General features: G+C 71.2%; 60 protein-coding genes and 1 pseudogene (1 of these 61 cut by a window edge). 21 read left to right on the forward strand and 40 right to left on the reverse strand.

The features are described from left to right. The 5 genes and pseudogenes from WA788_RS31035 to WA788_RS31055 form a co-directional block, all read right to left on the reverse strand. Window positions 1–546: pseudogene (locus WA788_RS31035) on the reverse strand (hypothetical protein); the annotation flags it as partial. Between the two features lie 122 nt (window positions 547–668). After that, complete coding sequence (locus WA788_RS31040; RefSeq protein WP_335983054.1) at window positions 669–1130, reverse strand: hypothetical protein; 462 nt, start codon at window positions 1128–1130, stop codon at window positions 669–671. Window positions 1131–1260: 130 nt separating this feature from the next. Continuing rightward, window positions 1261–1632, reverse strand: coding sequence for a hypothetical protein (locus WA788_RS31045; RefSeq protein ID WP_335983056.1), 372 nt, complete (start codon window positions 1630–1632; stop codon window positions 1261–1263). A gap of 38 nt (window positions 1633–1670) precedes the next feature. Further along, window positions 1671–4088: a DUF6884 domain-containing protein gene (locus tag WA788_RS31050; protein ID WP_335983058.1), complete on the reverse strand. Its 2418-nt coding sequence runs from the start codon at window positions 4086–4088 to the stop codon at window positions 1671–1673. 167 nt (window positions 4089–4255) lie between these two features. Next, on the reverse strand, window positions 4256–4447 hold the full coding sequence (locus WA788_RS31055; protein ID WP_335983060.1) for a hypothetical protein: 192 nt from the start codon (window positions 4445–4447) through the stop codon (window positions 4256–4258). 309 nt (window positions 4448–4756) lie between these two features. Here WA788_RS31055 and WA788_RS31060 point away from each other — a divergent pair, with 309 nt between their 5' ends. From WA788_RS31060 to WA788_RS31070, 3 genes are read left to right on the forward strand one after another with little or no spacing between them, the layout of a single operon-like run. Next, entirely contained in the window at window positions 4757–5065 is a 309-nt protein-coding gene (locus tag WA788_RS31060) for a hypothetical protein (RefSeq protein WP_335983063.1), read from the forward strand. 55 nt (window positions 5066–5120) lie between these two features. Next, a complete protein-coding gene (locus tag WA788_RS31065) occupies window positions 5121–5510 on the forward strand; it encodes a hypothetical protein (RefSeq protein ID WP_335983065.1) in 390 nt (129 codons plus the stop codon). Then, complete coding sequence (locus WA788_RS31070; RefSeq protein ID WP_335983067.1) at window positions 5507–6802, forward strand: hypothetical protein; 1296 nt, start codon at window positions 5507–5509, stop codon at window positions 6800–6802. Before WA788_RS31065 ends, WA788_RS31070 begins: the two co-directional genes overlap by 4 nt. 156 nt (window positions 6803–6958) lie before the next feature. Here WA788_RS31070 and WA788_RS31075 read toward each other — a convergent pair whose 3' ends face one another. The 7 genes from WA788_RS31075 to WA788_RS31105 form a co-directional block, all read right to left on the reverse strand. Beyond that, window positions 6959–7699: a hypothetical protein gene (locus WA788_RS31075; protein WP_335983069.1), complete on the reverse strand. Its 741-nt coding sequence runs from the start codon at window positions 7697–7699 to the stop codon at window positions 6959–6961. Window positions 7700–7901: 202 nt separating this feature from the next. After that, a complete protein-coding gene (locus WA788_RS31080) occupies window positions 7902–8507 on the reverse strand; it encodes a hypothetical protein (RefSeq protein WP_335983072.1) in 606 nt (201 codons plus the stop codon). Window positions 8508–8789: 282 nt separating this feature from the next. Continuing rightward, window positions 8790–9035, reverse strand: coding sequence for a hypothetical protein (locus WA788_RS31085; protein WP_335983074.1), 246 nt, complete (start codon window positions 9033–9035; stop codon window positions 8790–8792). Between the two features lie 146 nt (window positions 9036–9181). Further along, entirely contained in the window at window positions 9182–10708 is a 1527-nt protein-coding gene (locus WA788_RS31090; RefSeq protein WP_335983076.1) for a hypothetical protein, read from the reverse strand. Between the two features lie 761 nt (window positions 10709–11469). Further along, window positions 11470–11790: a hypothetical protein gene (locus WA788_RS31095; RefSeq protein ID WP_335983078.1), complete on the reverse strand. Its 321-nt coding sequence runs from the start codon at window positions 11788–11790 to the stop codon at window positions 11470–11472. A gap of 103 nt (window positions 11791–11893) precedes the next feature. Next, window positions 11894–13615, reverse strand: coding sequence for a dihydroxyacetone kinase subunit DhaK (locus WA788_RS31100; protein ID WP_335983080.1), 1722 nt, complete (start codon window positions 13613–13615; stop codon window positions 11894–11896). Window positions 13616–13775: 160 nt separating this feature from the next. Further along, a complete protein-coding gene (locus WA788_RS31105; RefSeq protein WP_335983082.1) occupies window positions 13776–14174 on the reverse strand; it encodes an ATP-binding protein in 399 nt (132 codons plus the stop codon). Between the two features lie 382 nt (window positions 14175–14556). Between WA788_RS31105 and WA788_RS31110 the strand changes: the two genes are divergently transcribed. The 3 genes from WA788_RS31110 (at window position 14557) to WA788_RS31120 (ending at window position 16685) form a co-directional block, all read left to right on the forward strand. After that, window positions 14557–15219, forward strand: a complete 663-nt coding sequence (locus WA788_RS31110) for an MmyB family transcriptional regulator (RefSeq protein WP_335983084.1) — start codon at window positions 14557–14559, stop codon at window positions 15217–15219. Between the two features lie 275 nt (window positions 15220–15494). Then, entirely contained in the window at window positions 15495–16160 is a 666-nt protein-coding gene (locus tag WA788_RS31115; RefSeq protein WP_335983086.1) for a type I-E CRISPR-associated protein Cas6/Cse3/CasE, read from the forward strand. Window positions 16161–16373: 213 nt separating this feature from the next. Further along, window positions 16374–16685 carry a hypothetical protein gene (locus WA788_RS31120; protein ID WP_335983088.1) on the forward strand — a complete coding sequence of 104 codons (312 nt, stop codon included), beginning with the start codon at window positions 16374–16376 and terminating at the stop codon, window positions 16683–16685. 49 nt (window positions 16686–16734) lie between these two features. On the opposite strand, the gene WA788_RS31125 is transcribed toward WA788_RS31120, so the two are convergent. The 12 genes from WA788_RS31125 to WA788_RS31180 all read right to left on the reverse strand — a co-directional run bounded on the left by WA788_RS31125 (window position 16735) and on the right by WA788_RS31180 (window position 25990). Further along, the gene (locus WA788_RS31125; protein WP_335983090.1) at window positions 16735–17772 is read right to left on the reverse strand and encodes a PhlD; all 1038 of its coding nucleotides are present in this window, start codon (window positions 17770–17772) and stop codon (window positions 16735–16737) included. Window positions 17773–18087: 315 nt separating this feature from the next. Further along, window positions 18088–18489 carry a hypothetical protein gene (locus tag WA788_RS31130; RefSeq protein WP_335983092.1) on the reverse strand — a complete coding sequence of 134 codons (402 nt, stop codon included), beginning with the start codon at window positions 18487–18489 and terminating at the stop codon, window positions 18088–18090. Between the two features lie 101 nt (window positions 18490–18590). Continuing rightward, a complete protein-coding gene (locus WA788_RS31135) occupies window positions 18591–18863 on the reverse strand; it encodes a DUF6211 family protein (protein ID WP_335983094.1) in 273 nt (90 codons plus the stop codon). Between the two features lie 158 nt (window positions 18864–19021). Next, window positions 19022–19681 (reverse strand): hypothetical protein, encoded by a 660-nt coding sequence (locus tag WA788_RS31140; protein WP_335983095.1) that lies wholly within the window; start codon window positions 19679–19681, stop codon window positions 19022–19024. Between the two features lie 438 nt (window positions 19682–20119). Beyond that, window positions 20120–20503, reverse strand: coding sequence for a DUF6409 family protein (locus tag WA788_RS31145; protein ID WP_335983097.1), 384 nt, complete (start codon window positions 20501–20503; stop codon window positions 20120–20122). 168 nt (window positions 20504–20671) lie between these two features. Continuing rightward, window positions 20672–21367, reverse strand: a complete 696-nt coding sequence (locus WA788_RS31150) for a hypothetical protein (protein WP_335983098.1) — start codon at window positions 21365–21367, stop codon at window positions 20672–20674. Between the two features lie 88 nt (window positions 21368–21455). Then, window positions 21456–22166 (reverse strand): hypothetical protein, encoded by a 711-nt coding sequence (locus tag WA788_RS31155; protein ID WP_335983100.1) that lies wholly within the window; start codon window positions 22164–22166, stop codon window positions 21456–21458. Between the two features lie 81 nt (window positions 22167–22247). Continuing rightward, window positions 22248–22904 carry a hypothetical protein gene (locus WA788_RS31160; RefSeq protein WP_335983102.1) on the reverse strand — a complete coding sequence of 219 codons (657 nt, stop codon included), beginning with the start codon at window positions 22902–22904 and terminating at the stop codon, window positions 22248–22250. A 206-nt stretch (window positions 22905–23110) separates the two neighbouring features. After that, window positions 23111–23296, reverse strand: a complete 186-nt coding sequence (locus WA788_RS31165; RefSeq protein ID WP_335983104.1) for a hypothetical protein — start codon at window positions 23294–23296, stop codon at window positions 23111–23113. Window positions 23297–23388: 92 nt separating this feature from the next. Further along, the gene (locus tag WA788_RS31170; protein WP_335983106.1) at window positions 23389–23547 is read right to left on the reverse strand and encodes a hypothetical protein; all 159 of its coding nucleotides are present in this window, start codon (window positions 23545–23547) and stop codon (window positions 23389–23391) included. Between the two features lie 166 nt (window positions 23548–23713). Continuing rightward, on the reverse strand, window positions 23714–24292 hold the full coding sequence (locus WA788_RS31175) for a hypothetical protein (RefSeq protein WP_335983107.1): 579 nt from the start codon (window positions 24290–24292) through the stop codon (window positions 23714–23716). Between the two features lie 120 nt (window positions 24293–24412). Then, on the reverse strand, window positions 24413–25990 hold the full coding sequence (locus tag WA788_RS31180) for a ParB/RepB/Spo0J family partition protein (protein WP_335983110.1): 1578 nt from the start codon (window positions 25988–25990) through the stop codon (window positions 24413–24415). Window positions 25991–26576: 586 nt separating this feature from the next. Here WA788_RS31180 and WA788_RS31185 point away from each other — a divergent pair. Together WA788_RS31185 and WA788_RS31190 are read left to right on the forward strand one after the other, a co-directional pair. After that, window positions 26577–26858, forward strand: coding sequence for a hypothetical protein (locus tag WA788_RS31185; protein WP_335983112.1), 282 nt, complete (start codon window positions 26577–26579; stop codon window positions 26856–26858). Then, window positions 26855–27193 carry a hypothetical protein gene (locus WA788_RS31190; RefSeq protein ID WP_335983114.1) on the forward strand — a complete coding sequence of 113 codons (339 nt, stop codon included), beginning with the start codon at window positions 26855–26857 and terminating at the stop codon, window positions 27191–27193. Before WA788_RS31185 ends, WA788_RS31190 begins: the two co-directional genes overlap by 4 nt. Before the next feature lie 21 nt (window positions 27194–27214). Here WA788_RS31190 and WA788_RS31195 read toward each other — a convergent pair whose 3' ends face one another. Then, window positions 27215–27805 (reverse strand): hypothetical protein, encoded by a 591-nt coding sequence (locus WA788_RS31195; protein ID WP_335983116.1) that lies wholly within the window; start codon window positions 27803–27805, stop codon window positions 27215–27217. A gap of 1248 nt (window positions 27806–29053) precedes the next feature. Beyond that, window positions 29054–29635, reverse strand: a complete 582-nt coding sequence (locus WA788_RS31200) for a hypothetical protein (RefSeq protein WP_335983118.1) — start codon at window positions 29633–29635, stop codon at window positions 29054–29056. A 151-nt stretch (window positions 29636–29786) separates the two neighbouring features. Here WA788_RS31200 and WA788_RS31205 point away from each other — a divergent pair, with 151 nt between their 5' ends. Together WA788_RS31205 and WA788_RS31210 are read left to right on the forward strand one after the other, a co-directional pair. After that, window positions 29787–30338: a hypothetical protein gene (locus WA788_RS31205; protein ID WP_335983120.1), complete on the forward strand. Its 552-nt coding sequence runs from the start codon at window positions 29787–29789 to the stop codon at window positions 30336–30338. Window positions 30339–30584: 246 nt separating this feature from the next. Beyond that, the gene (locus tag WA788_RS31210) at window positions 30585–31817 is read left to right on the forward strand and encodes a 3'-5' exonuclease (RefSeq protein WP_335983122.1); all 1233 of its coding nucleotides are present in this window, start codon (window positions 30585–30587) and stop codon (window positions 31815–31817) included. Between the two features lie 536 nt (window positions 31818–32353). On the opposite strand, the gene WA788_RS31215 is transcribed toward WA788_RS31210, so the two are convergent. Then, window positions 32354–33370 carry a transcriptional regulator gene (locus tag WA788_RS31215; RefSeq protein WP_335983124.1) on the reverse strand — a complete coding sequence of 339 codons (1017 nt, stop codon included), beginning with the start codon at window positions 33368–33370 and terminating at the stop codon, window positions 32354–32356. Window positions 33371–33992: 622 nt separating this feature from the next. Here WA788_RS31215 and dapF point away from each other — a divergent pair. From dapF to WA788_RS31240, 5 genes are all read left to right on the forward strand, one after another. Beyond that, entirely contained in the window at window positions 33993–34793 is an 801-nt protein-coding gene (gene dapF, locus WA788_RS31220; RefSeq protein WP_335983126.1) for a diaminopimelate epimerase, read from the forward strand. Further along, window positions 34790–35869, forward strand: a complete 1080-nt coding sequence (locus tag WA788_RS31225; protein ID WP_335983128.1) for a D-alanine--D-alanine ligase family protein — start codon at window positions 34790–34792, stop codon at window positions 35867–35869. The genes dapF and WA788_RS31225 overlap by 4 nt, the downstream gene beginning before the upstream one ends. Before the next feature lie 35 nt (window positions 35870–35904). Then, window positions 35905–36429, forward strand: a complete 525-nt coding sequence (locus tag WA788_RS31230) for a papain-like cysteine protease family protein (protein WP_335983131.1) — start codon at window positions 35905–35907, stop codon at window positions 36427–36429. A gap of 101 nt (window positions 36430–36530) precedes the next feature. Beyond that, a complete protein-coding gene (locus WA788_RS31235) occupies window positions 36531–37913 on the forward strand; it encodes a UDP-N-acetylmuramoyl-tripeptide--D-alanyl-D-alanine ligase (RefSeq protein WP_335983134.1) in 1383 nt (460 codons plus the stop codon). Window positions 37914–37917: 4 nt separating this feature from the next. Then, window positions 37918–38781 carry a phosphotransferase family protein gene (locus WA788_RS31240; RefSeq protein WP_335983136.1) on the forward strand — a complete coding sequence of 288 codons (864 nt, stop codon included), beginning with the start codon at window positions 37918–37920 and terminating at the stop codon, window positions 38779–38781. Between the two features lie 117 nt (window positions 38782–38898). Here WA788_RS31240 and WA788_RS31245 read toward each other — a convergent pair whose 3' ends face one another. The 8 genes from WA788_RS31245 to WA788_RS31280 all read right to left on the reverse strand — a co-directional run bounded on the left by WA788_RS31245 (window position 38899) and on the right by WA788_RS31280 (window position 45246). Then, a complete protein-coding gene (locus WA788_RS31245; protein ID WP_335983138.1) occupies window positions 38899–40032 on the reverse strand; it encodes a methyltransferase domain-containing protein in 1134 nt (377 codons plus the stop codon). Between the two features lie 12 nt (window positions 40033–40044). Beyond that, window positions 40045–41142 (reverse strand): radical SAM/SPASM domain-containing protein, encoded by a 1098-nt coding sequence (locus WA788_RS31250; RefSeq protein WP_335983141.1) that lies wholly within the window; start codon window positions 41140–41142, stop codon window positions 40045–40047. Window positions 41143–41205: 63 nt separating this feature from the next. Beyond that, window positions 41206–41649: a hypothetical protein gene (locus WA788_RS31255; protein ID WP_335983143.1), complete on the reverse strand. Its 444-nt coding sequence runs from the start codon at window positions 41647–41649 to the stop codon at window positions 41206–41208. Then, on the reverse strand, window positions 41646–42107 hold the full coding sequence (locus WA788_RS31260; RefSeq protein ID WP_335983145.1) for an NUDIX domain-containing protein: 462 nt from the start codon (window positions 42105–42107) through the stop codon (window positions 41646–41648). Before WA788_RS31260 ends, WA788_RS31255 begins: the two co-directional genes overlap by 4 nt. Before the next feature lie 200 nt (window positions 42108–42307). Continuing rightward, window positions 42308–43186 (reverse strand): endonuclease/exonuclease/phosphatase family protein, encoded by an 879-nt coding sequence (locus WA788_RS31265; protein WP_335983147.1) that lies wholly within the window; start codon window positions 43184–43186, stop codon window positions 42308–42310. Between the two features lie 139 nt (window positions 43187–43325). Then, on the reverse strand, window positions 43326–43871 hold the full coding sequence (locus WA788_RS31270) for a hypothetical protein (protein ID WP_335983149.1): 546 nt from the start codon (window positions 43869–43871) through the stop codon (window positions 43326–43328). 95 nt (window positions 43872–43966) lie between these two features. Beyond that, on the reverse strand, window positions 43967–44389 hold the full coding sequence (locus tag WA788_RS31275; protein WP_335983151.1) for a hypothetical protein: 423 nt from the start codon (window positions 44387–44389) through the stop codon (window positions 43967–43969). Window positions 44390–44754: 365 nt separating this feature from the next. Next, on the reverse strand, window positions 44755–45246 hold the full coding sequence (locus WA788_RS31280; protein ID WP_335983153.1) for an ATP-binding protein: 492 nt from the start codon (window positions 45244–45246) through the stop codon (window positions 44755–44757). Window positions 45247–45656: 410 nt separating this feature from the next. On the opposite strand from WA788_RS31280, the gene WA788_RS31285 reads away from it, so the two are divergent. Together WA788_RS31285 and WA788_RS31290 are read left to right on the forward strand one after the other, a co-directional pair. Beyond that, the gene (locus tag WA788_RS31285; RefSeq protein ID WP_335983155.1) at window positions 45657–46487 is read left to right on the forward strand and encodes a helix-turn-helix domain-containing protein; all 831 of its coding nucleotides are present in this window, start codon (window positions 45657–45659) and stop codon (window positions 46485–46487) included. After that, window positions 46487–46708, forward strand: coding sequence for a DUF397 domain-containing protein (locus WA788_RS31290; RefSeq protein ID WP_335983157.1), 222 nt, complete (start codon window positions 46487–46489; stop codon window positions 46706–46708). The genes WA788_RS31285 and WA788_RS31290 overlap by 1 nt, the downstream gene beginning before the upstream one ends. A 184-nt stretch (window positions 46709–46892) precedes the next feature. Here the strand turns inward: WA788_RS31290 and WA788_RS31295 are convergent, their stop codons facing one another. Both WA788_RS31295 and WA788_RS31300 read right to left on the reverse strand, forming a co-directional pair. Then, entirely contained in the window at window positions 46893–49088 is a 2196-nt protein-coding gene (locus WA788_RS31295) for a hypothetical protein (RefSeq protein ID WP_335983159.1), read from the reverse strand. A gap of 551 nt (window positions 49089–49639) precedes the next feature. Further along, window positions 49640–50452: a ParA family protein gene (locus WA788_RS31300; protein WP_335983161.1), complete on the reverse strand. Its 813-nt coding sequence runs from the start codon at window positions 50450–50452 to the stop codon at window positions 49640–49642. A 224-nt stretch (window positions 50453–50676) separates the two neighbouring features. Here WA788_RS31300 and WA788_RS31305 point away from each other — a divergent pair, with 224 nt between their 5' ends. From WA788_RS31305 to WA788_RS31315, 3 genes are read left to right on the forward strand one after another with little or no spacing between them, the layout of a single operon-like run. Then, window positions 50677–50874 carry a hypothetical protein gene (locus WA788_RS31305; RefSeq protein ID WP_335983163.1) on the forward strand — a complete coding sequence of 66 codons (198 nt, stop codon included), beginning with the start codon at window positions 50677–50679 and terminating at the stop codon, window positions 50872–50874. Then, on the forward strand, window positions 50874–51152 hold the full coding sequence (locus tag WA788_RS31310) for a hypothetical protein (RefSeq protein ID WP_335983165.1): 279 nt from the start codon (window positions 50874–50876) through the stop codon (window positions 51150–51152). Before WA788_RS31305 ends, WA788_RS31310 begins: the two co-directional genes overlap by 1 nt. A gap of 2 nt (window positions 51153–51154) precedes the next feature. Further along, on the forward strand, window positions 51155–51382 hold the full coding sequence (locus tag WA788_RS31315) for a hypothetical protein (protein WP_335983168.1): 228 nt from the start codon (window positions 51155–51157) through the stop codon (window positions 51380–51382). A gap of 83 nt (window positions 51383–51465) precedes the next feature. On the opposite strand, the gene WA788_RS31320 is transcribed toward WA788_RS31315, so the two are convergent. Genes WA788_RS31320 through WA788_RS36140 form a run of 3 tightly spaced genes read right to left on the reverse strand, consistent with a single transcriptional unit; the run spans window position 51466 to window position 53593 of the window. Continuing rightward, window positions 51466–52098 (reverse strand): hypothetical protein, encoded by a 633-nt coding sequence (locus WA788_RS31320; protein WP_335983171.1) that lies wholly within the window; start codon window positions 52096–52098, stop codon window positions 51466–51468. Beyond that, window positions 52095–53102, reverse strand: a complete 1008-nt coding sequence (locus WA788_RS31325; RefSeq protein ID WP_335983173.1) for a C40 family peptidase — start codon at window positions 53100–53102, stop codon at window positions 52095–52097. The genes WA788_RS31320 and WA788_RS31325 overlap by 4 nt, the downstream gene beginning before the upstream one ends. Then, entirely contained in the window at window positions 53099–53593 is a 495-nt protein-coding gene (locus WA788_RS36140; RefSeq protein ID WP_443034125.1) for a helix-turn-helix domain-containing protein, read from the reverse strand. Before WA788_RS36140 ends, WA788_RS31325 begins: the two co-directional genes overlap by 4 nt. 198 nt (window positions 53594–53791) lie before the next feature. Between WA788_RS36140 and WA788_RS31330 the strand changes: the two genes are divergently transcribed. Beyond that, window positions 53792–55027, forward strand: partial view of a hypothetical protein gene (locus tag WA788_RS31330; protein ID WP_335983176.1) — the 5' portion only. It continues 183 nt past the right edge of the window; the window shows 1236 of its 1419 coding nt (coding positions 1–1236); its start codon is at window positions 53792–53794; the stop codon falls past the right edge of the window.

Genomic DNA, 55027 nt, shown 5'->3' on the forward strand with positions numbered 1-55027 from the left:
CTCGATGCGCTGCGTCGTCTCGACCTTCACCCGCTCCGCCTCGGCCTGGGCCTCCTCCGCGAGTTCGTCGGCTTCCTCGCGCTGCGCGATGGCCTCGTTGCGCTCCCTCATCGCGGTGCGTTGTGCTGCCTCTGCCTTGGCCACGGCCTCGTCAGCCGTGGCCTGTGCGGTCTCCATCTCGACGGCGGCCGCGCCGGGGTCCGTCATCGTGTCCAACTGCGCGACCAGCTCGGCGAAGCTGCCGCGTAGCTCGACGGCGAGGCGTTTGACGATCGGCAGCAACTCGCGGGTGCGGGTCGCCGAGTAGTCGACTGGCCGGTTTGGGTCGTCGGTGGTGACCTGGCCGGCGGCGGCTGCGGTCTCCTTGGCTCGTCGGCGGCGCTCGTGGAACGCGGTGGTCTTGTTGTGTCCGGGGTCGTTGCAGAACTGCGGCGGGCGGCCTGGCCCCTTCGCGGGTTCCGGCTCCCGGGTGCACCCGGGGTATCGGCACGTCTTCGTGTCGGCCGTCGTGGTGCCGGTCGGCTGGGTGCCCTCGGTCTCGCTCACGCTCTCTCGTCTCTCGTGTGGTCGTTGGTTGGTCAACGCGTTGGCCGGCGCCCCCCGGTTACAGGCGGCGCCGGCCAAGGTGCTGAGTAGCGGGGGCCGCGTGTCGTGGGCGCAGGATGCGGCTACACGCTGGGGGACGCGCCTTCCGCGGTCCAGATCCAGCCGTGGTACGTCGGGTCCTGCGGGTCAGTCCTCTTGCGAGCCCCGGCGGCCATAATCTCGCAACTGTTGTAGGCGGGATCGCGTGGAACGTACGTGCTGATCGGGTCCGTGCCGATCAGACGCACGTGCGTGATTGGCTGGGCGGTCATGTGGCCGGATTCGGGTTCCGCGCTGATCCCGTGGGCGCTCACCGCGATGGTGTCGCCCTCCTGGCGTCCTCGGAACGCGATCCCGGGGCCCTCGTAGGTGTACTCGCTGCCGAAGCAGATACCGCCCACTACTTCCGCGGCGCCATCCTGGGCGGTGCTGACGGACCACAGGACGGCGTGGCACAGGTCTGCGGGCTTGTCGCCGTGTGTGATCCCGGCCCTGGTGTACTGGACTCGCCAAACGTCGGCCGTGTGCAGAGTGACGGTGCTCATGCTCCCTCTTTCGGGTTTGTGGGTGGGCTCGGACAAACCCCACAAAGGTGGGGAGCACTCGCCAAGCGTAGAGCTCGGCGACTTGACCGGCGGACGGTTTCGCGCAGCCGGTCGAGGGTGTCTCGCGGTCCTACGGGCGGGTGGCGGGGATGGCGTTCGGGCTCTTGTCGCTCCAACCCCAATCGCCCCCGTCGTGCCCCTCGTCGGGGTCGTGGGGCTCCTGCTCGCACTGCCACCACTCGCCCTCGGGGTCGGGGAACAGCGCGGTGCACGTCCCGGCCTCGGTGTCCGGCTCCGGCGGCGGGGTGAGCAGACCGGCGGCGGCGAGAACCCCGCGGACCATGTCGGACAGTGCGGGGTGAGGCACCGTGACGCCGGCGGCCCGCGCCGCTGTGTCTGCACGGTCATAGGCGGTGTCGTACTCAGCGTCTGTCATGACGCGCCGCACGCGGGTGTACTCGTCGTCCTGGTCGTGCGTGGCGGTGGCGGGCTGATCGGTCACGGCGGTGTCTCCTCGGGGGTGGCGGGGCGGGTCGGAGGTCATGCGGTCTGGCGGCGGCCGGTGCGGGCGAGCTGGGCGAGGCGCTGGCGCATCTCGCCGATTCCGCGGCTTCCGGCGAGCGGGGCGGCGGCGTGGGACCACACGCTACGGGCCGCGGTGGTGTACGCGGCGCCGGCGAGTACGGTCACGTCCTCGGCACGGTCGATTCCCAGCCGCGTGGCCTGCGCGCGGAGTTCGGCGGCGGTGACGGCTCCGGTGTCTCCCATGCGGAGCTCGTACGGGGCGATCACCTGGGCGAGGGGCACCAGTCCCCACCGGGCGGAGAGCACCACGACGGTGCCCCCGTCGGCGGTGAGCGCGTCGGCGGCCCGACGGCACATGGTGTGCAGCGATCCGCGGTAGAGCTCACCGGCGGGCGCCGGGCGGTCCAATTTCGCGCCGCTGCACGGGATGACCACCACCGGGCCGGCGGCGAGGGATTCCGTCACGGCAGCCGTGGTGACGGCTCGGGACTCGACGGCGGCCGTCGAACCGTCGGCGGTCACTGCGGGCTCGGCGGCGGCTGCGGCATGAGAGGCCACCGGCGCGGGCCACAGCGGCAGTTGTACGGGCTCGGTGTCCTCCGGGCGGGCGTCCGGCCAGGCCGGGTCCTGCGGGGCGCTCTGCGGGGCGCTGGCGGCCTCGACGGTCTCGGGGGCCGGGGCGGTGAATCGGCGGGCGTATGCGAGGTGTTCGGCGAGGCTCCACCGGCGCCATCCGGCGGTGCGGCCGCTGTCCTCGACCACGGCGCCGGTGCGGGGCACGGTCACCCGCATGTGGTCCAGCGGGGTCCGCAGCACCCGGCGGGCGCCGTACGGGCGCCACGCGACGGCCGTACGGCCGATCCGTACGACGGTGCCGGAAGTCGAGTGCTTCGAGCGCATGCCGGGGCCGCGGCCGTCCCGGTAGGTGATCTGTGTCCCGGGGCCGACGATGCCGGGGCCGTCGACGGCGAGTTGGCCGGAACGTTCGGCTTGCCGGTCGATCCACGCGGCGTACGCCTCGGCCGCGTCGTCCGTGGCCGCCGGGCCGGCCGTTTTCGTCACGGGCTCGTCCGTGACGGATTCGGCGGCGGCCGCCGCGGTGGTTTGGGTCTCGCGCTCGTCGTGGTGGGCGGCGAGTTGGGCGCGGTAGCCGGCGAGGTCGTCGTCACTGGCTCCGGCGCACAGGGCGGTGTACGCGTGGTGCGCGGCGTCTCCGGCGGGGGTGAGGGTGACGGGGCCGTGGTCGTTGTCGTGGTGGAGGTAGCCGGCCCGAATCAGCGCTTCGACGCGGCCCCGGGCGACGGTGCGGCCGGATCGGTTGCGGGCCTTGGCGGGGTCGCGGTGGTGGTAGCTGTTGCCGTTGCGGTGCAGGTGTCCCGCGGCGGCCCACGTCAGTGCGTCGGCTTCGCCGGGCTGGAGCCCCAGTTCCGCGTTCAGGATGGCGGAGCGGTGGCGCTGGGCGGTCTGATCCTCGTCCTCGTGGGCTTCCGTCACCGGGGCGTGCGTGACGGAATCGGCCGGGGCCGGCTGCTCGGCGGCGTCCTGGTCGACGGCGGCGACCGGCGCGGCCGCGGGGCCGCGGTTGGGGTCGGTGACGGCCGGCCACAGCGGCTCGTCGGCGGGCTCGACGGCGGCGCGCTTGGTGTGCTCGTCCAGCACCTCCCACCGGCCGGTGACGCCGTACCCGCACCGGTCGGCGTGGAACACGGCTGTCCCGGTGTCGGCGTCCGCGATCCCGAGCGGGCGGGTCGCGGTGCCGGTGTTCATCGCGGGGGAGTTGCCGGGGTACGCCTTGGTCTCCTGCCCGCACGCACACGCGAGGTGGTAGCCGAGTCGGCCGGTGATGCAGTCGGCGGTGAGGTAGAGCCACACGTACCGCTCGTGGTCGCACGCGGCGGGGTCGACGGCGGCGGCCGGGGCCGGCTCCGGGGTGAACCGGCGGGCGAGGGCGTCGCGTTCGGCCTGCTGCTCGCGGGCGGCGGCGAGGTAGGCGGCACGCTCGGCGTCCTGGCGGGCTTCCTCCTCGCCCCCCATCAGCGGTCGGAGGTGGCGCGATTCCTGGGCGGCCGGCTCGCCGGCGGCGATCCACGCGTGGCGGGCGTCGTGCCCGTCGCGGGTGAGCTGGACGGACTGCCCGGTGACCCGCAGGAATCCGGCGTTCACCAGGGCCTCGACGCGGGCCCGGGCGACGGTGCGGCCGCGGCCGGCGCGGGGGTCGCTCATGTCCTTCTTGTAGAACACTTGGCCGTCGAAGTGCAGCCAATCGCGGTCCGCCCACAGCATCGCGTCGGCCTGGGCCTGGCTCCAGTTGAGCGCGGCGGCCTGCTGGCGGCGGCGCTCGCCGTTCTCCAGCTCGTCACGGCGCCGGGCGTGCTCGTCGTCGTGACGGAGCGCGGCCGCCCACGCGGCGCCTTCGCCATCTCGCCGCGGCACGTCTCGACGGTCGCCGGGGCGCCCCCGCCCCCGCAGATGAGGCAGAGCACCGCGTACGCGTCGTCCCGCAGCGTCAGCGATTCGATCGACACGTTCGCCGGCAGTCCCTCGATGTGCCGCATTGCTGTTCCTCTCGCTCAGTTCGGGTTGGGGTGTCGGCGGGGGAGTCAGAAGGGGGCGCCGCCCGGCCAGGGGTCCGGGTTGATGCGCAAGGGCGCCGGCTCGGCCCGGTCTTCCTCCTGGTCCTCCTCGGCGAACTGGCCGGTCTCGATCAGGAATTCGCGGTGAGCGGCGTCCCGCATGTCCTCCTGGTGGTCGGCCTCGCACGCCAGGAACTCGGCCCACTGCTGATCGGTCATGCCCTCGGGTCGGTGCACGGTCTGCCCTCTCGGTCGTTCCAACGTTTCGTTTGAATCGTACCGCGCAACCTAACCAAACTCAAGTACCAAACCAAACTGAACTGAACCAAGTTAACTAAACCAAACCGAACTCATCTCGCCTTGTCGCGGGCATGTCATGCGGTTTTCGGGCGCCGCCGGCCGATGATTTCCGATTCCCTCACAGAGTCGGAAATCACTGATAGTCTGCTGCGCGAACCCTCCGTGAGGGTCAGTTACGGACCGGCGCGAATTCGGGCGGACCGGAAGACAACCGGCGAAAGGGGCGTCATGCCCGGGAACGAGAGCATCGCGCGGGAATTCGCCTTCGCCACAGCGGCGGACCTCGGCGGGCCCGACCGGTACACCGCCTGGTGCGCGGCCGCCGGCCTCCCCGCGGTGGACGGCGGGTACGGCCTCATCATGGCGACCGACGCTTTCGGGCGCCACGTCACGAGGCTGACCACGGACGTGGAGTACCTGCGCACGCTCGTCGTCGGCAGCAAGGTGAGCAACGGCCTGCTGGCCAACTTGGAAGTGCCGGCCGGCATCTTCACGCAGGAACGGGACGGTTGGCCGGACGAGTGGGCCGAGCACTAAACAACCCCCGCCGGGGTGTTGCACTGGACCGCAAGCCCGACGAAAGGGGCTCATCATGTCCGCCATCGAGCGACCGCCGGCCGCGGCCGGCACGTCACTGCCCACCGAGGATGCCGGGACGGTGATGCGCCACGCGCACCTCACATACGCGACGGACAGCTGGCGCGAATGCTGGTGGCTGTCCGTACTGGCCGACGAGCACGGCCCGGCAGCGGACCACTGGTTTCCCCGTGGCCCGCTGCCCCCGTCGCCGGATGCCCGCCGCGATGTGCTGACCGGCTGGGGACTGCGGCCCCGGGTTACGTACGACGGCACGCCTGCCGAATGGCAGTGGAGCGAGAACTGCACCAACGACCCGGACCGCTCCCGGCTGTACGCCACTTTGTGGGTCGAGCCAGAGCCCTCGACGGACGACGCCGCACGGCGGGACGGGGAGACATCATGACCACGGTCACCACACCGGATGACGGCGCCGAACTGCTGCCGGTGCGCTTCACCTCGGCCGCCGACGCTGGCCGGGTCCTGACCCCGGCCGGGTACGAGATCGACGCGGACACCGCCCGAAGGGTCGAACTGGCCACGCCGGCGAACACCCGCCGTGGCCGCGAGTCCCGCTCGCGCCTGTTCCTCGACTGGTGCCGCGAGCGTGGCCGGGCCCCGTACGACCCAGGCACCGTGCCGGACTACTGCGCGCACCTCGCGCGGCTGCGTCACCCGGTCGAGACGATCGCGGCATACGCCTCGACCTTGACCAACCTGCTGGCGGTCAACGGCCGGCCGCTCGGTGAACAGGATCGGTACCTGATTCAAGGGGTCCTCGACTCGCGGGCCTTGGAGGTGGCCACCGATCCGCACGACCCGGGCGACGCCTTGCAGTCGACCGAATGCACCCGCGCCGACCTGCGGAAGATGCTCCGGACCCTCGACCGGTCGACGGACCGCGGCCGCCGCGACGCCTTCGCGCTGCTGCTCGATTGGTACATGGCCGGCCGCTCGTGTGAACCGGGGGCGGTCGGCGTCCTCGACGTCCGCGAGGACGTCGCCGCGGTGCCCGACCCGGACGGCGGCCCGGCGGTCGAGCTGCCTGCGCTGGAGATCGTGGTACGCCGCAGCAAGACCAACGTGCACGGCAGGCGCAGGGACTTCGTGCGGCTGGTCGCGCAGAGCGAAGCGGACGCGGACCTGTGCCCGGTGCGGGCCTACCGCGAGTGGATGGGCGTCTTGGACGCGCACGGCCTCGCGCACACCGGCCCCCTGCTGCGACGGATTGACCGGTGGGGCCGCATCGGCGGCACGGGGACGTGCGCTGGCCGGCAACCGGTCGACGCGCGGCAGGCGGCCGGCATCGGCGCCCGCACGATCCGCAACCTGATCCGCACGTGCGCGAAAGCGGCCGGCCTGGTGCGCGAGCTCACCACGTCGGAGACGGAGTTGCTGAGCACTACGGCGGAGCACGCGGAGCTGGCGGCCGCCGAGAGCGACGAACAGCGGGCGGAGATCCGCACGTCCCGACGCCTTCGCCGGCGAGCGCTGCGGCGCCGGCTGCCCCGGTACACCGGGCACAGCATGCGCCGGGGCCTGATCCGCCACCTGGAACGCATGGGCATGCCCCGGCACGTCATCGAACGGTCCTGTCGTTTCGTGCCCGGCTCCAAAGCCCTGGCCCGGTACGGGATCGACCTGCTGCCCTGGGCGGACAACCCGACGGTGCACATGCGGGCGAGCCTGCGGGAGTGACCCGGCGGCCCGGCCCATTGCGTCACCGGCGCGGCCGTGACGCACCGGTGACTGGTCGACGTGCTCGACGGGGGCGGGCTGAGGCGCCCGTTAGGAATCCGGCGGCTGGTGAACTTGAGCGGACGGTTGAAAAATTGCGCGAATGGCGCATAGCCGTTAACGGGTGTTCCACTGACTGTCGTCGCCGCCGGCGTCGCTGTCGTCGTATAGCCAGGCGTCCACCGTGGGGCGGCTGACGCCGCCCCAGCGGGACATGTCGGTCTTGAAACCGCGGCGGACGGTGCCATGCGTGCGGCGGCTTTCGCGCTCGGCGTTGCGCATGAGGCCGGCCAGGCTCGCCCTCGCGTTTACTGCCTCAGTCTCCAGCTCGACCAAGCGGACTCCCTGTTCCATGACCCGTTGGTCAGGGGTGAGCTTGGGCGGGCGGTGGGTGTCAAGGAAATCGGCGAATTCACGGGCAGTTGTATCCCAGTCCCTGACAAGAGGATCGAAATTAACGTCCCCTTGATTCCGCTTCATATTGCCAATGTAGGCATCGCCCAGGTAGTGACGCCGCAGGCGAGTGCGGTGCAGTTCCTCGATGCTCTGGCCCCACATGCGGGCCTCCCGTTCGGCCTTCTCGCCGGTGGGCACGGGCTCCTTGGCCAGGAGGGCGGGCCAGATCTCCGCTTCCGGCCGCAGCGGCGGCCACCTCAGTTCACCGGCCTGGGCGATAATGTGCCAGGCGTAAGCCGCCGGACGCTCCTCCCGGAACTCCGGCGGTTCCAGCACCCGGCATGCCCAACTCATGGAGAGGCTGTCGTGAACCAGCAGAATCGCGCTCCAGGAATCCCGGGTAGACACTGCGGGGATGTGCCCCAGGGCCTTATAAGCGCGAGCCAACTCGATCTGCGTCACATAGCGACTATCGAACGCAAAGACTGTCATGTAAAGCACTATACACCAAACGTAAAGCTCTTTACAACATCGCAGTTCAGCGGTTGAGGCCCACCGGCGTCAGCTCTGGCGTATGCGACCTGGGCCGATCGTGAGCAGTCCCGCGCAACCGGGGGCGGCGGGCGGTAACCCCTGCGGGACTGCTGCGTCTCAAACCCGGCCGCTACTGGGCGCCGCCTTCCCGGGCCTCCCGCTGTCGCCTCCGCAGTTCCTTACGCCACTCCAGACGCGTGAGGCCAGCGCGCACGCGCTCTTCTTCCGACGCCACCGCGGCATCACCGGATGCCTTGGTCGCCACAGCCGCGACGGTGGCCAGGCCGGCGGCCTCCAACGCGCGGCCCACTGCGGTCAGGATCGCGCTGGCGTATCGCGGGTCGGTCGAGTCCTCTACGGCGACCACTTCGACCCACGGAAAGGCAAGTTGCGACTGGATGTTGGTGCGGAACCACGCTACGTGCCCGCTATCGCCGAAACTGAGGTTGTCGGGTGAGTGGACCGTGGCCCAGCTCCGCACCCGGCAGTACAGGGCATCGGATTCGGGGTCCAGGGGCTCCGGTTCCCCGACGTTCACATGCACCTTGTAATGGGCAGCGCCGGCCGGACTGCCAGCCCACATGAACTCAGCGTATCCGTGCCCGTGTTCGGGCGACACCTGCACATCGGACAGAGGCGGCCGCTCCGTGATACGGCCCGGCTGCGTCTGGCGGATGCCAGGATATCGGGCATCGAGCAACTGCGCGGCGGCCTCCGCTGGCGTGGGATCGGTCATCGTTCCTACCTACCTTCATGGCTTGCTTGATGACGGATAGAGAGGCGTTCGCCAACAGGGTGCGTCGACCGGCCCGTCGGCCCAGTTCTCCCCACCGAGAGGCGACGCCAACCCCTTGCGAACAGAATCTATTTAACCATGTGTTGGGGTGGGGGGCCAACTTCTCGGGAGTCGGTACAACGGACCGGAAACCGGCGCCAGCGGCCTTGCCGTGTGCAGGCGGGCCGCCTCACTGCTGGCCTCCGCGGCGGGCGGCCCTTGGCCGGGGAACGTCCAACAGCGTCAGTTCTTGTCGTACGCCTCGCCACTCACCATGGAATCGACCATATCCGTGATCAACTCACGCAGCGTCACAGCGTCCACTACCGAGGCGGCGTAGCCGTCAGGCAATTCCCGCTCGATCTTCTGGACGATGTCGCCGATCGTGAACGTCACCCCTGTGTCCTCCATGATCCGGACCACGGAGTCCACAGCCTGTTCAGTCCGCTGAATCAGGTCGATAGCGAGAAACGCCCTGTCGGTACTCATTGCACGCAGCGTATCCGCCGGGGGCTGAGGACGCTCGCTGGCGGCAACCGGTCAGCTCTCCCCGGGGGCGTCGTCGGTCTCGGCACCCATGCTGTCGTATAGCCAGGTGTCCACCGTGGGGCGGCTTTCGCGCTAGGCGGGCCGCCTCACTGCTGGCCTCCGCGGCGGCGGGCCCGCTTCTCCGCTCGGGCTTTCGCCAGGGCGGCATCTCGGCGGGCGGTGCTCGACTGCGGGGTGTAGGCCCATGACCTCGTACGCTCTCCGTCGGGCTCGATCTGCGGCCGCCGGACCCGGATATTCCGGCGGGCCTCGGCTGCCGGCGACAGCTCGTCGGCGGGGGGAAGTTGATCCGGTGTCTCCTCGACCTGGTCCAGGCGCCACCGGGCATTCAGGTCGGCCCGGATCGCGGCGTCACGCCGGCGTCCTTCCTCCAGGGCGCGGAGCCGAGCGGCCTCGCGCTCCTCGGTGGTTGCGTTGTCCCGCCAGGTCACGTGATCGGCCTGCCGGACGGTCGGGATCTTGCGGTAGCCGGGGGAATTGCCCTGCGCGTTGATGAACCGCCAGAGCCTCCACCCTGCGAGGCGCCCCATGTTGGTGGCCTTGAACGTGAGCGCGCCCCATTGGTCGTAGCGGATCACGTTGCTGCTCAGCAGCTCCACGAGTTGCGATTCTGTGCCTCCGCGCCGGAGCGCGATCATGATTGTGCGGTGCAGGTCAGACCACGCGTCACCCGTCACAGACCGACCACGGTCCTCCGGCCCGCGTGATGGCAAAAACACCTCGGAGTAGCCGAGTTGGGCCCTCCAGAGGTGCCACACGCGCCTCTGGACCCGTGTAGCGACGACGGCAGGGTCTTCGCCGAACGGCCCCGGCCGGGTGCTTGGTCCAGGAGCCGCCGAAGGCGTCGTTTTTGTCTGTTCCATTCGAAATGGCGGGCCGAGCCCGCTACTACCTGTAGATGAAAAACCAACTAGTTGTGAAAACCCCCTCGCGTATAGAGGGGACGCTTTGCCATAGGTGCTCCTCGCCAACAGCTGCTCGACCCTGGCCGTCATCTCCGCGGTCTTGTCGTGGTCGGCGACAGCGGTGCATCGGAGATCTGGGGGCACCGGGAGACGCTTGGCGCTCTCCCGGATTGTCCCTGCCACCTGCGCCGCCTTGGACCCTGCCGGGTGCTCCCACCGCGGAGCGGCGGCCAGCTCGGCGGCGAGCTGGCGCGTGGCCGCGTTCTCGCAGACCATCACGAGAGGTTCGACGGGGGGAGCCTGGCGAGACGTCAGGCGGCCGTAAGCCGCGTCCTCGTCCGGGTCGACGGCTGCCGGGAGGTCCCACACGCGCAGCTCGCGGGTGAGGTCTTCGGGCAGGTCGTGAGGGATCGCGTCCTCGCGCAGGCACAGCGCGTACACCGCCCGGCGGCCGGGCGCCGGGCGTACCACCTGCTCGGCGAAGCCGGCGGCGTACACGCCGCGCAGGTCGTCCCAAAACCGGTCCTCGCCGACGGCGTGCACACAGGCGTATCGCTCGGCGAGCGTCAGCCCGCCGTCGATCTCGTCGGTACCCCACCGGCCCTCTACTCGGCCGGTCATGGGGTCCAGGCGCTGACGGCTGAGGAACTGAAGCAGCCGGAACTTGGTGTCCGCGAGGAGTCCGCGGGCATGCGAGATCTGGGCCACCCGGTACAGCGTATTGAGCCGGATGGCGGGCAGCCTGAGCACCGCCAGCGGTGCCGGAGGTGTCCCTCCGGCCGGCGTGGCTACGGCCGATGCGCTAGCGGTTTCGGGCGCGGGGGCGATGTCGACATGGCGATCCGGTGAGGACACACCGGATCGCGGCATGGGGGTACCGCCACCGCGGCGGCTTGGTACGATGGAGTCCGCCTCGGTGCTAATCAGGGCGCAGAAAGGCCCCCGCCGTCGGCCTAGGAAACCGGCGAACGGCGCTTCATCTGCTCATCTGACGGGATCGGGTGCCTCGGCAAGTGGCTCGCAACCAAAGGGAGCCGGGGACCCGATGAGCCTGGGGCTGGGCGGTACGTCACGGTAGGAAGCCGGACGGGGACCGCTGTCCCCCTTAATTCATCCGGCCTCCCGGAGGGCTGTCCCGGTGCCGGGCTCGGCCTTCCGGAGGGCGAGGATCGCCCTCCGGATGACTTCGGCGCCGCTGATGCCTAGGCGCTCCACCAGCTCGTCATACGCGATGCGAACGGGGTCGCCAGGAGGCAAGGTCACCTGTGCGCGCACAGGCTTAGCGGGATCGGACCCTGTCCGGCCGCTCTGTGCTCGCCCTCGTGGTGCTGCCATGGGCAAGATCCTAGCCTGTTGGGAGCTGTTGTGAATCACAACATGGCCGACTCGCCGGGCTGATTTCCGTATCCGGTCCCTGGACTGCACCGCATTGGGCGAATCGTATGCATATACGGCGTGCTGATGGTCGGTCAGGGAATGGGAGTGGCGCACACGTCCGGGATGTATCCGCCGCGGACCAGGTCCCAGTCCCACCCGCGACGGCCGCAGGCGGTGTACTGCTCGCCGCGGCCGATGGCGACCAGGCACACGGTGTCGTGCTCGCCCTTGGGCGCGCTGCGCACTACGCGGCTGGTGAAGTTGGGATCGTAGTGGACGGCGACGCGCTGTCGAACCGTCACGCTGGTGCAACTGGAGCCGGCTTGCGCGGCTTGGGCGGTGGTCGTGGGGAGGATCGCGGCGGCGGCGAGGGTGACGCCGGCGACGACTGCGAGCGTGGTGCGGGTGGGCATGGTGCCTCCGTGGGTGGTGTGCGTGGTGTCAACGGCTCTGGGGGCCGGCGGGGGTGCGGGGTGGTGAGGGGATGTCACCCGTCCGGTGCTGGTCGGCTCCGGCCTAGGGGCGGGTCGCGGGCTGGACGACGTAGCCGGGCAGGGGGAGCCGGGTGGCCATCTCCGGCTCGTAGGTGTCGGCGAGCGCGATCAGCAGCAGGGCGGCGCCGATGGCGCCGGGGTCGGGGGTGCCCAGGGCGCGCTTCCCGACGTAGCTGGAGCGGCCGCGGCCGCCGAGCATGTCGGCGGTGCCACGTGCGCCGTGGATCGCGGCCAGCGCGGCCGTGGTGATCGCGGCCGGGTCGTCCTCGCGCTTCACGGACAGCAGTTGCGCGGCAGGGGCGAGCGCGTCGACCAGGGTGCGGTCTCCCATGCGGGCGCCGCCGACGCGCTGAATCGCCGTGGTGCCGTCCGCGAGGGCCTTGGCGAGCGCGGACAGCGCGGGCCGCTGTCCGTCGGGGCAGCCGGCCGTGACCGCGCCCAGGTGCTGGAAGAGCAGCCCGAACAGAGGGCCGCTGGTCCCACCGACCTCGTCGAGGAACACGTGGGCGGCCGCGGTGAGACCGTCCTCCCCGGTGGCATCGACGCGCGCGAGGGCGCCGCGCAGTCCGCCGGTGAGATTGTCGCCGAAATCGCCGTCGCCGGCGGCCTGGTCCAGGTCTCCGAGCGCGTCGCGCACGTGGCTGATGATCTCCGCGTAGCGGTCCAGGGCGGCGCGGCTGCCAGGGAGCCGGCGGGGGAGCGGCGTCCGGGGTGAGGCGGCCGGGGCCGCCGGCTGGGGTGGTGCGGCGGCGCCTGGCCAGGCGGTCAGGGGCGTGTCGGTGGGGGCCTGCCACCAGTCGAGCCACCCGGGGGCAAGTGCAGTGAGGGTGAGGGAGATCCCGGCCATGTCCAGGGCGGCGGTGTGGGTGCCGGTGAGCACCGCAGCGACCCGTTCGCCGCGCTCGTGCAGCTGCTCGGCGGCGATCGCCGCGACCGCCTGGAGCTCCAGGTGTGAGGTGCCGCCGAGGCCGTTGACGACGAGAATCACGCCGTCGGGACTGGTGGGGGTGTCGGCGGTGAGGTCGGAGAGCATGCGGCGGATGAGGTCCTGGACGCGCGGGCGGGCGATGCTGCGGGCGCCGCGCTCACCGTGGATGCCCACCCCGTAGTCGAGCATGTCGGGCGGCAGCATCGCGGCGGGCCGGAGGCTGGCGGGGTTGGTGTGGGGGCGGGCGCAGACCGCGAGGCTGCGGGAGGCGTCGGCGACAGCGCGGCCGAGGTCGGCCAGTTCGTACAAACCCATGCCGGTGTCGGCGGCCGCGCCGAGAATCTTCTCCACCACGACGGTCGCCGCGGTGCCGCGTCGGCCGGCGCCGGCGTCCGCGCTCGCGATGTCGTCGGCGATCTCTACAGTGGCGACCTCGACCCCGCGGGCGTGGAGCCGTTCGGCAGCGATCCCGAAATTGATCTTGTCGCCGGTGTAGTTCTTCACGATGTGCAGCACACCGCCCCCGTGGTGGGTGGCAAGGCTCGCGGCGAAGATCTGGCCATTGTGCGGGGAGGCGAAGACCCCGCCGGGCGCCGCGGCGTCCAGGCCGCCGCGGCCGAGCAGGCCGGTGTGTAGCGGGTCGTGGCCGGAGCCGCCGCCGCTGACCAGCGCGACCCGACGGGCGGGGTCGGGCGCGGTCGCGGTGAGGTAGAGCGGTTTCTCGGACAGCGCGAGGCGGTCGGGGTGGGCGAGGACCAGGCCGCGGCAGGCGGTCAGCACCGGGTCGGTCTCGGTCTCCGGCAGAAAGTACGGCATCGCGGGCGGGCTCCGTGTCGTGAGGGGGGCTGGGGCTCCGCGGGCCGGGAGAGGGATGTCCCGGCCCGCGGTCTCCGGCCGGGGGGATGGCCGGAGGATGAGGCCGCCTCCCCCTGGGGGGACATGGAGCTGGCAGGGGGAGGCGGGGTCTGAGGGAGGGTCAGGCGGCGGCCGGCAGGGTGGCCCACGCGGTCGAGCGGCCGGGCGCGCTGTCCCATCCGCATCCGGTGGACAGGCTGCGGGTGATGGCCAGGCCGCGGCCGCTGGCTGCGGTGTCCACGGTGGGCCGCAGGGGTGCGGGGCCGGCGTCGTGGACCTCTATCCGCAGGCCCTCGGGGCCGATCGCGAGCTGCGCCCGGATGCGCCCGAGGGAATGCACGACAGCGTTGGTGACCAGCTCGGACACGATCAGCTCAGCGTCGTCGGCGGTCGGGCCGGTGACACTCCAGCCGCCCAGCGTGGTCCGGGCCCAGATCCGGGCTCGGCGGGCGGCGGCAGGGTGGCGGCTGAGGGTGGTGTGAGCGGCGGTGCCGGGAACGGGTGCGGTCCGGGTCCTCATGCTGACTCCCAAGGTCAGGGCGTGATCGGCGGTGATCTGCGGTGATTCCCACCCTGCGCCCCGAGGCCCCCCGCAGACCCGAACCCCCAGTTCCCGCACCCGGAGTTCTGGTAACCCTGTGTGATTATGATGGATACGTAGCATCACCTCCGCAGGTGAGACGTGTGCGGGGTCACAGCACCGCGCCGAGAGCGGAACGCCCGCAAAAAGTGCGATTTTACGGGGGCTTTACATGGGAGACGGGCGTAGGAGAGACAGCGCCACCGAGAGGAACGTGGACGTCGGGAGCATGCTGCAAGGCTGGCGACACCGGCGGCCGCGCAGTGAGATCCCCGGTCTGGAAGCTGCGCTGCCGAGGAGGAGGTACCTCACGCAGTTGGACATGGCGCTGCTGCTGGGCGTGTCGGAGCGCCTGTACTGGTCGCTGGAAAACGGGGTCGTGCGCCCGTACCCGCGCACGATGATCGACGGGGTGGCGCGCATCCTGAACTTGACGCCGGTGGAGGCTGAGGCGCTGTATATCCACGCCGGCCACCCGATCCCGCGGCGGCCGGCAACGCGCCCGGACCCGCTGCTGGTCGACATGGTCGAACGGCAGACCGGATGTATCAGCTACCTGTCCGATGAGGCGTGGGACGTGCTGGCCTGCAATCCGCTGGGCGGTCTGCATGCGCCGTGGCTGACCAAACCCAACGCCAACATCGTGACCTGGGCTTTTAGCCCAGACGCGAGTTTTCAGCTGCGGGAGTTCGACAAGTGTTGGGCGCTGCCGATCCTCGCCGAGGTGCGCGCGACCTGGCAGCGCTGCCCCGACAATGCGCGGTTGGCGGAGGTGGTGGCGGAGGTACGCGCCCGCCCGGGGGTGAATGCGCTGTGGGAGCGGACCGCCCGGACCGAACCGTACCTAGGCGAGCGGCCCATGTTCTTCCCGCTGCTCTCGCCGGACCCGGTGGACGTGCACATGCTGGCCCTCAACCCGTTCGGGGACCAGTACCTACGGTGGATCATCATGGTGCCGACCACCCCCGGAATCGAACTGATCTGAACCCAGGACGGATGTCCGTGCCCTGTGGCAGGATCATCGCGTGCCCGGGAAACCGGGTCGTGCCCTGCCTGCCCGTCCCTGTGTGGACTGGAGCCGATCAAAGCGGCGCGTTCCCCGCGTAAGCGGGGGTGGTTCCCGCAGGTACTGAACCGTCATGGTGATCTGCTGGCCGTGTATCCCCGCCGCATGCGGGGCGATAGTCGGGCGGCCCTCGGCGTGATGCCGAGGGCCTACGAGTTGTCTTTCACCCGGGCCCGCGCGGGCCGAGGAGTCCCATGTATCGCGTTACCTACCGGTTCCCCCGGCCTGTGCCGCAGCACTCCGAGACGTGGCGGCTGATCACGGCCCCGCTGCCGCCGGAGATCGCGCAGACAGAAAACGGGGCGCGGGTCCTGTGGCGCCGCGACGACGCATCCACCGTGACGGTGCAGTACCCGCGGCGCCCAGAGCCGGCGTGGCTGCTGACGGGGACGGTGGACTTCCCGCAGGTCGTGGACATGGGGGTGATGGCGGACGGCCTGGCCGCAGGTCAGGTCTGGGGGTTTGAGGTGCTGGCAAACACCGTGCGGCGGCCGTCAAGGAAGGCCCGCGCAGAAGAGGGGTTGCCGGTTGAGTACCGCGTGAGCGCGAGGGAGTGGCTGACGGAGGAGTCCGTAGAGGCCGGGACTGAGGGCGCCCCACTGGTATCACGGGCCTACAGCTCCGGTTTCAGCCTGCTGCACCTCGCCGACGAGCAGTCCGTGGCACGTAAGGGGCCGCCGAGCCTGGCCGGGCTGACCCGGATTCGCGGAGTGCTGAAGGTCGAGCATCCGGAGTCGGTACGGGCCGCGCTGGAGGAGGGACTAGGACGGGGCCGCAGCAAGGGCGCCGGCATGCTGGACCTCAGGTACGTAGTCCGTCGGCCAGCGGCGGTCACCTCGCCTCCCGCGCGGCGCCGGTAGAACCCGGCCTCGTACCTCCGGCCCGCTCTCCCGGTCGAACTGACCCGACATCCGGGGAAGTTGTGGTAACGTACCAGCCTCATCGTCCCGCTACGGGCTCCCCCCTTTTTTCAGGGGGCCGCGCGCACTGCGCGCCATTCATCAGCCCCCAGGGGGGATAGCGCCCGGCAAACGCCCTTGACGCTTCCTGACGACGATGACGAGGAACGCACCGTGAAATACCCCGATCTGTCCAGCGCGCAGAAGCGCAAGGCCCAAGCCATGCTTCAGCGGCTCCACGGCGAGGGCGTGATGGAAACCGTGTCGCAGGTCGCGACGTATTTTGATGACGTCTGCGACTGGGATTCGGGGGCCATCACCATGGCCACGCTGCTGGACCATACCGGGTGGCAGCGCACCGCGCCGGTGGAGACGGTCCACAAAGCCGAGTTGCCCGCAGGGGTGATGCGGCACGTGCGTGCAGTGCTCGCGGCTGAGGGGTCGTCGGCGTCTGCGGAGGCGCTCGAACTGCTCCCGGAAGTCTGACTGCCCCCTTGATGCCGCCCCGCCGTGCAGGTGGGGCGGCATCGTTGTGTCAGAGCGTCGCGTGTTCCTGCCAGGTACCGGTGACCGCCGAGGCGAAGAAGCCCGGGCCGAACGCGGCCACCAGACCGCGGGCGCCGTGCGGGGGCGGCGCCTGGTGGATGCGGCGCAGGACGTCCAGGACGGCCGGCCCGCCGGTGTTGCCGTGTTCGCGCAGGCTGTTCCAGGAGTGCCGTAGGTCGACCGGGACCGGCAGGCCGTCGGCCACGGAATTGATGATCTTGGGCCCTCCGGGGTGGGCCGCGACCCACTGCGGCAGGCCGGCGTCCTTGAGCCAGTCGACCAGCGGCGGCATGCACTCCGCGACGGCGGACACGGCCGCCGACGTCGAGTCGAAGTGCTGTCCTTTGCCGTCGTGGAGCGTCATCCAGTAGTACCGTGCGCTGTCGGGAAGCAGGTGCGACCAGGTCCGTTCTACGCGGAGCCCTGGGCCGCGCCATTCTGCGGTGACGACGGCCGCGGCCGCGCTGTCGCCGAACAGCGCGCGGTACATCGCCGGGACCATGCCGGGTTCGGCGGGCCGGTACGAGCTGGTGAGGGACTCGGCGACGACGACCAGGACGCGCCGGTCGGGCTGCGCGGCGACGAGGTCCGCGGCCAGGGCCAGGCTCCACGCGCCGCCGGTGCATCCCACCTGCGTGACGGGGATGTGCAGCGCGTCCGGCCGCAGGCCCAGGGTGGCGGCGAGGTGCACCCCGAGGCCGGGCATGGTGACGCCGCTGGAGTGGACGGCGATCACGGCGTCGATCTCGTCGGCGTCCAGGCGCGCGGCGTGGAGTGCGTCGGCCGCGGCCTGCGCGCCGAGGTGGTTGACGGCGGCCACCGTCGCGACGTTCCGGGCCTCGACGCCCTCGGGCTCGGCGAGTTCGGCGAGGGTACGGCTCATGTATCGGTGCTCGACGCCGAGGTTCCGCACGATGCGGAGTACGGCGCCGCTCGCCCCGTACCGCTCCAGGTCCGCGATCACGGCGGATGTGGGGACCCGGTGTTCGGGCAGGGCCACAGCGGGGCAGCTCACATGTACGGCCATATCGGCTCCTCGGGCAGATTCCGGGCGTACCGTATGGCGGCAGTCTCCCGCTGGGCCGGGGAGCTCGGTGACCATGTGGGGGTGATTCCCCCGAAAGGGGACAGCAAGCGGCCCCCGCCTACTGGCGGGGGCCGCTTGGGTGTGGTCAGGAGGGCCGGCCGGTCGGCCATTCGCCGGGTGGGATAGGGGCGCGGCCGGTGGCGTTGCGGCGCGCTTCGGCGTGGCCGCAGGGGTCGCAGATGGGGATGGTGCGGGCGGTGGTGGTGCGGGAGCGTGCGGGGAGCGGGCCGGGGCGGGTGCATCGGGGGCAGCGGGTCATGGTTGTTCCCGGCGGGCGCGGGCGCGGGCGAGGATGCGGCGGGCGGTGTAGTCGGGCACGTCGTAGTGCTGTTCGATCTCGGCACGGGTGACCGCCGGGCGCTCGCCGGCGTCGGCGAGGTCGAGCAGGCGGGCGACCTCGTCAGCGCGGGGATCACGGTCCGGGCGGGGAACTGAGTTGGAGCTGCCGGCCGGCCGGCCGCCGCGGTGCGAGCGGCGGACGTTGACCTGTGGGTTCGCCGTGGCGTATGCCTGGGCACGGTCGTGGCGCCACAATGGCCGGCGCCGGGTGGGGAGCTGCTCCCAGCTGTCCGGCTCGGGAAATCCCGCCGGGGGATTCTTGACCCAGTGGGAGAGGGTGGTGGTGTCCTGGTGGCCGAGCATCCGCGCGAATTCCACCGGCGGGATGAGGCGCCGGGGGTCGGTGTCAGGCGGCTGTGGCTGGCGCTGTCGGGGCACGGTGGTTCTCCTGTGCGGCGGTGCGCCGCTGGTCGCGGTGGTCATCGCGCCGGGGTCCACGTGCGGGGGCCGGCGGGGGTGCACCGGGTGATGCTGGCAATGTCTCCGATGACGACGGTAGCGGCCCAATCCCAGTAGCCGGGGTGGTGGTCGGGAAGGTTGAGTTCGTAGGTGTCGTCGGTGTCCGGGGGGATGTCGGCGACGACGAACGGGCCGGCGTGGCACCGAGTCGCGGCGTTGTGCGGGTGAAGGGTGATGGTGTCGAACGGGAGGGGCCGGGAGTTTTCGGGTTCGGGGGTGATGTCCTCTAGCATGTGGATTCTCCTGTGTAGGGAGTCCCCGGCGGCGGTGCCAACCAATTCTCGCCGGGGAGACGGCCGACGCCTGCTACCAGTGGCGTCGGCCGTCGTGGTTTCGGATGGGGGTTGCTGGGTCCCGGGGGGCGGGGGGTGGATGTCCCGCCCCTGGGGGGTCAGCGGGTGTCGGTCAGGAGCTTCGTCTCGACGCAATCGCAGGTGGTGTTGAGGGCTTGGGCGAGGCGGTGGGGGATTTCGTCGGCGATGGTCATCGCGGCGGCGAACAGGGGGATTCCGGCGCGTTCGTACAGGCAGTGGGTTTCCGTCATGTGGTTCTCGCAGATGCCCAGGTCGGCGTCGACGCAGATCCATCCGGGTTGTGCGGGGGCGGGGGTGAGGATGAGGCAGGCCCCGCCGGGGTGGCGTAGGGCCTTGTGGTCGTAGTAGTCGAACGGGGTCCAGTCGGGGCCGAGGAGTGTGCCGAGGGTGGCGGCGAGTTGGGCGAGCTGGGTGCAGTCGTCCGTCAGCAGCACGGGGCCGCCGGGCTCGCTCAGGGCGTCGCGTTCCACGTACAGGCGGCGGCTGAGGGTGACGGCGGCGGCCGCGACTCGGGCCGCGGTGGCGGGCAGGCCGGCGGGGGGGATGTCGTCGCGGGGAATCATGCAGTTGCGCCCGAGGCTCCCGTAGAGCTCGATCGGGGCGCCGCCGCATGCGGGGGTCAGGGTCATCACGGCGCCGTGGCGGTGGACGATCCGGGGGCCGTCTGCGGCCCAGCCCGGGCCGAGGAGTTCCGCAGCGAGGGCCGCGACGTCGGGAAGGGTGAAGTCGTACATCATGCCTCCTGTCGGGTGGTGCCCGGGGCGGCCGTCTGCCGGGCCGCCCCGGGCCGGTGGGCTAGTCCTGGCGCGGGTCGCGCTGCTGGGGCAGGCGGGGGCTGGGCATGGGCTCGGACGGAGCGCGTTGGGCGGGGATTTTGGGGATGGCGCGTTCGGAGTTGGGCAGGTTCGTCACGGTGGAACTCCTGTGCTGTGTAGGGGGGTTGTGCGGGTGGCCGGCGGGCGGCGCGCGGCGGGGGCCCGGCGCCCGGCGGCGCACGGAACGGCCGGCTACGGCCGGGCCGGGTGGCGACGGTGAACGCGCCGGGCTGCGGGGCTGCCGCCCCGAAGGGGCGCCCTTTTTCCGCGCCGCGGGCGCGCTGCCGGCGGGGGCTTGCCCGGCGGGGTTGGCGCGTGGGGGAGTGTGGGGCCGCCGGGGAGTCCGGCGGCCCGTCGGGGTTACTGGCGGCGGTCGCGCTCGGCGCGGGCGGCCTCAACCGCCGTGGTCAGCGGGGCCATGGTGTCGGGGAGGACGCCGCCGACCCGCACCGGAGTGACGCCCCGCTCGATCGCCTGGAATGCGCCCTCGGGCATGGTCGCCAGGGTCGTTCCAAGGGGCATGAGCTCCTGGGGGAAGATCGCGTGGACGGACCGCCCGGCCATGGGCTGGCCGAGTCCCCAGAACCAGACCAGAACGGTGCTTCCCCACGGGCTGACGACGACGCCGGAGCGGGCGGGGATGCGGGGGTACTGCGGGAGCGGGTCAGTGGCTACCAGCGTCCCGGGGGCGTAGGAGTCGGCGCAGAGCTTGGGCCGGATCGGGGTCCGGGTGATGTGTGCCATGGGGTGTACTCCTCGTGTAGGGAGGGGCCGCCCGGCCGGGTGGCCGGGCGGTGTCCGGGAGGCGGTGCCAACCCCTTCCGAACAGTCTCTATTTAACCATGTTTTGGGGTGGGGGTCCAATCCCCGATGCGGGCCGAACGGGTGAAACGCGCTGGTGGGACTGGGGGGTTAGTCCTGCGCGATCTTCCAGCGGCACCGGGTGAGGTTGGTTTGCGGGGTGCCGTGGTAGCGGCCGTGGCTGGCCACGGTGCCAGTGACGTGCACGCGGGCGCCTCGGGTGGGGAGGTTGGTGGTAGTGGCCTCCCACACGTACACGTTGTGGTCGGCGTCCCGGAGCTTGACCAGGTGGCGGGGCTGCTCGTGGTAGCCGAACCGCCGGGGCGTGAGCGCGACCACCACCGCGACGGTGGCCGTGATCGCGATGCGCTCGCCCGTGGCGCCCTGGTGGCGGGAGTGCGCGGCGTCGGCGGCTCGCTCGGCGGTGGCGGCGGCGCGGCGCTGCTCGCGCTGGTAGGCGTGTACGGCGGAGCACAGTAGCGGGATGTCCCGCTCTCCCACGTGGTCGGCGCGGGCGAGGCGGGCCAGCGCGGTCCGGTAGTCGCTGCCCTCCTCGCCGCGCGCGCACCACTCCAGGACGGCGGGCGCGAGTTGGGCGGCGGCCTCGGCCTGGGCGTCGAAGCGGCGGCGGTCGCCGCGCTCGACCGGCGCGCGCCCGTAGAGGTAGCGCTCTACGTCCATCGCGGTCGGTACCTCCGGCTCCCACTGGCGCGTGAGCGGCTGGAAGTACCCGCGTGCGCGGATGACGGCGGCGGCTGCGCGCAGTACCTCGGTCGGGGTCAGTGCGGCGGTGGTGGGCGCGGTCATGGTGGTGAACTCCTGTGCTGTGTAGGGGGGTTGATGGGGGCCGGTGGGCGGGCGGGGTGCCGTCCGCCCGCCCACCGGCTGGTGGCGCCTACTCGGCAGCGTCGCACGCGCACAACGTGCGGAATCCGTCGGAGTCGGCCTCGATGGACTCGCCACAGTCCTCGCACCGGGCCGGGCGGCGGGTCGGCGGCACGGGCGCGGCCGGTGCCTTGCGGCCGCCGTGAATGTTCTCGTCCTGGGTGATCAGGCCGTGCGCGGCCTGGTACGCCTGCGGTGTGGTGCTCGTCCAGGCGGCGCCGGGGAATGCCTGGGGGTGTCCCTCGCACAGCAGCACCCGGGCCGCCGGGTCCGTGACGGAGTGGACCACCCGCACGGCGCGCGCGGTGCAATGCCCGCCGCTGGTGGCGAGATACATCTCGCAAACGAGCCGCTGCGCAAGGATGAACCGGGGGAGCACCCCCCCGGCGGCGGGGTCAGCGATCTCCGAAACGTCCCATCCCGCTTCACGGAACAACTCGCGGTAGGAGTCGGTGGCGTGTTTGGTCTCCATGGCGCGGCGCATGCGCTCGGAGTAGGCGGGGTGGTCGTCGTCCGTTGTCGGCGTGTAGCTGAGCACCACCTCGCCGGTGGCGCTGCGCGGGTCGAGGTAGGCGCCCGCAGCGAGTACGCGGCCGGTGTCGGTGACCTGCGCCCGCTTGATTCCGGCGTTGATGAGGAGAGCGCGGGCGTCGCGGAGCTGGGGGACGGTCCATCCCTCGGGGGAGCATCCATCCCACACGGGAACAAGGGTGCTGGTCATGGTGGTGAACTCCTGTGCTGTGTAGGGGGTTGGTGCGGTGCCGACAGGCGGGGCGCCCTCTAGGCGCCCCGCCGGGCGGGGCTACGGCAGGGGCGTGATCTCGTCGGGGGCGACCGTGCGCGCGGCCACTACGCGCACGGTGTCCAGGAGAACCGGCGGGAGCGCGTAGCGGCGGGGCCGGACGGCCAAGAGGTGCCGACGGGCCCGGGCGACGGCGGCCGCGCTCGGCAGTACGGCGGGGCCTTCGCCGTCGTACCGGTAGAAGCGGTGGACCTCACGCGCTCCGGGGATGGCGGGGGGCCGGTGGTCCTCGTCGCGCGGCAGGCGGTCCGGGTCGACGGGCACGCTGACCACCGTGTCGGTGTACTCGGTGATCCGCACGTCATCGGCACCGGGCCGCCGGGCCGCCCATTCGTGTTGTGCGCGTGCGGTGCGCGCCTCCGCCATCACGGAACCGGTGCGGTCCTTGCCGAACACGCTGTACGAAACCGTCCAGTACCGGAACCGCTCGGTGCGGACCGCCCGCATGAACGCGATCACGCGTTCCGCTACCTGGATGCCGGTCTTTCCGCCCTCGACGTAGGCCAGCATCCACGCAACCTCGTCACCGCTGGTGAGCACGGTCCGGGCCCACTGCGCGGAGAGGGAGGTAGGGGTGCGTGACTGCTCGTTGATGAACGCGAGCCGTACCAGGTGTTCCGCCACATGCGGCGCGGTGAGATCGGGCGTGGTGTCCATGGTGGTGCTCCTCGTGTAGGGCGTGCGGGGGCGCCACCCCGGCCGGCCTGGGGCCAGGGGGTGGTGTTCGGGAGGCGGTGCCAACCCCTCCCGAACAGTCTCTATTTAACCATGTTTTGGGGTGGGGGTCCAATTCGGCGCGTACGCCGAACGGGTGGCCCGCCGGGGGCCGGGCCGGTTTTGCGACCGGCCCGGCGGGGCGGGGCTCAGGCGGTCCGGCTCGTGATCCAGTTCCGCAGGTGGGCGGCGTCAATCGCGCTCATCCGGGCGTTGACCTGGTGCCCGCTCAGGTTGGCTTGGCGGTCCGTGCGCTCGTCCCGCGTGCCGTAGTCCGCCCGTGCCTCGGCGAGCAACCGGGCGGCGGTGGGGGTGGGGGTGACCTTCTCGGACATGGTGCGCTCCTCGTGTAGGGAGGGGGCCGCCCGGCCGGGCGGCCGGGCGGCGTCCGGGAGGCGGTGCCAACCCCTCCCGGGACTCGGGTCGGTCAGCGGCCGACGGCCTTGCAGGCGTCGCAGATGCCGCCGTTCCAGCCGGGGAACCGCTGCTGACACCGGCTGCACTGGCCGGAGGGCTCGTCGGCCGGGAGGGGGGCAAAGAGCGGGATGCGCCGGGGCCGGATCGGGGTCCGGGCGATGTGCGCCATGGGGGGCTCCTCGTGTAGGGAGGGGGCCGCCCGGCCGGGCGGCCGGGCGGTGTCCGGGAGGCGGTGCCAACCCCTCCCGAACAGTCTCTATTTAACCATGTTTTGGGGGGCGTGGAGGTCGTTTTGCGTGGTCCGAACGGGTGAAACCTGCTGGTGGCGGGGGGGGTCAGAGTTCGCCTCGGTCCCGGAGGTAGGCGGCGTAAAGGGTGGCGACGAGGGAGTCACGGGTGCCGGGGACGCGGCGGGCGTCAAGGGCCCCGTCACGGCGGCCGTGGGCGCAGACGGGGAACGGCTTGCCGAGCGGCGGCACGAACAGTTCGTAGAGGCCGTGGGGGGTGGCGACGCGCACGGATGCGGCGTCGGCGGCGGCGTTCCAGCCGTAGGCGCGGCGGTCGGCGGCGAGCCAGTCCGCGAGGTGGTGGTAGATCGCGCGGGCCTGCATGATGTCGGCCTGGCGGCCGGTGGCGGCCCGGGTGGCGGGCACGCATCCGCATCCGGCGGGCTGGGCGGGGTGTTGCGGGCGGGCGGGGGCGAGTGCCTGGGGGCCGGTGCCCTTGGTCTGCTCGATGTAGGCGGCGACGTCGGCGGGGCCCGTGAGGATCAGCGGGCGGCCTACCTCGGGGGTGACGGTCCATGAGCCATCGGCGTTGGACTCGACCCGGCGGAGAGGCCCGGTGACGACGAGCTCGAACAGTTCGACGGCGGCGGCGGCTTCGGGCTGGGCCCGGCGGCTGGTGGTGTGCATGGTGCGGGTCTCCTGGTGTGTAGGGGTCTCGGGGCCGGGGGTGCCGTCCCGGCCGTGGGGGCCGGGGGCGGCGCGGTGGCCGCCCCCGGGTGGCGGGCCCGTTCGGGGCCCGCCGTGGGGTCACTCGGCGCTGTCGGGCTCGTAGTCCTCGTCATCGCGGACGGCGGTCTCAATGGGGCTCGGCTGGTAGTCGAGTCCGGGGGCCGTGATCCAGGTGAGCCATTGGGTGGCGGCGGCGCGCCGGGCCTGGTCCTGGGAGTCCTCGCCGGTCCGCCATACGGTCCGGTTGGCGTACGTCTCGTACGCGGCGGCGACGATCGCGAACGTGATGCGCACGGCGTCCTTGGGCTGGGTCCAGCGCTTTTCCAGGTCCGCGCGGGTGGTGTAGGTGGTGGCGCCGATCACGGACGACAGGTCGTCGGCGCGGGAGTCGAACAGTTTCGCGCCGATGCCGGATGCCATCGCCCGCGCGACGACCTGCGCCATGAGGTCGGCCATCGCCCGGGGCAGGCTGCGGCGTGTGATCAGTTCGGCGAGCCATTCGCGGCGGAGCTGCTGGGCGGTGTCCCAGTCCAGGTTTCCGGCGATCCGGCGGCGCCGTGCGGCGGCGGATTCCCGCTTGATGGTGCCCCCGTTGGGGTCCAGCACGGTGTGCCCGAAGAAGGGGGCGTTCGCGCAGAACTCGGCGTAGGCCGTGGCTCCCTGCCGCAGGACCCACACCGCGCCCTGGCACTGCGTCGCGTGCTGGGAGGTGTCGCCCGCGATCTGGTAAAGGGGCGCGGCCTTAGGGCCAAGCTCGGCCTCTGCCAGCATCCGGGCTCCGGCGGCCCGCAGTTCCTCGCGCTGGGCGTCCAGTTCCTCGCGCTGGTCCAGCTCGGTCATGGTCCGGCGGACCAGCCAACTCACGCTCTGCCGGGGGCGGTCGGCCAGTTCGGCGGCGACCTGCGCGGCGGCCTCGGCGTCGCGGGCCTCCAGGTCCGCGAGCGCGGTCGCGGTTTCGAGGGTGAGGGCCCCGGCGGTGTCCTCGACCGCGCGGACGGCCTGCGATCCCATCGCGCGCAGGGTGGCCTTGACGCGTTTCTGCGTGGTCCCGGCGGCGGCCGCGAGGCGCTTGATGCCTGCTCCGGCCTCGGCGGCGGAGAACAGGGCGGCCGCTTCCTCCCGCTCGCTGAGTCCGGCCCGGTGCTTGGCCGTGGTCACCATGTCCAGGTAGGTTCCGGCGTCGTCGCGCTCGTCCTCCTCGTAGGGAACGTGGGTGAGCCCGGCGGCCTCGGCGCCGAAGTAGCGGCGGTGCCCGTCGACGATCTGCCGCGTGCCGTCCTCCAGTACCCGGACCTTGATCGGCACCCGGCACCCGTCGGGGGTGGCGAAGCTCGCGACGAATCCGGGGTTGATGTCGAGTTCGTCGCGGGGGTTGTCGGGGTGCGGGGTCAGCAGGCTGAGCCGGATCACAGGCCGGTGGGTCACGGGGACCTCGGCGAGCCCTGCGGCCTGGGCGGCGGCCAGTCGGCGCAGCCCGTCGGCGACCAGAGTTCCGGCCGAGGTGATGACGACGAGCAGGGGGTCACTGACCCCGTTGTCGGCGATGTCGGCGACCAGCGGGGCGTCCGGGTACGGCAGGGTGTTGCCCGGGTGGGCGGTGAGCTGGTCGACGGGCAGCGTCGGCCATGCGGCGCGCGCGGTCTGAACAGCGGTCATGGTGGTGTTCCTCGTGTAGGGAGGTGCCGCCCGGCCGGGCGGCCGGGCGGTGTTCGGGAGGCGGTGCCAACCCCTCCCGAACAGTCTCTATTTAACCATGTTTTGGGGGGCGTGGAGGTCGTTTTGCGTGGTCCGAACGGGTGAAACCTGCTGGTCGGGGCGGTGTTTGGGGGTGGGGGTTTTCGTCATGCTGGTGTGGCGGGGTGATGCCCGCGCCGACGCGGAGCGACCTCACCGGCGGTCGGAGCGCGCGGCAGCAGGTGCTCCCCGCCCGCCCGGGACGGGGCTCGGGGTCGCCTGTCGCGCGTGCATCCGTGACGGCGGGGGTACGGTGGCCCGCCCCGTGTGTGGTGCCGGTCGGCGGCGCTGCGGTGCGCGGCTCCCCTCCCCTCCCCGCTGCCTGGTCTACGAGCACAACAGCGAGAGGGCCGGCCGGTGTGCGGCCAGCCATGTAAACCCCGGCGAGAACCCGCCCACCCGATGATCTGAGGAGTGCGCTCGGGGGGTGCGGGGGTGGGTGAGGCGGCTGACGGTGGTGGAGGGTGCGCGTAGTCTGGGGGCCTAGGCCAGGAGCACCGGAGGGGCGATGACCGCACAGCCGTATGAGCACCCGCGGGGGCCGATAGACCGTCCGCGGACGGTCGGCGCTATCAAGGCGGCGCTCCCGGACACGCTGGCGAAGCAGTTTCAGGCGGCGATCGAAGCGGCCGACCCGGCGGACCTGTTCACGCTGGTCGCGACGTGGGCCGCGGTCGCGCAGACCGCTGGTGACCCGGAGCTGGACACGGCGGCCGCCGCGGTGCGCGCCGGCGTGGAGCCGGTGTTCGAGCTGGGCGAGGTCTTTCCGGCCCTGGCGGACCCGAGGTGAGCTCTGAGCGGTATCGGGTGGCGTTCACCGACGCGGCCCGGGCGGCGTTGCGCGAGCTGGACGGCGCGGAGCGGCTGCGGGGCATCGGGCCCGGTGCGTTGTCCCGCGAGTCACAGCGGGCGCTGCTGGCGGGTACTACGTTGGGGACGCTGCTGGAGGACCTGGAGGCCCTGGCCGGCGACCCGTACGGGGGTTTGACCCTGGCGCGTACGGCGGGGGCGGAGGATGACCGTACGGCGCTGTGCGGGGCGATGGCGGTGACGTACATGGTGTCGTCCGCTACGAAGCCGCCAGTGATCACGGTGACGGGCTTGAGGGCCCCCAAGCCGAGGTAGGGGACCGGGAAGTGCAAGCACTCAGGCAGCGGCCTGGATGATGCGGTCGATCGTCGTACGGGCCACTCCCGTCATCCGGTGGACGTACACCTTGTGCATGCCGCTGGCGACGGCCCAGCGCACTACAGAATCCCGGGGGAATGCGGCGTCTTCCGCCTGAAACCGGGCGAACACGATCTCCGCGATCCGCTCGGACCATCCGGCCTGCGTGCGCCATGGAAGGTCGTACGTCCATTCGGCGCTCAGCGTAGGCGGCTGCGGCGCGGTGAACTGCGGGAAGTGCCGCAGCGCGTCTTCCTCTGCCGGTCCCCAGGGGTAGCCCGGTTCCCACCACGCCGTACGGCTCAGCTTGGACAGTGCCTCGGCCCACGGTGCGATTTCCACGCGCGCCGCTTCCTGTCGGCCCGGCAGCTCGTCGCGGTCGCACACCAGGGTGCTGCGGGCTACCAGTTGCGGGCCGTCGAACAGCCACACATGCCCGCCGGGGTCACGGGACCATTCGCGGGGAGTGATCCTCGTTTCGATCACCGTGAACGGCGTGGTGACGGTGTGGATGCCGTCGGCCTGTGAATGCGGCGGAAAGCCCATCTCGGCCGCGGAATTGGGGTACATCACGCCTCCAGCCGCTACAGGTTTCAGGAAAACTGTAGCATCCCGCGCTACGCGATCACGCGGAATCTGTAGCACTGGTGGCGCGACTGGTGTGCATGCCGAGAGCGCCCAACTGCGGGCGGACGCCCACCCGCGGGTCCAGGAGCAGGCTCTGAGTCCCGCGGAATGGGGAGGGGTGGAGATTGCCCGCGTGCACAGGCTTCCTGGCCTGGTTGGGGATAGCCCCGCAGTGGCGGGGAGCACGGTCCGGAGCGGTGCAGGGGCTTCCGCGTCCGCGGAGAGGGTCTATGCGGCACAGATCCGGTACATCCCCGCAGTTGCGGGGAGCAACCCGGGGTTGGTTGGAACCACAACCCTGGATTTGGTTCATCCCCGCAGCCGCGGGGGAGCAGGCAGTAACCACGCCATGGTAGGCGGATTCGTAGGGTCCATCCCGCGGGCGCGGGGAGCAGGGTTGCTTGGGCTAGTTCGGCGCCTTGCAGTAGGGCTCATCCCCGCGAAGGCTGGGCCTAGTTGAGAAGACGTTAACGCATGGCAGGCGGCCGGGGGAAGTGAATGGGTGGGTCTGTCCAGGGGAGCGGGTGGTGATTGGTGGCGGTCGGATGGTGGTTGAGGCGGTAGACAGGGGTATGCGCCGTTTGTTGTTGCTGGGTCTGGTGTCGCTGGTCGTGCTGTCCGGGTGTGCGGTGGTGCACGGCCGGTCTCGTGTGCCTGGTGGTGAGGGGCCTGCGGTTCCTGGTCGGGCTGCGGTGCCGGCGGTGACGTTGAGTCCGCCTCGGGTCGTCGTGCAGTTGGCGGTCGTGGGCCGTGGTGGAGCGGAGTCCGTGCCGCGGCCGCGGCGGTCGCCGCTCGCCCGGCCGCAGCATGCTCCGGCTACCGGCGGCCTGCGGCCGGGGACGCCGGCTGATCGACGGAGCCGGGCGAAAGCGGGTCGCCGAGTCGGCGCGTCGGTCGACGGGGCGGCGCTGTGTCGGGCGGGAGTTGCCGGCGGGCAGATCCCCGCGAGCTTGGCCGGGGCCTGCCGCAGCGTCATGCCCTGATCTCGGTGGCCCGGGGGACCTCGGCCTGTACCCGTGAGTCCGGGGGGAGCGGTGCTCGAGGTACGCCGGCCTGGGCGCGGCGCGGGTGCCGAGCGCCTTCCTGGGGCCGGCGTTCCTCGAGCGCCCGGCCCGTAGAGGGTGTGCTCCCGACCGTCCGCCGCCCGGGGCCTCAGACGGTGAGGCACGGTGGAGCGCCGCCGTCAGGGGGTCAGTCGGTGGCGGGAAAGCTGATCTCGATGTCGTGGCCGGCCGCCAGGTCCTCAGCCATCCGCACGCCGGAACCGCCCGCCGACCTCAGGCTCAGCCCCGCGGACCGGAGCGAGTCGAGTAGGGCGGGGGCCTCGTTCTGCACATCGAGGCTGTCTCCGTACGCGCGTAGGGCCACCCGCCCGCCGCTCAGGAACGCGAGCGACCAGTCACCCCGGCTGCCCTGCCACACGGGCGTGAGAGCTGCTCGGGCCGTGCTCTCCACATCCCGGAGGTTGAGCAGGGCGAACACACGGGCGCGGGACGCGGCGCCCTCGCAAGCGCGGACGAGGGATTCACGGTGTCCGCGCGGCGCCGCGGCGTCCTCGCCGCGCCCCTCTTGGTCGGCGTCTGCGAGCACCGCCGCGAGTTCAGTTTGGAGCTGGCGTTCCGCGTCGCGGACAGCGCGGATGTCCGCCGCTACGTACTCCAACCGCGTCAGGGCCGTGGCGTCCTCCGGGCCCCGCGTGCGCTCACGGAGCGCCTGTTCCAGCAGCAATTTCATCGCTACTCCGGGCTGGGCGCGGTCGGGAACCTCGGGCATGGTGACCTCCCTATCGGGGGCGGCACATCGCCGCCCTTCCGTATGAACCATACTGTATGGCCCATACGATACGTGTGGTGTACTTGCCGCCTCGCGGCCGCCCGCCGCGCTGGGAGATAAAGGATCTCCTTTTAAGGCTAGTATCTTCACCATGGAGAAGATCACGGTCTGGATTACCGCTTCTCAGGCGGGTCGATTGTCATTGTTGGACCGGAAGCGGCGAATTGAGGAGGCTGCGACTATCCACGATCTTGTCAACCGGGGGATGGACCGGCGTACGGCGAGGTTGGAGGTGGCACGGATGCGGCCGGGGGCCTGGCCGAGCCTGTCGGTGGTGGTCTGCGCTGCGGTGCGCCGACGGCTGGCGGACCCCGATCTGGTAGGGCCTTGGGCGCCGTTGACGGAGGAAGAAGCAGGGCGCATGACGCTGGCCGGCCGGTGGCCTGGACCCCGGAGCGAAGTCCGATTGCAGCAGCGGAACTACATGTTTCCGGACGATTTGGCGAGCGCGCTGCGCACCGCCTCATGGCGGGTTTCGGAGCGGCCCTTGCGTGAGCTGGAGTCACGCGGCCTGGTGGGCGCGAGCCTGCGGTTGAGCCCTGACCAGGTACGACAGCGGGACGACCTGGCCCTCCAGTTGTTTTCGCCGGCCCGGATCGTCCGCGAGGCGCTGGAAGCCTACGGGCCGCAGGCGCAGAAATAAAAAGGATCTCCTTTTAGGGAAGGTTTTTCAGCTGCAATGGTGCACCGCTTTGACACGAATTGATGATGTGGCTTGAATTCCGTCGTTGGCGCGGGCTAAGAATGCTAGCGTTGGTTTTGTTCGATCGATAGGGACGGGAGGCCGGTTGTGGGTACGGAGACGGACTCTGATCGGGTGGAGCGGGGTAGGCCGCAGGGGTACACGGGCGGGGTGCCGGTGTATGGCTGGGGCGGGGCGCCGGCGTACTTGCGGACCAAGACGCAGCTGGGGCAGCAGCGGCTGAAACTGGCGGACGGGCAGGCGCCGTTGGCGTACCTGTGGACGCGCAAGCTCGGCGAAGTGCCCCTCTATGACCCTGCCGCGGCGGTGAAGATGCGCGCGCTGCCGGCATCGGCCAAGGCGAAGATGGAGCGGCGGCGGACCTGCACGGAGTGTGGTCAGGTGCGGGCGGTGATCCTGCATGGGCGGCCCTGCCAGGTGTGCCTGGACCGGGCGAGGCGGGAGCGGGAGCGGTTGACGGCGCGGACTTGTGCGGGCTGCGGTGCGGTGCGTGAGCGGCCGTACCCGGCGGAGCACAGGCGGTGCCGGGACTGCCGTAGCGCGCAGGTGCAGACCAAGCGGGAACGGGTCGCGGCGTGGCTGGACGAGGTGACGGTGTGTCGTGAGGACGGCTGTGTGGTGCGGGTGGTGACGCTGAAAGCGGCGCGGGCCTACCTGGCGGAGCGCGCCTTCCTGCTGCGGCCGGAGCGTCCGGACCTGCCGGACGCGGGCTTGTGGGCGCCGAGTCCGCGGCGGTGCCCGCCGCACGCCGAGGCGCACGAGCGCGAGAGCGAACGGCGGCGCGCGGAGAACCAGGCCCAGCGCGAGCGCGAGCGGGAAGAGCGCCGGGCGGCGGAGAGGGAGGCGGCCCGTGCTCGGGTGCAGTGGGCGGCGGATGTGCTGGCAGACCCTGCGGTGGTGGTGCTCGACACCGAGACGACGGGACTGCACGACACCGCGTGCGTGGTCGAGCTGGCCGTACTGACGGCTGCGGGCGAAGTGGTGCTGGACACCCTGGTGAATCCCGGCGTGTCCGTCCCGGCGGCGGCGACCGACGTGCACGGCATCACCGATGCGATGGTGCGCGATGCGCCGCGTTTCGCTGAGGTGCTGCCCGCGTTGACGGCGGCGCTGGCCGGGCGGCGGGTGCTGATCTACAACGCCCCGTATGACAAGGGCGTGCTGCGCTGGGAGCTGACCCGGCATTACGAAGCGCTCGGCGACCCGGCGCCGGCGGAGTCCGCGGCGGCCTGGCTCGCCGGGCTCGACGTGGACGACGTGATGGTCCCGTACAGCGACTGGGCGGGGGAGTGGGACGACTACTGGGGCACCAACCGGTGGCAGCCGCTCGACGGAGACCATCGCGCGCTCGGCGACTGCCGGGCGGTACTTCGACGGCTTGCTGAGATGGGTGCGGACGTCGCCGCGCCGGTCAGCTGACGGAAGGGGCGACCACTGTGGTGCAGATCAGGGTCATGACCGATGACCGGGAACGCGGCGAGGAGGTGGTGGAGGTGCTGTTGCCGTTGCTGCGGTCGTGCACCGCGTTGCGCGTCGGCGAGCCTACCCGGCTCCGCCACCGCGGCGGCGGGCTCCGCCTGGTCCTCGACGTCCAGCCGGACACTACGGCGTATGCGGTGCGGGTCGATCGGGAGGATGGTGTGGGCAGTTCGCCGGCGGGTCGGGATGGGCCCGGGGGGAGGCGGGCGCTACCTCCGCGGTAGTGGGCGGCGCGCGGGGTTCTTGTGCCGGTCGTACAGCTCGTGTCCGATGGCTGCCGCCAGGGCCTCGGCGGCGGTCATGGCGGCCATGGTGATGAGCCATACCGTGCAGCGTGCCGTGTGGCCATCCACGAGCGTGGATAGCAGGCCGGCCACCGTCAGGGCGACCGCGGCCGCGGCAGCGCCACACGCTGTCAGAACGCACAAATATCGGCTGGTGTGCACGGGGGGATGCTCCTGTGTGGCAGCGGAGGTTCAAGCGGCGAGCACGGTATGTACGCGGTCGATGAAGTCCCGGGCGGCCGGGGTGGTGCGGTGCTTACTGAGGCGTTCGGCGAGGGAGAGCAGGGGCGCGGTGGTGCGGTGCGAGCTGATCACCTCGGTGAGGTCCAGCGCGGTGCCGGCGGTGGCGCACGCGCGCTCTAGCTCGCCCTGTGCGTACTGGGCGTCTGCCATACGGGACAGGTAGACGGCGTGGGTGCGGACGGTGGTCGGGCCGAACAGTTCGTCGGCGGCCGTGAACGCGGTTTCGGCGCGGTCGTGCTGGCCCATGTCGCGGTGGCTGGACGCGCGGGCGCCGAGGATTTCGGCGCGGTCGAACCAGTACGCCCACTGGGGCGCTTCGTCGCCCTGCTCGTCGGCGCGGGCGAGGAGGGTTTCCGCGGCGTCGAAATCGTCCCAGCACCGGGCGTCGCCGAGGTGGGCGCGGGCGCGGCCGCGCCGACTGTGCATCATCGCTTCGACGCGGGGACTGGTGCGGCCGCGGACGGCGGCGAGTGCTGCGGTGGCCATGTCGTCGGCGTCGTGCAACCTGCCAGTGTTGTAGGCGGAGACGCACCAGAACGCCAGGACATTGGCGCCGAGGGCGTCGTCTCCGGCGACGCGGGCCGCGCGCAACGCGGTCAGAAACGTGCCGTCGGCGCAGTCGCCCCGGGTGTCGAACAGGGCGGCGGCACGCTGGCGGGCGAGGTCGGCGGCCGCCGCGTACAGGCGGGCGCCGTGCGCGTCGGTGTAGGTGCGCTGGTTGATGATCCCATTGACCAGGGCAAGGGCGCTGGACGCCTCCGCGAGGACGGTACCGCCCCCGTCTTCGTCGTCCCGCTCCCGGAGCTCCTGGGCGCGGGCCTCCAGCTTGGCAACGCCGGTCTCTCCGATGCGCTGACCGGTGGTGAGCTGCCCGGCGGCCACCGGATCGGCCGTGAGCCAGTTCAACAGGGCGGCGGTCAGGGTGCCGCCGGAGATCAGTACGAGTTCCCGTCGCGTGACGCCCATGGCACCCCTTGTGAGTTCGGTGAGGGACTGGGAGGCGCCGAGAAGCGTCCAGGGCCGGGGAGTTGGCCTCTGGGCAGGGTCCTCGGACAACCACTCTGGCCATGGTCGCTCATCGACCGCCGTAGGCGGAATACCAAGCAGATCGGCGATCACCCGTTGAGTGGGCCGGTCCGGCTCGCGGCCGTGTTCCCAGTGCCAGACCCCTTCGCGGCGGGTCTGGAGCGGGTGGCCACATTCGCGGCTGCGGACACGTAGGCGGTCGGCCGCCTCTTCGAGGGTCCAGCCGCGTACCTTCCGGGCGCGTGTCAGCAGGTGGCCGAGGTGATTCCCGGCCGGGGGGCGGTGTCGTGACGCCATTGGCACCTCCGCTTTGCGCACGCCTGGACACGGGCGGTGGCCGCACTCTACGGCGGGTGGCAGCCGGGGCGGTAGCGGCTTCGGTGTTGCTCTTTGTTTCTCCTCGTAGAAACAGAGAGCAACGCCGCCATCACTTACGGCAGCGTGCGGCGGGCGTCCAACGTTGATCCCCCGGCCGCCGCGCCCGGCACCCTTCACGGGCTGTCCGTCCGTACGGCTCGGCGTGCCCTGACCCTGCACCCGCCCCCGGAAGTGAGGCCCTGACGTGCAGTTCCGAAAACTCCACGGAGCCGGCAACGACTTCGTGTTACTCACCGACGCCGGACTGTCCCACGCCTGGCGGACGGAGGCGCCGCGGCTGTGCGAGCGGCGTACCGGCGTCGGCGCTGACGGCCTGGTGTTGAGCACGCTGGTCGACAAGGACCCGGCCCCCGTGCTGGAAGTGATCTGCATCAACGCGGACGGCTCGTTGGCGTCCATGTGCGGCAACGCGCTGCGCTGCGTCGCCTGGGCGGCGGCGGCCGACCACGGGTTCACCGCCATGACGCTGATGATGGCCGGCGTCTCCCATGAGGCGACCGTGAGCGGGAACCACGTCTCGGTCACCGCGGAGGCCGGCGAGGTCGAGCCGGAACGGGTCGAGACCTGGTGGCAGGAAACGCGGCTGCGCTTCGACGCCGTGAACACCGGCACCGAACACGTGGTCGCCCTGGTGGACGACGTGGACGCCGTCGACGTCGACCGGCTCGGCCCGCTGGTGCGCCATCACGACGCGCTCGCCCCGGTGGGGACGAACGTGAACTTCGTTCACCCGGTGGACGCGCACGCGTTGCGCATCCGCACCTATGAGCGCGGGGTGGAGGCCGAGACGCTGTCGTGCGGCTCGGGGGCGGTGGCTGCGGCGGTGACCGCGTCCCGCCGCGGAGTGGTCGCCCCGGGCCCGGTGACCGTGCACAACCGGGCCGGCACGCCTCTGACCGTCACCCCCAACGGCGAGCGGCCCGGGTCGTACTGGGTGGCTGGCCCGGTCGCCCCGTCGTTCCGCGGAGAACTGGAGTTGCTGTGACCACGACGTTCATCGACGCCGGCGACCGCGAGACGGTCAACCGGCAGATCACGACCCTGCGCAAGTGGGACACCCGGGGCCTGCGGGTGGTGGTGGCGTACGGCGGCCTGTCGGCCGAGGACCGGTTGTACCTCGACAAGAGCCCCGTAGAGCAGTTGTCCGTGACGGCGCTGCGCGAGTCCCTGGCCGGCCTGGGCGCTGAGGTGGAGGTGGTGGACCCGTGCGCGCCCGGGTTCATCAAGCGTCTGGCGGGGGCCGGGGTGGTGCTGTCCAACCTGCACGGCCCGTTCGGCGAGGACGGCCGGCTTCAAGGGCTCCTCGACTTCCTGCGGGTGCCGTACTGCGGCAGCAGCGTGGCGGCGTGCTCGCTGGCCGCGGACAAGATCCTGTGCAAGGAGTACATGCGCGGGCTCGGGGTGCCCACCCCGGCATGGCGGGAGTGGACGGGCGGGCCGCCCCTCGCCTGGGACGGCCCGGTGATGGTCAAGCCGCCGCTCGGCGGGTCCAGCGTCGGCATGAGCCTGGTGGACAGCCCCGGCGACTTCGCCCGCGCGCTCGCGGAAGCTGCGGGAACCGACCCGTCCCCCTCCCCCCGGGTCCTGGTGGAACAGATCGTCACGGGCACGCCGGTGACGGTCGGCATGCTGGAGCTGCCCGGCGGGGTGGTCGTCTTCCCGCCGCTGGCGACCGAGGTTCACGCCGGGACGTGGTACGACGCGGAATCCAAGCTCGACGCGGCCGGCGAGGGCACCGTGTCCGTGTCCGCGGCGGAGCTACCGGCGCAGACGGTCAGCACGCTGACCGAGCACGCGCGCACGATGTGGGAGCGGCTGGACTGCCGCGGTATGGCGCGGGTTGACTTCATGGTGGAGCCGGACGGGAACGCGTTCGCGCTGGAGGTCAACCCGACGCCGGGCATGTCGGTGGGCTCGAACTTCGCCGCCGGCGCCGAACTAGTCGGGGTCAGCCACGCCGACGCGGTCCGCGCCGTCCTGCGCGAGGCGGTCACCCGGCGCACATACGATGTGCCTCTGAGCCCCGATCCGCTGCTCACCGCCGCGGTGAGCGAGCGCTAGGAGTCTGCCTCGTGCCGTGTCTGCACCCCGTCCCGATGTGCCGTCAGCTCATCGCCCCGCAGGAGTGGGAGCGCGACGGGGGCGCCGAACTCGGCGACCGGATCGAGTGGTCCAACCGGGCGTGCGGCATGGCGGACCTGCGGATGATCCTGCTGGCCTACGGCAAGCCGGCGCCGACTGTGACGGAGCTGGTGCGGCTCGGCGTCGACCGCGGAGCGCTCACCGAACGGGGCTGGCTACATGCCGGCCTGGCGGAGGTCGCCGAACAGCTCGGCGTGCCCGGCCGCGCGGAGCCGGTGCCGGCCGGCGAACTCCTCGACCGGCTGACCGTGGCGCCGCTGATCGTCTCCGTGACCGAGAAGTTCCCGCAGGACGGGCGCCGCGGTGGTCACCTCGTCGTCCTCCGCGGCTTCACCGACCCGGGCGCCGGCCCGGCCGGGCCGGCGGTCTTCATCCGTGACCCGTCCGCGTGGGGCCAGGAACACGATCGCGTGCCCCTGGACCGGCTGACGGCCTCCTACACCGGCCGGGCCATCACCTTCCCCGCCCTGCACCCGTGATCCGCCCCCGCTAAACGGCCGGGCCTCCTGCGGCCTGGCCGTACGGCACCCCCTTGCCCTCTCCCGCCTCGTCCGCCCCTTTCACCCTCTGAGGAGATCCGTTGATTCCCCTGACCTTGCAGGAGATCGCCGACGCGACCGGCGGCCGTGTGGCCGGCGTAGACCCTGGCGCGCTCGTATCCGGCCCGCTGTCCTTCGACTCCCGGAACGTCCACCCGGGCGGCCTGTTCGCCTGCCTGCCCGGCACCCGTACGGACGGGCACGACTTCGCCGCGGCCGCCGTGTCGGACGGCGCGGTTGCCGTGCTCGCGTCCTCGCCGGTGACGGTGCCGGCCGTCTACGTCCAGGACGTGACCGCCGCGCTCGGCGACATCGCCCGCGCAGTCGCCGACCGGTACCGCGGCCTCGTGCTGGCGCTGACCGGCTCGGCCGGGAAGACCAGCACGAAAGACCTGCTGCTGTCGGTCCTCCAACTCGCCGGGCCCACGGTCGCCAACGTCCGCAGCTTCAACAACGAGATCGGGTTCCCCTCGACCGTGCTGCGCACCGAGGAGAGCACGCGGTACCTGGTCCTCGAAATGGGCGCGCGTGGAAAGGGGCACATCACCTACCTGACCGGCATCGCCCGGCCCAAGATCAGCGCGGTACTGAACGTGGGCACGGCCCACCTGGGCGAGTTCGGCAGCCGCGAGGGCATCGCCGAGGCGAAAGCGGAGATCGTGGCCGCGCTCCCGCCGGCCAGTGAGGGCGGTGTGGCGGTCCTCAACGGTGATGACGAGTTGGTGCGGGCCATGGCCGACAAGACGGCGGCCAAGGTGGTGTTCTTCGGCACCGGGCCGGACTGCGACGTACGCGCCGAGGACATCACCCTGAGCGGCGCCGGGCGGCTCTCCTTCACCCTGCACGCCGACGGGCACGCCGCGCCGGTCAGTCCCGACGTATTCGGCCACCACCACGTCACCAACGCGTTGGCGGCCGCCGCGCTCGCCCTGGCGGCCGGCGTGCCCTTCGAGACGGTGGCCCGGGGTCTGGACGGGGCCCGGATCGTCTCCGGCGCCCGGATGGAGGTCACCGACCGACCCGACGGGGTGACCGTCGTCAACGACGCGTTCAACGCCTCCCCGGAGGCGACGCGGGCCGCGCTCGACAGCCTCGCGCACCTCGCCGGCGGGCGGCCCGTCGTCGCGGTCCTGGGCGAGATGATGGAGCTGGGCGACCGGGCCGAGGAGATTCACCGGGAGGTGGGCGCGCTCGCCGCGGCCCGCAGCGTCGGCCGGCTGATCACCGTGGGCGGCCCGAACGCGGCGGCCATGGCGGCCGCGGCTGGCGAGGCGGGCGTGAGCGCGGTGGACAACGTCGCCGACCGGGCGGACGTGCTGCCGCTCCTCGACGGCCCTTTGCCCCCCAAGGCCGTGGTCCTGGTAAAGGGCGCGCACTCCCTCGCCCTGGACGAGATCGCCTCGACCCTCGCCACCCGGGAGTGACGCCGTGGAGACTTCGGAAGTCGTCGCCCTGGCCGAACAGGCGTGCCGGCAGGCCCGGTTACCGGCCGCCGGTATCGAGCCGATCCGGCTGCGTGACAACCTGATGTTGCGCGCCGCCGGCGGGACCGTGATCCGCGTTCACCCGCCCGGCACGTACGGGGTTGCCGTGCGCGAGCTGCGGGCGGCGGACTGGATGCGCTCGCACCGCATCCCCACGGCCGAACCCCTGGTGCCCGATCCGGTGATGGCCGGTGGCCGGCCGGTGACCTTCTGGGAGGACCTGGGCGAGCAGGTGCCGGCCGAGTCGGCGCACACCGCCCGTGCGCTGCTGCGGCTGCACTCCGCCCGCGTCCCGGGACACCTCGACCTGCCCCGCTTCACTCTGCCGGACTACCCCAAGCGCATTCGGGAGGCGCAGACCTCCGACAGCGCGCGGCGCTGGCTCACCCGGCATGCCGAACAGCTCGTCGGCCGCTGGGAGGCGGTGCAGTGGCCGGATGAGTGGTGCGTGATCCACGCGGACCCGAGTCCGCACAACACGATGCGCACCGCTGAGGGCACCTACCTGGTGGACCTGGAAGGGGTCGCGGTCGGGCCGCGGCAGTGGGATCAAGCGACCATCGCATTCCAGAGCGACACCTTGGCCGAACCGCCGTCCTATTGGGAGGAGTTCCGCGACGCCTACGGCACGGACGTGACGGCTTGGGACGGGTACGCCCTGATCAGGGACATACGTAGCCTGGGACTCGCGCTGTTCGCGCTGCGGCATGCGGACGCCAGCGAGCACGCCCGATCACAGGCGGACTACCGGTTGGCCTGCCTGATGGGCGAACACGGCGAACGCCCCTGGAAGTGGGTCGCGCCGTAGCTCCGGCAGGGCCTCGACCGCAGGATGCCCCCGGCGTTGACGCCGGGGGCATCCTGTTGCCCGGAGCGGTGAGGGCCCTTTGACGGGTCCAGGGCCCTCACCTGGTGTGGAGACCGCTCAGGGGGCAGGGATAGTGGTGCTCCAGGTCCCGCGGCGCAGGTGGAGTGTGCCGCCCGGGTCGATTTCTACGCTGGCGCTGTGGGCTGGAAGTTGGCCGTCGGAGAGCCAGTCGTGCCGGATGGCGTCGAGCTGGTCCCAGAGCTGGCGGGGACCGGTCTGGTGCACGGTCGGGGGTTCGCCTCGTCGGCCGGTGGCGCGGGCCCACGATCCATCTGCGTGCACCATGACGGCGGTTCGAATGCCTTTTTCGTCTTCGTCATAGCCCTGGTGGACGCCCGGCACGGCGAGGGCGTAGGCGGTCATCAGCTCCCATGCCTCTTTGACCTGCACCACGGGGTAGCGGCCGGTGGTGACCGTCTCGCCCTCGGCGGTCCAGGCGTGCCGGGTGCTGGGCGGGGGCGGGTAGTCCTCGGCGTGCCGGGTCCGCATGAACCCGGCACGCTCCGGGGTGACCTGCCCGCGGGCGCCGCCGTCCGGCTGTACGTCGGCGGCGACCACCAGACCGGTGCCAGCGAGGTTGGTGACTAGCCGGCCGCCGGGGCGGAGCGCAGACAGCCACGACGCGGGGATGCCGGGGAGGCCGACGGTGGAGACGATGCGGTCGTACGTGCCGGGCAGGGGCCCGGTGATGTCGCACACGGCCAGGGTGGGGCGGTGGCCGATCGCGTCCAGCCGCGTGCGGGCCGTGTCGACCAGGTACGGGTCGACGTCGACGGACGTCACCCGCTCGTCGCCGAGGCGGGCGGCGAGTAGGGCGGTTCCGTATCCGGTGCCGGTGACGCACAGCACGTCGGACGTGTCCGTGATCATGGAGTGCTGGTACATGGACACCACGAGCGTGGGCAGGGTGCTGCTGGAGGTGGGCAGGCCCTCGGGGTGGTCGCCGGCGGTGGCCCGGTCGGCGTGCAGCGGGCCGACGCGGGTCACCAGCGTACGGTCCGTGTACGCGGCGCTCATCCAGCGCGCCGGGTCACTGCCGCCGTCCCGGAGCGTCCAGCCGCACGCGGGCAGGTAGCGCCACCAGTGGGGCACGAGCAGGTGCCGCGGGGTGGTCGCGATCGGTCGGGACCAGCGTGAGGACGGGTGGACGACGCGCCCGGACAGCGCGGCCGCGTGGAATTTCCAGGTCATCGGGTCAGCCTCTCAGTCGTCGTAGGCCGGGGCGCATGCCTCGGACTCGGCCGGCGCGCAGTCGGACCCGTCCTGGTCCGGGTTGCAGGCGGTCGCCGTGTAGGCGAGCTGACGGATGGCCCCGATCCCGGGCGAGGGCTGGCACGAGTCCTCGCGCGGGGTACAGGAGTCGGGCACGCACGCCTCTCCGACCATGTGGGGTCCGCACCCGTCATGATTGGGCGTGCACTCGTGCATCGGCGAGCAGTCGTCCCCCGGGGTGCACTCACCCACCGGGTGGCACTCGTCGCCCCGGTGGGCGGCGGTGCGGCGCGGCCGCGGGATCGCGGCGGCGAGGGTGGCCCATGCCGGGCTGGAGACGATCTCCGCGAGCGGGGTGGTGAGGACGTTGCCGGCGGTCATCATGCCGCCGGACATCACGCAGCCGGCCACCGACCCGTCGGGCAGGACGGCGGCGCGGCCGTTGGCGCAGTGTCCGCACAGCTCGGTGATCTGGTGGGCGTCCTGGGTGCCGGCGCCGCGGCCGATCTCCCGCAGCCGGTCGGTGCGGATGTGCTGCACGCCGAGTGCGCGCAGCTCGGCCATGGCCTCGGTGACACGTTGACCGGGGCGGACGTGGACGGTGCCGGCGCGCAGCGGGATGCGGTACGCGAGGGCGCGTTCGATGTTTGCCTTCGTCTTCGCGTAGCTGGCGCGGTGCTTGGTGATCTGCTCGTGTTCCTCGGCGGTGTCCGAGTAGTAGGAGGTGGCCAAGGTGACGCCGCGTTGCCGCAGCACCGGCCACAGCACCGCGCGGATGTGGATCAGGTTGGAGAACACCTCGACGGCCATCCCGTGGTCGACGGCGCGGTTGATCAGGTCCGCGATGTCGGGGTGAAGGGTGGGTTCCCCGCCGATGAACTGCACTTGGCGGACTCCGACAGCGGCGGCCTGGTCCAGGAGGGACAGCCAGTCGGCGCGGGTCATCGCGCCGTGGGTGCCCTGCGGGCTGCTGCCGTTGTAGCAGTGGGTGCACGCGGCTTGGCAGGCGCGGGTGATGTCCAGTGCGAGGTGCTGCAACAGGTCGGCGCCGGCGGCGGTTTCGGCGGGGCGGTCGAGTATCACGGTCATGTTGTGCGGGGCCTTTCGGTCGGGTGTGACCGCCCGGCCGTCGGCCGGGCGGAGTTCAAGGGGTCAGGCGCGGGCGGCGTGGGGCGGCCTGGCGATGTAGACGAGCAGAAGGTCATTGAGATTGAGACGGAGCGGTGGGGGCGTGGCCTCCTCGGGGCCGTGCCCGGCGAGATGGATGATCCGCTCGCCCCACCCCCCGCCGCCCCTGCGCATGTCCGCGATCCGCAGCGGACGGCCGTACACCTGCACCCACTGCCCGCGCTGGAGCGCAGACAGGGGACGGCGCACTACGAGCTGTGGCGCGGCGGAGTCGCGCGCCTCTGTGGGGGGTTCGTAGGGGCGCTGGCGTACGGTCTGGACCTGAACCCGCATCTCGGGGTACCGATCGGTGACAGCGCGGACGGCACGGCGGCGGGCCTCCGCAGCGTCCGCGGCAGCGGTCACGATGTGCTCGGTACGAGCCCGCTGAGGCGCTGTCACCCTGAGCGTGACCGTGTAGACGATCACGACTCGGGCTCCGGGTCGGCGCCGCGGAAGCGGTATCGGGGTGCGGTGGAGGGGGCGGTCAGGGCCGCGAGTGCGGAGCGGATGCGCTGGGTCTCCTGCTGGTGGGCGAACTCGGCGATCTGGCCGGGGATGACGAACTGCACGTCCAGCCGCGCCGGATGGGCCAGCGCGGGCGGCAGGGTGGCAGGGTCGGGGACCGTGCCGGCGTCCCACACCATCGCCAGGGCCTCGGGCAGGATGTCCGCCACCGCCGGGGTGTAGTCGCACACCAACAGGTCACGGGCGGTGTTCGTCAGGCCGGTCTGGTCCACCAGCGTGCGCCGCTGGGCCGCGTGGGGCGCCTCGCCCGGGAGGATGTTCCCGCCGGGGAGTTGCCACAGCCCCCCGTTGTCGGGATGGCAGACGAGTAGCACCGCCCCGCGGGGGGTGCGTAAGAGGCTGAACGCCTGGTGCTCCATGGGTCTCCAATTCGGGCTGCATGTGGGTGCCGTGTCCCCGCCGACCGCCGTCGGCGGGGACACGGCTTCCCGGACCGCCGTCGCCGCCTGGTGGGGCGGCGGCCATCCCCATGGCGCGGCCGGGTCATCCCGCTCCGCCAGGCTCATGGCCGGCAGCGGAACGGGGAGTCATCTCTCCGGGCCACGGCTCGGAGGGGTGATCAGGCGACGGGTCGGCTCAAGATGTCGAGGTCGAAGTCTGCGACCAACCGAGCGTGATCAGTCACCGAGCTCACCTCGGGTCCGGTATCCACCCTCACGCTGACCAGTGCCGATGCCACGTCAGGAGTGCCGTACATGCGGTCGATACGTTGCGGCGGCCCCTGGTCGCGGCGGGTGAGGCTGGCAGTAGGCGTCAGCGCGTTCGGTTGGCCGAGGTCATCGGCGGCGCGCCGGGCCAAATCGACGAACCGGCCGGGGCCGGGGAAGTGCGTGCCGGTCAGGATCTCGTCCGGCACGGTGTCCGGGACCCGCCGCCCGCCCCGCTCGATGGTGCGGTGTTCGAAGTGAACGGAGTCCGCGATCACCTGTAGGTCGGGCAGCGGCTCGCGAGGGCTCGGCGTGGGGTAGCTGTTGGCGTCCATCCCGACAAGCACTGACTGGCCGTGATCTGCCAGGTCGGTGATTCCGCGCGTCTCGGTGGCCCGGGTGAGCGGGTCGTTGTGGCACAGGTGCCCGGACACGAGCCGCAGGACGCGTTCCGTGCCGAGCAATCGCACCGTCACCACGCACACGGGTTTCCAGCCCTGGCCGTGCTCCTCATCGGCCAGTACCTCGAAAAGGTCCGGGTCTACCATCACCCCGACGGGACGCTGACCACGAGCCGGCTGCGGGAGGCACATGAACGCCCTCAGGCCAAGGAAGTTGGCTGCGGCGTGCAGTCCCCGATACCCGCCGAGATGAGCCCCCGGCAATTCCTGGCGAAAAACGATGTTCGGCTTGATATCGGCTAGTTGGTCCCATGCGGCTTGGCGGATCGCGCCGGTCCGCCCGTTGTCTTTGACATTCCAGGACACCGCACGCATTAAGGGCATGCTCATCTCCGATTCGTGGTGTTGTCTGTCGTGGTCGTGGAGGCTGCCGCCTCCCCCTTCTCCGCGGGGGAGAGGAGAAAGGGGGAGGCGGCCCTCCCGGGCCGTCCGCAGGGGTTTGACGGGCCGGGAACTTGAGGGGCGCCGTCTATGGGGCCGGAGCTGTGATCGTCGCGGCGATTTCGGCGTCAAGGTCGACCACAGTGGTGCGGTGCAGTGACCGTCCCAGCTGGCCGGCTACGACCCACCGCATGTGAGGGTCGCCGACCTGGACGAATGCCTTGGTCGGCAGCATCACGGCGCCGGTCCTGTCCGGCACGTACACGGTGCCGTGCACGCCGGCGACGGATGAGGCCGCCGAGCGGACCGCGGTGTAAGCGGCACCGCCCACCTCGGGGCAGTGGTGCCGCGCGAGGTGTGCGCACGGGGGGCATACCGGCGGGTGCGTGGTAATGGCGCCCTCCGGCCATCCCTCCCATGCGTCGAATTCCTCGCGGATCAGCCAGAGGGGCCCCCGCTCGTCGGCGGGCGGCACTCGCCCGCAGACCTGGCAGAGCAGCCCCTGCATCGCGGCGCGCTGGCGCTGCGGATGAATGACGGCAAACTGCGGGTGTCCCTTGCCGGGGGCCTCGTGGTGCGAGGCCCACAGAACCCTCCCGAGCCGGTCGGCCGGGGTCTCATCGGCGAACCGCACGCCTAGGAGCGGGTGGAGCTCCACCTCTCGGGCTCGGCGCAGTTCCCCGCTCCATGCCGTGATCACTGGCACCACCCCGAAGGTGCCCCCGCGCGTCATGCGTGCACCAGCGTCGCGGCTGCGGCGTCCGCACGGTGGGATGCCTGCGTGAGCAGTAGCAGTAGGCAGACCCGAAATTCGATCAACGCATCGAGAAGTTCCCGCGATCGCACCGCGCTGCCCGCCGTGACGGCCGCAGCCGGGGCACCGACCGGCGGACGCAGACGAGAGCGCACGGTGACGGCTCCCCACAGGTCGTGTACGAGCTGTTCCGCCTCGGCCTGCTCCGATGCCGTCGTCCAGTGCTGGATCAGTACCGTGGCCTGCCTGATCGTCAGGTCCAGCGGCACGCCCGTCAGGTCGGCGCCCAGCTCGATTGCCCGGCGTATCACCTCCTCGCGCAGCGGCCCGTCGACGAGCGGCCGGCTGGCTTCCGCGGCGGTGATGGACAGCCCGGGATAGAGGACCTCGTCAGTCATTCAGCATGCTCTCTGTGTCGTGACCTGTTGTGATCCACGGACGACGTAGACGCCCGTGGCCGTGCCGTCGTGCCCGAGAACGGGTTCCATCAGCGCGTCGAGCCACGCCCGCAGGCCGGCTTCGTGGTGCTCAGGCCACGACGTCGGTGGAAGTGAGCGCGCGATGCTGCCCTTGCGGCGGGCCGCTCTGTCACGTGCAGCGGCCGCCAGTTGGTCCATCCGCACCACGCACAGGGCGCACGCCGTCAGCGGCAGGGATTCCGTGGGGCTGCACCACTCGCCGACCTCGGCGACCAGCGCTGTCCACTCGCACCGCCAGCAGGCGCCCGACCGCCACGTATAGCCGCTGAGCAGCTGTTGGGGCGTCACCGGAGCGGTGCCAGCAGGTAACGGGCCCACACCGCCGTACCGCACGCGGCGGGGTCTTCCATCGGTCCGTGCCCCCAGTCTTCGGCCAGCGCCTCCACCAAGAACAGACCGCGGCCACGTTCGGAGTCCTCACCAGCAGCCACCGCTCTGGGCAGCGGCATGTAGGGCGTTTGATCCGCCACTGTCACCACGAAGATGGTCGACCGCAGGTCCAGGCACACGCGGATTCGTCCCGCGGTGCCGTGCTGCACAGCGTTCGTCACCAGCTCCGTCGCGATCAGGGACAGGTCCTCGCGCGCGGCATCGTGCACCCCCCACTCGGCCAGCACGAGCCGCATCTCGCCGCGTACGAGGGCCGCGGCCTCCGGCGTCCGTGCGGCCTCCAATCTGGCGGAGGCGGCCGCCAGTGCGGGGTGACCCTGTCCACGGGGCACGGGGGCACAGGGGTGGGGCTGTGGGCGAATCCGTCCGGCGGGCAGTGCTCGCATTGCCGGCCTCCTCAGTGCGCAACCTGCGTGGCCGCGCCTAGCGCGGGTCAGATGTCGGGTACAGGGGAAGCGGGCAATGCCGGAACGGCACACGCGGGCGCGGAGCCCAACGCCAGCGCTAACGACATGTGCACTCCACCCGCTCAGGCGGCTGCCGATCACCTACTGATGACTGCCCCGCTACGCCGAGTATCGAATGGGCACTAGAATGACCCCTAGCGCACTTGTAGCGCAAGTGCGGCGCAATAAATATGCGTTCGCTCGGCAGTCAGTCTCACGGCCAGATTGGGGCGTCCATGTGTGCAGCACGTCCGCGCGATGCGGCAGACTGGCAGGCAGCAAGTGCGCAGCCGCGGGCGGCGCGGAGAGGAGGGCGACGGCGCGTGACACCACGACCCACCGGACCTACGGTGAACCGCCGGAACCTCGGAGCGGAGTTGCGGCGGCTCAGGGTGTCCGCTGGCCTGAAGGCCGAGGACGTCGCCCGGCACCTGGGATGCTCGGCGACCCGGATCAGCCGCCTCGAATCCGCTCACCCCAGTGCGGCCCTCAAAGCGGACGACATCCGGCGCCTGGGCGAGTTGTTCCAGATCAGCGATGGTCAGATCGCGATGCTGCTCGACATGCTGACCACCAGCCAGAAAATCGGATGGTGGGAGGCATACAGCGACGTCATGCCCAGCGGGCTCAAAGTGCTGGTGGGGCTGGAGTCGGACGCGCAGGCCGAACGGGCGTGGGAACCGCTGCTGGTCCATGGCCTGCTACAGACCGCCGACTACGCCCGCGCGGTCCTGTCGGGGTGGGGTAGTCACCGGCCCGGAGATGTCGCCGACCTGGTGGAGGTCAGGGAGCGCCGGCAGGAGTCCCTGACCCGCGTCGATGACCCGTTGGAGCTGTGGGTGGTCCTGGACGAGGGCGTGGTCAGGCGCCCGATCGGCGGCCGCGGCACCATGCACGCCCAGGTCACGCACCTGATCGAGATGTCCGAGCAGGCGAATGTGCATCTCCAGATCCTCCCCACCTCCAAGGGGGCGCATCCGGGCCTTGGGGGCTCGCTCGCCATTTTGGAGTTCGCTGAGGACCAGCCCGTGGTCTACCTGGAGACGACCGCAGGAAACCTCTACCTCGAAAAACGGCCCGATGTACGGACGTTCACGGGCATGTACCAAACGCTGGGGGCCATGGCGCTCCCAGTGGATGACACCACGGCGTTCCTCAAGAGCGTCGCAAAGGAGATGTGATGGACAGCACCAGCACCCACCTCGCTAACGCGGAGTGGTTCAAGGCGACAGCCTCCGGCGGCAACGGCGGCTGCCTCGAAGCCGCGTTTCTGCCGGATGGACAGATCGCGCTGCGCGATAACGAGAACCTCGACAACCCCCCGTTTGTCGTCAGCCGGCACGTCTGGGCGTGCTTCATCGACGGCGTACAGAAGGGGGAGTTCACGCCGCGAACCCCCTAAGGCGCACCACGTCCCGTGGCTCAACGGTGTATCGCCGATGTGAGAGGCGGGTGTGTCATCCAAAGCAGAGGGCCGGCCCCGTTCGGGGCCGGCCCTCTGCTTTGGGTACTTTCGAGCGAGAGAGCTAGCTAGCGCTCTCGCTCGAAAGCGCGCACGCAGTGCGGGGTGCGCGGGGCTCGGGCTGCTACGCGGGGACGCGTACGCCTTCGTCCCTGCGGGCCTGCGGGGCGGTGCCCATCGTCTCCGCCGCTGTGTGCGGGGGGCGCGCGTCTGCGGCCGTCAGCCTGCGGAGTGGTGCGGGGATGGCTGCGGACGGCGCGGAACTCGGCGAGGACGCTGCGGCGTCCGGTTCGGCGTCGGCGCGGGCCGCGCGGAGCGGCTGCGACGCCTCGACTGCCTCGCCGGCGAGGCGCTGGCGGAAATCCCCGATCCAGCTACGGACGGTGCCGATGTGTACCGCCTCGCCGGTCGCCTGGTGCAGTTCGGTGGCGCTCGGCTCCGACCCGCTCTCGCGCACCGTGCGCCGGTACAGCTCCCAACCGGCTGCCTTTTCCGGCGACTTCCACTCGTCACCCGTGTGCGGCTCGACCTCGCCAGTCATCAGCGCGAGGATCTGGGCCTGAGCGGCCGTCAGTGCCGTCTCTGCGGCGCGTCGGTCCTCGGCGGCCTGACGGGCTGCCGCGCGCTCCTCCTGGGCCCGCGTAGCGGCTTCGGCGGCCTGCTCCTCTGCGGCCTGCCTCGCGGCTCTGAGCTGGTCGAGCTCGGTGGCCTGGCGCCGGTGCTCGGCAGCTACAGCGGCAGCCGCGTCCTGGAGCTGCCGGAGCTGCCCCGCGGCCTCCTCCGCGCGCTGCTCGGCTCGCCGACGTGCGTCCTCGGCGCCCCGCTGTGCGAGCGACGCGGCGCGGGCCTCCTCGACGCGGCGGCGGGCCTCGTCGGCTGCCTGCTGTCGAGCCGTCTCCGCCTCTCGTACGGCTCGCTCGGCGGCGTCCAGCGCCTCCGTGCTCGCTCCCGCATCCTCACGCAGCGTACGGGCCGCACGGTCCGCAGCGTCCCGCGCGTCCTCCGCTTCGCGCCGCGCGTCCTCCGCAGCCTGAGCCGCACGGTCCGCGGCGGCGGCTCGCTCCTCCGCGGCCTCCGTTTCCGCAACCGCACGCCCCCGCGCCTCCTCGGCTTCGCGCCGCGCGATCTCCGCAACGGCGGCCCGCTCCTCCGCGGCCCTCGTCTCGGCTGCCGCGCGGGCCCGCGCCTCCTCCGCCGCGCGCACTGCCTCCTGCCGCGCGTCCTCCGCTTCGCGCCGCGCGTCCTCCGCAGCCTGAGCCGACTTCTCCGCAACCGTGGCCCGCGCCCCCGCCTTGATCGCATCCGCGCTCGGCGTGATCGCCAAGTCCTCCAACAGCGTCAGCACTCCCATGGGGTTGGTCACGTCCATGCGGGCGAGGTCGCCGACGCGGCCGCGGGCCACCAGGTACCGCGCCATCGTGAGGGCGGCCGCAGTGTCCGTGGCGACACCGGCCGAGTCGATGGCGGACTGTGCCCGGGCCCGAAGCTGCTCGACGCGCTCGACAGCCTGCCCGCGCTCGCGGCGCTTCGTCTTCGGGTCCTGGGCGAGCTCGTCGCACCGGTCGAGCGCCTGCCCCAGCTCGTAGACCAGACCCGCGGCCCTGCGGATGCGGGCCTCGGCTGGTACCTGGCCATCCACACTGCCAGCGTCCAACCCGAACGCGGCGAAAATCCGCGCCCACCCGTGCAACCAACCCAGTTGCACGAGACGGACCGGGCCCGGCTTGGCCTCGGCCTCCTCGTCGCCGGCGTTGGCTTCCAACTTCTGGTCAAGGCCGTGTTCGACCAACCGCGCCGAAACGACCGGTACCGCGGCGAGCACCACCATGGAGATCCGCCCACCCGGGGCGTGCGCAGCGTTCATCGCGGCGGACGCGGCAACCAGGGTCCATGCCATCCGGCGTGTACGCCGCATCGACGGCGTCCACACCTTCGATTCAAGGGCCGCCCGGTAGAGCGACACGAAGCAAACCAGCTCGGCCACGTCGAAGATCGCGCAAAAGGCGATCCGCAGGGGCAAGGGAAGTTCGGCCGTGTCGCGGGCAAAGCCCCACAGCCCGTACAGGGACACGGCCATGCCGCACGCGCCCAGCATCGCGAGCGGGCCGGCGTCGGCGAGCGTCGACCGCACCGCGCGGCCGGTCTCGCGCTCGACCTGGCGCCGGCCGGCACGGGCACGGGCCCGGGCTCGCCACAGTGCAGCGGCCGCCTGGTGGACCGTGAGGTACACGAGTACGGCGCCGGTGACGAACACAGCGGCGGCACCCAGCGCAAGGGCCCACGGGGGCGCCTGGGTGATGTGGTGGAGGACGGTAGTCACCGGTCACCTCCCGGTGTGCCGATCAGGCCATTTACACGCAAGTTGGTGCGTCGGGTACCTCGGGAGGCCGTAACGTTGTCGTACATGGGGACTCGTCTCCTTGTGCAGGTGGCCCCGGATTTGGCTTGGTAGGCGGTCCGGGGCCGCTTCGTGTCTGGAACGCGAGAGGAAGCTAGGACGCTCGCTAGGGCTCTAGCGAGCAACCAAGCGCGCTTTCGAGCGAGAGTGCTAGCTAGCACTCTCGCTCGAAAGCGCGTGGTACTCGGCCTCGTACGCCGTCTTCAAGGCGTGCTCGACCACGTCGCGTTTGGTCCATCCGCGCTGATCACTGACTTCTGCAACCAGGTCGTTCAAGATCGGGTCAACGCGCGTGTTGAGCTGCGCGGCGGTTTGAGGACCACGCCGGACCCGGGTCTTGGCCGCAGGCGGCGGGGCCGGCTCGGGCGGAGGAGTGGGGCGCCCGCCCGGCGGGTCGATCGGGTCTTGGTTCTCGTCCGGGGCTGGCCTTGGTCCGCCCCCGCCGCGCGGCCGCGGGTTTGGTCGATCGTCGCTCATACTGCGCGAACCCTCTCCAAATAGATCTTACGAAAGGCGTCGGCCACTGACTTCCCCTTGGGGTACTTGCCGTACCAAACGCCGGCCGCCCGGGACTCCGACACGATGACCTTGTCTTCCACGTACGGCGTGAGCAGCATCCCGGGCGAGGTGCGCTCGAACTCCTCGACGGCCCGCAGAGCATCGCGGGTCCATACCGCGCCCCTCCAGGCACAGCCGAGTACGATCCCCACCTCCTCCAGGTGATCCGGGAGTCCAAGACTGCGCTTGTGGTTACGGAACCTGTGCACCGTCTCCTTGGCGCCATCCACGCCGTCTAGCCCGTCCTCGTTCGGCTTCGCGGCGTAGACCACTTTCCGCGACGCCGTGAGGATGTTTTGAATGATCATGCCCCCTTGGCGGTTCGGGGCGTCAAAGAAGACGTGTGCGTCAACGCCCTCCAGGGATCGCAACAGCCGTACGTCGGCGTGGTCGTCGGCGTTCTTCTCGCGGTTCGACACGCTGCGGGCGCTAGGGATGACCCGGAGGTTCGCCGGCCATCCGCCCGCCCGGTCCAGGTGCACCGCGAGGTCGTCGGCCCACCCCTCCACGTCCTCGTTGCCGAGAATCGCGCCGATGTGCAGACCCTCCTTAACGGGCGTCGCTCCGGTCCACTTGGTGGTTGCTCCCCGGGGGTCGCAGTCGGCCAAGATCACGTCATCGCTGGGGTTCTCCTCGGCACACACGACCGCGAGGGATAGAGCGGTGGTCGTCTTGGTGACCCCGCCGCTCTCCGAGTAGGCCGTGGACCGCTCCTTCTGAGTCGTCATGGCGCGCATCCTAGCTTTCTCGCTTGCTTCCTCGCGCGCTCGCGCGCTTTCTAACTCCCTTGCGGGCTCGCGCTCTAGGTTGCTAGCTAGCACGCTAGAAAGCAACTATAGTGTGCGGGCAAGAGAGGGGCCGGGCGGTAGGACGCCCGACCCCTCAAGGTCGGCCCCGTCGGACGGCAGTGGACTGCCAGCGTCCGGGGGCCTCGATCCTGTTTGGAGGATCAATGTTCAGCGTAGAGGAGACGACCGCGGACGGCCGTCGGCGAACCCTGACGGCGCGGACGGTGCCGGCAGATCCGTCGTCGGGGGCGGTGCGGTTCGCGGTCGGTTCGATCTCGGGGCGGCCGCCGGTGATCCCGGCGCCGTGGAAGCCGGTTGATGACCTGGAAGCGCTGGCCGTGGCGGTCGGGGTGATGGGCTGATGCGCGAGGGCCTGGAAGTGGTGGACGATGAACTACTGGCACAGCTCATCGGCGGTACGCTCGATCAGCGGGCCGCGGCCGGCCATGAGGACCGGTTGCGGGTGATGCGCGAGAGTCGGTCGACGGTGGCCAGGGTGGCGCCAGCGGACGACGTGACGGCGCTTGCTGCGGGTCTCAACCTGCTCGGCCGCGGGCCGGATGGCGGTCCGGTGGATGACGTGGTGTTTGTCGACCGCTGGGCGGCTGCCGCGGCGATGGGGCGCGGGGGCGGGTTCTGACCGTGGTGTTCATCCTGTATCTGGCCGTCGGCTTCCTGTTCTACTCGGCCGCCGGCACCCTGCCCGGTGATCCTCTGTTGGAAGTTCAGGCGGACCCGTCCCGGCCGCCGCGCCGCAGCGAGTTGGCGGCGCTGCTGGCGGTGTGGTTGATCGCCCTCGTGTTCTGGCCGCTGGCTGTGGTCGTCCGCGGGGTGCGCGCCATAAGCGAGGCAGCATCTCGGCGACGCTGACCAGAAAGGGGCCGTGAACCGGCCGATCGGCTGCTACAGCCACAGGGAGGGGCCCCACCGGGCCCCTCCTCGCGTTTGAGCGGCTATCGGATCTGTACGGCGGCCACCCGCCACACGTCGCCGGCGGTGGCCCGGGTGAGTTCCACGAACGCCGTTCCGACCTGCTGTGTGTTGGTGTATCCGTCGTCCCCGTGGGCGACGGCGGACACGGTGTACTGCCGGTACGCGGCAGTCGGGGTGTCGGCCGGCCGGCCGGCGTCGTCCGCCGCGGTGACCGTCGCCGTGGTGTACGCGTGGTGGTCCGTCCACTGCTGCCACCGGGCGCCGGGCGCCGCGTGTGGCGGGGCGCCTTTGAGCTCGGCGGAGTATTTCGTGGTCATGTACCGGGTGGCGCGAACGATCGCGTCGTGCGGGCCGGTGTCAATCCGGGTGTCGCTCGCGTACATCACCGCGAGGGTGGCCCGGGCGACGCCGTCCGCGTCGTGCTGGTCGAAGTGGGCGGGCGAGCTGCCCCGCGGGGTGCCGGGCGTCCCGGTCGGGTACACCTCGGCCGGGGTGTTCGGCTCAGTCGTCGTCGGCGGGGCGGAACTGCCGGGGTTCGCTGGGTCGTCCGGGCTCGGCGGGGAGGTGCCGCACGCGGCGAGCGCGAGGGACAACGCGGCGACGGCAGCCGCGGCGGCCAGGCCGGCGCGGGCTGCCCGGTTGGTGGTGGTCAACCGAACCTCCGAATAGCGATTCTCCGGGTCTTATAGTACGGATCAGACAATTTAGATTCCCTGATCACTTCACCGGTTCTCGGGGCCTCCACGAACGTATCATTGCCCATATAAATACCGATGTGGTCGTAATCTCCAGTTTTGAGCTGGAAAGCGATCACGTCGCCGGGCTGCATGTCCGCACGGCTGACCTCCTTGCCCATGGTGGCCTGCTGCTCGCTGCTGTGGGGAAGCACCGTCTTACCGGCGGACGCCTGGTACACCGCGTACAGCACGAGTCCGGAGCAGTCGAACCCCTTCGTCCCGGAACCCTGAGCGATTCCGAACGATGCGCCGTCGACCGTGCCCCCGCCCCACGAGTACGGGATGCCCTCCTGTTTCACCGCGGCGGCCACGACCCGGGCACCGAACGCGCCCCCGGTGGTATCACCGGGGCTCTGGGTGTAGGTCGTCTCATAGGCGAGGATCGTGCGTACGTACTGCTCGGTCTCCGGGTACGGCGGAACCCCGCCGTACTTGGTGACGGCGTCCGGGCCGGCGTTGTAGCCGGCCAGCATCAGAGTGACCACGTCGCCGGCGGCCTGGTGGGCGTCGATGAGCTTCTGTGCCTTTTTGGCCAACCAACAGTCGTACTTGGCCATGGTCATGATCGCGTCGGGGGCGTCGAACACGTCGGCGCCGCCTCCGTCGGCGTCGACCCCCCACGTCTTCCAGGTGCCGTCTATGAACTGCGCCAACCCCTTGGCACCGGCGCTGCTCTGGGCCTTGGGGTTCCACCCTGATTCTTGCTCGATCTGCGCGGGCAGCAGTGCACCACCGACGGCCGTGCACGTGGCGGACGCCTTCGTGATCCACGGTTGGTATTGCGCGGAGATCTGGGACAAGTCGAGCTCGCCCACGATGGCGCCTGCGGGCTCCTGGTCGCCTCCGCCGGTGAAGCCCAGCAAGGCGAACGCGGGCAGGAGTATGGCGCCGCCGAGCGCGGCGACAGCGATCTTCTTCATGTCGTCTCGTCTCTGAACTGGCGGTCCCTCGCTGCGGTCCAGGCCCGTTTGACCGTGCCGGGGGGCTGGCCGAGAGCCTGTGCCCACCGGGCCGGATCGGTTATCGGTACGGCTCCGTGTAGCACGCTCGACGTGTGACTGAGGCTGTACCCGACAGCCGCAGCGAGTTCACTGACCGTCAGACCGGCGTGCCAACGGAGCTCGTGGAGGGTCGGCCGGGTGCTGAGCGGAGCGAGGTGGATGGTCGGCACGGCGAGGGCTCGCGCGAGTTGGACGAGTCGGGCCGGGGTCGGGCTGGCACCACCCCATGAGTAGCTCCGCACCGCGGAATACGGGATGCCAGATCTAACCGAAATCTGCTGCAATGTCCACCCCCGTTGACGGCAGGCTTCCTTGAAGCGGGTGGCGTCCCAGGTGTCCAGCGTCGTTCTCGTCACGGGGCCATGGTGCCGGATGGCGCCCTGACCGGCTGTCACATCGGGAGTTGCCATGATGGGATAGTAGAGACTACTTAGCGGCCTTACAATGGCGGAGTAGAGCTAGTGGTTTTTTCTTAGTCACAGACAAGGCCGCCCCAACCGTCGTACGGTGCGAACTGGCCATCTACTAGATAACGTCTCATCTTTCATGACAAGCGCATTCTTCCGAAGCGGTCGCCTCGGCACAGCGCTGAGCAAGGAGAACAGCACGTGAGCCAATCCAGCAGCGAGGAGCAGCCGTTGACCGCGGCGGCATTTACCAGCCACGCCGCTTCCCGCGGTGATGTGCCCGCCCGTGTGATCCGGGCTGTGCCGTCGGCGTCGAACGACACCAGCGAGGGCACGGCCGCCGGGTCGGAGTCGGCGGCAGCCGGTCCGCCATCGGTCGGCGAGCCTCCGCCCGATCCGTCAACACGCGTCGTCCCCGAGTCCGCTGTTCCGGCCCCGCCGACCGCCGGTGCACCGGCGCCGGGCCCGCAGGGTCCGCCCCCAGCGGCCTACCAGCAGCAGCCGTACGGGCGGAGCGCCGGGCAGTGGGCGTACGGGCCCGGGGCCGGGGCGCCGGGCTACGGCTACCAGCAGGCGCCCGGGCACCCCGGGCAGCAGTACCCGGCGGCCGCGCAGTACCCGCAGGGGGCGCCGGTCGACGCGTCGCCGGCCGGCGGCTTCGGCGAACAGCCTCCGGAGGCGTACGGGTTCGAGCAGTTCGCCGCGGAGACGCGGCAGGCGGCTCCGCAGTCACCGGCAACGTGGGGTTGGCGTGGCCGTGTGCGGCGGATGACGGGCGGTCTGATCTCGCCGGTGGCCAGCGAGGATGAGACGGCCTACCGGGCTGCTCTCGCGCAGGTACAGGCGGGTTTCACCGGGCCCAAAACGATCACGTTCGTGAACCCCAAAGGGGGTGCGGGAACCACGACTTCGGTTCTGATGGCGGCCCGCACCTTCGGCGTGCACCGCGGCGGGGGAGTGGTGGCCTGGGACAATAACGAGACGAGGGGGACGTTGGGCGAGCGCGGCATGCGGGGGCGGCACATGAACACCGCCCGCGAACTGCTCGACAACCTCGGCGCCTTTGAGGACTCGGCGACGGCCCGCATAGGGGATCTCGGCCTCTACCTGCGGTCTCAGGGAGCGGCACACTTCGACCTGCTCGCCTCGGATGAGCGGCCGGAGGTAACCGGGCATATCGACCATGGGGACGTGGGCCGGCTGCACGGACTGTTCCAGCGCTTCTACCGGCTGATCCTGATTGACACCGGCAACAACATGAGAGCCGGCAACTGGCTGGCCTCGATCAACAGCGCTGACCTGATCGTGGTCACCACGACGATCCGGCAGGATTCGGCATCGTCCGCGCTGTGGATGCTCGATGCCCTTGAAAAGGGCGTATACGGCCCCGGGAACCTCAAGCCCCGTACGATCACCGTACTGTCCGAGCCGGCCTCA

This window comes from Streptomyces sp. CA2R106, assembly GCF_037034245.1.
In the GTDB taxonomy this organism is placed as follows: domain Bacteria; phylum Actinomycetota; class Actinomycetes; order Streptomycetales; family Streptomycetaceae; genus Actinacidiphila.

Bases quoted from the DNA above. Each gene is read 5' to 3' on its own strand.
- WA788_RS31040 (WP_335983054.1), bottom strand. From the start codon at position 1,130: ATGAGCACCGTCACTCTGCACACGGCCGACGTTTGGCGAGTCCAGTAC.
- WA788_RS31055 (WP_335983060.1), bottom strand. From the start codon at position 4,447: ATGACCGATCAGCAGTGGGCCGAGTTCCTGGCGTGCGAGGCCGACCAC.
- WA788_RS31060 (WP_335983063.1), top strand. From the start codon at position 4,757: ATGCCCGGGAACGAGAGCATCGCGCGGGAATTCGCCTTCGCCACAGCG.
- WA788_RS31065 (WP_335983065.1), top strand. From the start codon at position 5,121: ATGTCCGCCATCGAGCGACCGCCGGCCGCGGCCGGCACGTCACTGCCC.
- WA788_RS31070 (WP_335983067.1), top strand. From the start codon at position 5,507: ATGACCACGGTCACCACACCGGATGACGGCGCCGAACTGCTGCCGGTG.
- WA788_RS31080 (WP_335983072.1), bottom strand. From the start codon at position 8,507: ATGACCGATCCCACGCCAGCGGAGGCCGCCGCGCAGTTGCTCGATGCC.
- WA788_RS31085 (WP_335983074.1), bottom strand. From the start codon at position 9,035: ATGAGTACCGACAGGGCGTTTCTCGCTATCGACCTGATTCAGCGGACT.
- WA788_RS31095 (WP_335983078.1), bottom strand. From the start codon at position 11,790: ATGCCCACCCGCACCACGCTCGCAGTCGTCGCCGGCGTCACCCTCGCC.
- WA788_RS31100 (WP_335983080.1), bottom strand. From the start codon at position 13,615: ATGCCGTACTTTCTGCCGGAGACCGAGACCGACCCGGTGCTGACCGCC.
- WA788_RS31105 (WP_335983082.1), bottom strand. From the start codon at position 14,174: ATGAGGACCCGGACCGCACCCGTTCCCGGCACCGCCGCTCACACCACC.
- WA788_RS31110 (WP_335983084.1), top strand. From the start codon at position 14,557: ATGGCGCTGCTGCTGGGCGTGTCGGAGCGCCTGTACTGGTCGCTGGAA.
- WA788_RS31115 (WP_335983086.1), top strand. From the start codon at position 15,495: ATGTATCGCGTTACCTACCGGTTCCCCCGGCCTGTGCCGCAGCACTCC.
- WA788_RS31125 (WP_335983090.1), bottom strand. From the start codon at position 17,772: ATGGCCGTACATGTGAGCTGCCCCGCTGTGGCCCTGCCCGAACACCGG.
- WA788_RS31135 (WP_335983094.1), bottom strand. From the start codon at position 18,863: ATGCTAGAGGACATCACCCCCGAACCCGAAAACTCCCGGCCCCTCCCG.
- WA788_RS31140 (WP_335983095.1), bottom strand. From the start codon at position 19,681: ATGATGTACGACTTCACCCTTCCCGACGTCGCGGCCCTCGCTGCGGAA.
- WA788_RS31145 (WP_335983097.1), bottom strand. From the start codon at position 20,503: ATGGCACACATCACCCGGACCCCGATCCGGCCCAAGCTCTGCGCCGAC.
- WA788_RS31150 (WP_335983098.1), bottom strand. From the start codon at position 21,367: ATGACCGCGCCCACCACCGCCGCACTGACCCCGACCGAGGTACTGCGC.
- WA788_RS31155 (WP_335983100.1), bottom strand. From the start codon at position 22,166: ATGACCAGCACCCTTGTTCCCGTGTGGGATGGATGCTCCCCCGAGGGA.
- WA788_RS31160 (WP_335983102.1), bottom strand. From the start codon at position 22,904: ATGGACACCACGCCCGATCTCACCGCGCCGCATGTGGCGGAACACCTG.
- WA788_RS31165 (WP_335983104.1), bottom strand. From the start codon at position 23,296: ATGTCCGAGAAGGTCACCCCCACCCCCACCGCCGCCCGGTTGCTCGCC.
- WA788_RS31170 (WP_335983106.1), bottom strand. From the start codon at position 23,547: ATGGCGCACATCGCCCGGACCCCGATCCGGCCCCGGCGCATCCCGCTC.
- WA788_RS31175 (WP_335983107.1), bottom strand. From the start codon at position 24,292: ATGCACACCACCAGCCGCCGGGCCCAGCCCGAAGCCGCCGCCGCCGTC.
- WA788_RS31180 (WP_335983110.1), bottom strand. From the start codon at position 25,990: ATGACCGCTGTTCAGACCGCGCGCGCCGCATGGCCGACGCTGCCCGTC.
- WA788_RS31185 (WP_335983112.1), top strand. From the start codon at position 26,577: ATGACCGCACAGCCGTATGAGCACCCGCGGGGGCCGATAGACCGTCCG.
- WA788_RS31195 (WP_335983116.1), bottom strand. From the start codon at position 27,805: ATGTACCCCAATTCCGCGGCCGAGATGGGCTTTCCGCCGCATTCACAG.
- WA788_RS31200 (WP_335983118.1), bottom strand. From the start codon at position 29,635: ATGCCCGAGGTTCCCGACCGCGCCCAGCCCGGAGTAGCGATGAAATTG.
- WA788_RS31205 (WP_335983120.1), top strand. From the start codon at position 29,787: ATGGAGAAGATCACGGTCTGGATTACCGCTTCTCAGGCGGGTCGATTG.
- WA788_RS31215 (WP_335983124.1), bottom strand. From the start codon at position 33,370: ATGGGCGTCACGCGACGGGAACTCGTACTGATCTCCGGCGGCACCCTG.
- WA788_RS31230 (WP_335983131.1), top strand. From the start codon at position 35,905: ATGTGCCGTCAGCTCATCGCCCCGCAGGAGTGGGAGCGCGACGGGGGC.
- WA788_RS31245 (WP_335983138.1), bottom strand. From the start codon at position 40,032: ATGACCTGGAAATTCCACGCGGCCGCGCTGTCCGGGCGCGTCGTCCAC.
- WA788_RS31250 (WP_335983141.1), bottom strand. From the start codon at position 41,142: ATGACCGTGATACTCGACCGCCCCGCCGAAACCGCCGCCGGCGCCGAC.
- WA788_RS31260 (WP_335983145.1), bottom strand. From the start codon at position 42,107: ATGGAGCACCAGGCGTTCAGCCTCTTACGCACCCCCCGCGGGGCGGTG.
- WA788_RS31265 (WP_335983147.1), bottom strand. From the start codon at position 43,186: ATGAGCATGCCCTTAATGCGTGCGGTGTCCTGGAATGTCAAAGACAAC.
- WA788_RS31275 (WP_335983151.1), bottom strand. From the start codon at position 44,389: ATGACTGACGAGGTCCTCTATCCCGGGCTGTCCATCACCGCCGCGGAA.
- WA788_RS31280 (WP_335983153.1), bottom strand. From the start codon at position 45,246: ATGCGAGCACTGCCCGCCGGACGGATTCGCCCACAGCCCCACCCCTGT.
- WA788_RS31290 (WP_335983157.1), top strand. From the start codon at position 46,487: ATGGACAGCACCAGCACCCACCTCGCTAACGCGGAGTGGTTCAAGGCG.
- WA788_RS31300 (WP_335983161.1), bottom strand. From the start codon at position 50,452: ATGACGACTCAGAAGGAGCGGTCCACGGCCTACTCGGAGAGCGGCGGG.
- WA788_RS31305 (WP_335983163.1), top strand. From the start codon at position 50,677: ATGTTCAGCGTAGAGGAGACGACCGCGGACGGCCGTCGGCGAACCCTG.
- WA788_RS31310 (WP_335983165.1), top strand. From the start codon at position 50,874: ATGCGCGAGGGCCTGGAAGTGGTGGACGATGAACTACTGGCACAGCTC.
- WA788_RS31325 (WP_335983173.1), bottom strand. From the start codon at position 53,102: ATGAAGAAGATCGCTGTCGCCGCGCTCGGCGGCGCCATACTCCTGCCC.
- WA788_RS36140 (WP_443034125.1), bottom strand. From the start codon at position 53,593: ATGGCAACTCCCGATGTGACAGCCGGTCAGGGCGCCATCCGGCACCAT.